This window comes from Mucilaginibacter myungsuensis, from assembly GCF_015222005.1.
Lineage (GTDB): Bacteria > Bacteroidota > Bacteroidia > Sphingobacteriales > Sphingobacteriaceae > Mucilaginibacter > Mucilaginibacter myungsuensis.
The window spans coordinates 57,672-99,390 of sequence record NZ_JADFFL010000013.1 but is presented as its reverse complement, the minus strand read 5'-3'; the positions used below and the strand labels follow the sequence as shown (position 1 = coordinate 99,390).

The window sequence follows — 41,719 nt, the reverse complement described above, 5'->3', positions numbered from 1 at the left end:
AAATTCAGGTGCCTATATCGGCGGTGTCCACCTCTTCCCATTCCGAACAGAGAAGTTAAGCCCGCCAGAGCCGATGGTACTGCAGTAAAATGTGGGAGAGTAGGTCGGTGCCAAACCTTATCGTCTAATAAGACGTTAAACCAAAGCCCCTTTACGTAAGTAGAGGGGCTTTTTTTGTGGAGTAACTTCTTTTCTGAATACCACCGGCAACTCACCTTAACCCGGGGACAGTGGATATATGCCATATCTTAAAGCTCAAGGTCATCGAGTTAAGAGAACCTCAGGGAGGTTAAAGCTTTGTAGAATTTCAAGTACGATCGATGAAAAGCGCCATAGGTGCTGAAGCTAAGTTGTGCACCTACGACGAACGGTTAAGTTTGACTATTTTTCCTACGAAGCTTTTGCACCCTACCGGTGCATAAGCTACATCGAAAATTCCTTAACTTAATGACTTTTTCGTATGGCCTGAAGGTGTGTCTGATCAGTATGGGCTAACGGCGTTATTACAGGGATCTTGTGTGTACAGCCTTTATTTTATCGAGAATTATCGTCATTCACTGCTTTTATGAACTTTTGCATGGACGCCTTTGAGATAGCCCAGTTTGGCGCTTTTATTTTACCCCATGCTGCGGGATTGTCTACTTGGTTAAAATAACTTATTCCAAAAATATGGCGGTTTTCTTTTATAGTTACTGACGCACCTGCTAACCAGGCATCCTGATATGTTTGTGGTCCTTTTACACCAAATTCGGTTATGAACAATGGCTTATCTAAAAAACGCATACGATAGTATTTTCTGTAAAATGCGCTTTTAAAAGATTCCTGTAGATTTGGATCGGTGATATTTTTATCTGGTAGGCCGTAAATAGCAATGCTGATATAATCAACAACATCGTCTCCCGGCCAAAAGTCTACCGAGCCCCGGTCGCCCGCAGGGCCCCAAACTTTTTTTACATTTTTAGGAGTTCCGCCATCGAACAGCATAAAATACCTGAAGGCTTTAATATAGGATACTGGATCCCGACTTTGCCAAGGGTACCGGTGTATGGGTATTTCCATCTCGTGCATCCATCGTAAATAAACCACCCGCTCAGTGGTACCGATTATTCTAAATAGGTTTTTAATAACGTTATTATAACGGCCGTTTAAAATACTTTTAGTGACATCTGTATCTGATATGTTAGAGGTATCTCTCCAAGGCTCAACTGTCAAAATAACATCGTGTCCCCGCTTTGTAATGGCGTCGAATTTTTTTTTGAACAGCCCTTTTTGCAATTCACCTATGTCAGTAAAAATATGTTCCACATTGATTCCGGGTAGATCTGTCAATTTTTCGTCGGGGTCATAAACCCCAATATGAAGTCTGGCCCGAACAGGTTTGATCGCTTCGGTATCGGCATAGAGCTTTGCGCTATATACCATCTCCGAATTGTCGCGCATGTAAGCTGTTTGCTCATTAAGCAAGTTATTGGTTATCAGCTTTTTGTCAAATCTATCAGAAGTAAGGACAAGAATAGGTTTATTTATATATCGCATCCGATGCAATTTGGAACGTAAAAGCGCCTTGATGTCTTTTTGTATCGGATAATTTTTTGCTATAAATTCTGATCTGCTCCCGAGTGTTATAGATACCATGTCTACATATTGGTTTCCTGGCCAATATTCTGTATCGCCGGGATAACCGGTAGGCCCCCATATAACAACTGTTTGTGGTGCGATCTTCTTGATACGTTTCGCTACATGATCAAATGCCCGGCGATACAATTGCGCTGATCGGAACTGCCAAGGGTAATTTTGGACGGGCACCTCCATATCAGGGTTCCAGCGTAGATAAACGCGGTGCTTTGCGAAGGTGATATTGCGGCCAAGATCATCAATATTACGGTCGAATTTGCCTGACAAGGTTGCTTCTAAAACGTTATCCGATGATAGCCCTTTTAGCCAGGTCTCAACTGTCAGTAATACGTCACCCTTATTCATAGCGATCTTTAGTTGGCTATCATTGGACCATAGGGCGGTATTTTTCCAAATAAGGGTGTAATGATCGCAGGTTTTTTTAGCCCAACTAAAATCATCGGTCTTAAAAAAGACCCCCGATACACACTCATCTGTACGTTCATAACAGTCATTGATCAGGTATCGTTTTGCCGCGGCTTTAATGATCCAAAGCGATGAGGTCAGAACGATAAATATCACCCCGGCTACCAGATATTTTCTTTTAACAGATACCATGGTTCATTAGTTGATAAGTGGTGTGTTTAGTGTGGTAAGATCACTGGTGCTATTATTTTTATCGTTAAAGGCAACAAGATAGAGCCTGAAGTATTGATGGTCGCTCGGGATGGTCACTTCTGTTTTTGTGCCCGAACCTATTTTTTTCATGCTCAACGCGTTACCCCACTGGTCGGTACGGACCATATACCAATCAAAAGTTAGCCCTTTTTCTTCGGGTTTGGTAAGGTCCCATTTATTTTGTCTGAAAATTAAAGCCGCATATGTCAGTTTGGATCCTATATCAGTTGTAACGGCGGGTCTTAATATTTTGATGGCAGGCACGTCATGATCTGGTACGTGGCCTTTCCATATCCTGCTTATGGATGCAAAAAAGGGTTTAATGCGGCCCCATTTGTCTTTTAAACCATCAAATGCGACAGTTGATGCCGCTTCCTGGTCTTGCCAATTAGCGTAAAAGATACCGCCTGCAGGATATTGGCCATTTTCGAATACGGTAGGGTATGCGCTGGAAAAAAAATATGGTACATCCAGAACTTTATTAAGTATTTGGACCGATGCACTGTTGGGCAGTATTAAGCCGAAAGCATTTATCGCCGGAATTTGTTGATGAAAAAGGGTTACCGTTGCCGTTAAGCTTGTGCAAGAAAGGGCGTCCACGGTGATCGTCCGCCGGGGGTCGGATGTTTTTATCTTTTGTACCAGTTGCTTTAACCATGCTACATACAACGATCTGGCCTTGACCAGATCGCTTCCACTGTAATATTTATCAAGCAACTGAAAAGGATAATTGCCGATATTCCAGGAGGTGATCTCCTGACTGTCTTTTAGTTTTTCTACGGTTTCTAAAATTGCCGAAGATAGATCTGTCCATTTGTCGCTTTCTGTTAGGAAAGTTTTTGGATCCGGCATCCAAAAACTATAATGCACTTTTATGCTGTTAGTTCGTGCGGCTTCAAGTATCGAATTGTCGTAAACGTTGGGGCCATAAATTTTGATCGTATTTATACCAGCGTTGCGTACTTCATTAATATCTTTTAAAATGATCTTTTTAGTAAGCGGGTAGGTGTTTTTGTACCAAAAACTGCCTTTACTGTATATAACTCCTTTAGTGGAAAGAAACGCGTTAGGGTTAAGTGATCTTATTGCCAAAGAGGCCGCGGGTACAGCCTCATTCAGCTTTGTTTTTACATCTAACGGATATCCATTTGCAAGTTCGTATTGTTTATTATACAAAGGGTAGTCGTAAGCTGTGCCGGTGTTATCCATAGAAAAGTAAATACAAACGCAGATGGTAAGCACAGTTAACATTAAGCTTAACGACCTTACCCCCGAGTAAAGCTTTCTCCGAAATATCCAAAATCGCCCTTTTAACTCTTTTATTAACGCCTGTAAACCATTTAAATAAGTTAGTTTGCGTGCTATTCGCCTTAACTTAAATTGCTCTGCCGCAAGGATCATAAAGGTCATGAACAAACAATTCAACCCCGCCATCCCGGCCATTAAGAAAGTAAAAGGGTTCCGATCGTTGATGAGCCCATACCAAATAGCACTTACAGATAATACTAAAACTATCACATTTGGCAAATTGATCTTAAGATTCTTTTCTTCGCTTAGATCTTTAGGCGTGGGGATGTATGGTACGTTTTTACGGATAAGTGTGTAAATAAAGCCTGTGATGAATACCCACCAGGTGCCGATAAGCAACAGGCCCCCAATGACATGAAAGCCACGTTCTTGCTCATCCATTACCCAACGTTGCACATAATGCCGTACTAATATCACTGAGGTTATAAAAGGTGTACTAATGATCACAAACTGCGAGAAATCCATCTTTAATGGATATACACTCGCCAACAATGAAACTATCGGTATCAGAAAATTGAAAAGGAAAACAAAACCCGACATATAGAAAAGAGGCATAAGCCCGTAATGTAACTTTTGCCTAAGATCGAACTTGTTAAAAAGTTTGATGTATGATGTCAGCATAAGTTCGAACACGCCCCGAGACCATTTTAATTGTTGTTTAAAATATGCACTCATGGTAGCTGGTACCAAGCCGTGTGTAACCACTGCCGGCACGTATACCGAACGCCACCCTTTGGCATGCAGCTGCATTGCGGTATGCATATCTTCTGCCAGGCCGGCCGCATGCCCACCTATAGAATCGAGTGCTGAACGTCTGAATGTGCAATTTGCGCCAATGGCCTGTACGGTACCGTAACTGTTCATACACATCATCATAGGTCCGTAAAATTGGTAAGTTTGCTGCGAAGCGCCTTTGGCCACCCAACCAGTGTTTTGGTTATGATACGCTTGAACGATCTGAACAAAACCAACCCCGAGGTCATCAAAATGACCAACGATCGGGTCTAACATATTGGGCTGTGGTCGATGATCCGGATCTAAGATCACACATAATTCACCCGAAGATGATCGTAGTGCGTTATTGATATTGCCTGCCTTGGCATCGATCTTTACCTGGCGGGTAATATGCACTATACCTAATTTTTCGCACACACCTTTTAAATAAGCGTCATCAGCTTCGTCGCACAAAAATGTTTTATGTGGGTAAGTGATTGCTTGGATAGCTGTTAGGGTATCCACGATCATATCATATGGTTCGCCCGCGCAGAAAGTTGTAAAAATATCTACCGAATAATTTTTTGACGTATTGGGTAGCTCCGGTACCTTGATAGACCAATAATGATACCATTCGAAAATTATTTTAAATAAAGTAAATACGAAGGTGCTTATCAGCAGGAAGTAAAGCGGTTTATAGCCAACTACCGATCTGCGTAATAGGCTGTATAAAAAAAACATCATACACCCTGCGCCTATCAAGATCATTGCTCTGATAATGCGCCGCTGCCATGGCGTAGGTCCTTTGATCAGTTGGCTGGTCATGGATTGTCAACCACATAAAATGGTGTGTTCGCAGTAGCGACATATCCTGTGTTATCGTAAACATAAACGAATAGCCGATACGGTCCTTCATTTACAGGTGCGGAAAATTTTACCGATGTTGACCGATCATTTAACAATGATCCTTTAATTGGTTTTTGAGGTTTTTCATTAAAGATATTGTTAGGTTTATACCAGTCTTCTTTCATCAGCTCCCAATGGTAGCTGTAAAGGGCGGTGTCTTTATCGCTCATTAATATGCGTGCCGACGAAAGTTGCCGGGGCGAAAGTAAGATGTTATCGTTACCGCCCTTACCGTCAAGTAACATGTATTTTATAGCAGGCGGATGTTTTGCAGGTGGCTTGCCGGTCCATATTTGTTGCATGATATCTACAGATGATGTCTTATGTCCATTCCGGTCAAACAGACTGAACCATGTAGGTGTCAACTCTTGTTTCTGCCCCCAATAAAAGATCATCGAGCCTAAAAAGCGCGGGTCAGTTACGGGCATATACTTTCGGTAAGTATCAAGTATCTGTTCGGCTTTTTTTTCGCTGGTATTCTCAACATACGCACCCCACGCGTTTTGCGAATCGCTTACCCAAGGGCCTTCTATTCCCCACTCAGTTATCAAATACGGGCCTGACCAAAACCATTTAATACGCTCAAGATCTGCTTTCAATGTCTTAATGGAGCCAAAAATGTTAAAGGAGATAAAGTCTATATTGGTGCGCGATCTGATGTTAACGATGTTTTTCTGTTGGAACGACATCAGCGTGGTGGTCACCGGATGGCCGGGGTCATTGCGGTGAATGTCATCTACCAATTGGTTAAATGCGTTATAGAATTTATTGAAAGTGGGTTTGTATGGAAATGGTAGCTCGTTACCCAGGCACCAGCATAGCAAAGCCGGATGGTTTTTATAACGATTAACCGTTGCCATTATATGTTTATGCCCTTTGCTAACAAGGTTTTTGTTATTATAAAAAAGATCCATGTTTTGGTTAGACGGCATCGGCAATCCTACTATAACCCCTAACCCATAAACTTGTGCCGAATCTAAAATGTGTTGCAGCTTTGTTGTATCCCATACCCTTATGGTGTTGCCGCCGGCGGCTTTTAACTCTTTAAGGTGGGTAAAGCCCGCCCCTCCTTTAATTATGAAGGGTTTGCCATTACGGTAGAACTGGTACCGTCCACGGTCTGAATTGATATAGACCTTAGCTTGGCCTTTAGGTGAAGGATGTCGGTCTGAACACTTACTGAAAAATAAGAGTAAAAAGAAAGGATAGAATATGACATATAAAAATTTCCTCACAGTGGGTAGAAGAATGAGTGTCCAGGTAGTTTTTCTGACTAAAATTAGCCTTTTATTTGGTATTTCAGCGTAAATATTTAACCAAAAGTTTCAAACTTATGTGTGTTTCAGAAGGGGGTGGCCTCTTTTTTGTGTTTAGCGCGTGTTAATTTGACTGCTTTAACTTAACTTGCTGGGATCACTCAGCTTAATGTCATCATGAAAAGATCTTTTTTTTCCTTAATTTCCATATGTTTTCTTGCTATCGGGTGTAGCGGTACCAGGTCCGTTGTATACGATAATAGTCCTGATAAAGGCTGGAAACAACTCTTCAATGGTAAAGACACTAAGGGTTGGACGGTCAAGATCAATCATCATGAGACGGGCGATAACTTCGGTAATACTTTCCGTGTAGAGGACGGCATCATCAAGATCAGGTACGATCAGTATGGAATGTTCAATGATCAGTTCGGTCATCTGTACTATGATACGCCATATTCGTACTTCCATCTTAAATTTGAGTATCGTTTTGTTGGCGAGTTGCAAAAGGGTGCTCCAGATTATACGCTTCGTAATAGCGGAATAATGTTTCACTCGCAAGATCCAAGGACGATGCTGAAGAATCAGGATTGGCCGATATCTATCGAAATGCAGCTATTAGGAGGCCTTAGCGATGGCAAAAGTCGCTCGACCGGTAACATGTGTTCGCCTGGGACAGATGTAGTTTATAAAGGTCGTGTATCGCCCGATCATTGTATCAATTCAATATCCAAGACTTACGATGGCGATCAGTGGGTTAAAGGCGAGCTGATCGTTCAGGGTAGTAAACTGATCACGCATATCATCAATGGCGATACGGTACTGCAATATTCAAAGCCGACCATCGGTGGTGGTGTGGCAACTGGTTATGACCTCAAATACAAGGTTGACGGTAAGTTATTAAGCGCTGGCTTTATCGCCCTGCAAAGTGAGGGCCAGCCGGTAGATTTTAGAAATATCTACATTAAGCAATTACCCGGAAAAGAATAGGGTAGTTTATATTGCAGGTAAGCAAATTTCGGCCATCATGCAACGGGCACTTCCGCCACCATTAATTTCGATAGTTTGGAGCGACGAGTGGACGATCTTTGCATATCGTTGTAATGTATTGATCTGGTCGTTATTTAGCGATGAGTAGGCTTGCTCAGACATGATCAATACCTTTTTGCCATCCTTATTGGTCAGTTCTAACATGTTCCCGGCAAAGAATCGTAACTGCGCCTGGCTGATCTCTATAACTTCTTTGCCGCTTTGTTGTAGCTTTGTGCTTACTGCTTTGCGTTGCTGCTCATCAGTTATTGTATCCAAGCAGATCACCGCAAAGCTTTCTGCAATGCACATAAGCACATTGGTATGATAGATGCGTGTGCCCTGCTCATCAAAGGAATTAAAGGTTACAGCGGAGTAACCGGAACGTCTGCAAAACTCATCCACTACGATTTGGTCGGTGCGCGGTGAAAGGCAAGCGTAAGCGATCTTGTTTAGCCTGTCAAACACCATACTGCCCGTGCCTTCTAAAAATAGATCCTGATCTTCAAATTTGGTCAGATCTTCGATATTATCTATTTCATAACGATCCGCAAGGATATTAATGACATCTTTCGTGCGGCGTTCGTCGCGACGGTTCGGGGCTTGCATTGGGTAGATAAAAATGCTGCCATCTTCGTGAAAGGATATCCAGTTGTTCGGAAAGATCGAGTCAGGTGTATGCGGACTTGGGGTGTCATCCATCACAATAACGTTGATACCTTCGGCGCGTAGCTTTTCTACAAAGTTATCGAACTCGGCCAAGGCGTTCTGCTGTACATCTGTGGCCGCATCTTTGCGCTGAAAAGCATTGCTCTCGGCGGTCTGCTCATTATACCCGAAATTGACCGGGCGTATCATCAATATGGTAGATGGTTGCATATTATTTATCGATGGTTTCGCGGCATAAAGGCATACTCATACAATGGAACCCGCCGCGCGCTCTTGATAATTCTGCTGAGGGCATCAAGATCAGGGTATCTTTCATCGACTGCGGATCCGTCTCACCTTGTTCTATCTGCAGTAGAAGGTCGGCAACGGATATCGTTTTAAAACCATTCTTTTCAAAAGCGGCCGCTGTCTTGTCATTACGATCATAACCGATCACCACACCCTCTTGTAAGGCTAACAGATTACAAGAGTCCGTCCATTGCTCGCGAGCATCATAAGGGAACTCCTTGTCGCCCGAATAAATGAACCTTGTTGGTTCCTCACTTTTAAATTCATTCCGGCTAATATCATCCAGTAAGGCTTCCAGATTTACAAAACGTTTAGGTTGATAACCTTTGTCAATATTGAACTGTACGATCTCGACCGTCTTACTTGGTTTTTGCTGACTAAAATAGTTACCTGTCGTGGCGGTCTCCGGGTCAAATTGTGGCATCGATAAGCTACCTAATAGCACCCACACGTTCCGTTTAACTTGTGTAAAAATGGTGTCGATATGCATAAAATCCCGCTTGGTAGGGATCTTGATCACCGTAGCTTTTTTGACCAGTTTCTTATCGAATAGGGTACGAATGATCGCATTTGCACCAGCTACCGATGTTCGCTCGCTAACGCCGATCAGCACATGTTCTTCGCTGATCATCATAATGTCGCCACCCTCAAGTGTTGTTCGCTCTTCGTTACCTTCTCCGGGTTTTAAGAAATGCTGTGGGGTATCCGGTATTTCGATGATGTTATTACGATAGGCCTTAAACAACGGATGGTTAAAGAAAACATAACGCATCAGCAAGGTCTCACGTGCACGTGCGGGTTTGGCCGGTTTGCTGATCAGTAAGTGATCTTTTATAGCAATACCCACATCGCGCGAAAAGATAAAGTTAGGGATAGGGGCAAAGATCAGGTCATGGTCATCCATGGAGCCTGATATCAAGATCTTGGCCAGTTCTACCGGCTCTGTATTGATCAGTGTTTCTTGCAAACTGTAAGTGCAGTTCTCCATCGCGCAAACGGATGCTACCAGTTTTTCGCGAATGTTGTTATCCTCCAAAATGTCGGATAACAGTGTTTGCATTTCTATCACTTTGGCAGATGCATGAAAGCCCGCATTATCCGGTTTAAAGAAATTACGTTTATGTTCGGGCGATGATATTTCATCAAGGCGGCCATTAATGCGTTCAGGATCCAGGAAATACATCAACAGTTTCACATACAGGTCGTACTCGTTCTTACGCACGCTATCCAGATGGATGATATCCTCAAAAAGCCAGTCCTGCGCTTTTGACGGCACTACTTTACCAATACCACTATCGGGGCTATGGATAAGTAAACAGCGCAAGCGCCCTATCTCCGAACGTACGTCGATATGGAGGTTATTCCCGGTCAATACCATCTTTTTTTAGTTAAGTTGATGGGTAAAATTAAGAGTTATATCTTAATTGATGATGAGGGAACAGTTAAGAAGATGTTGTGTTTTACAGATGATCAACGTTTGCTGATCGCGGTCAACAATTGCTGACCAACCTTTTCTATAATGCCCACCACTAAGGCGTTACCCATAAAAAAAGCACGCTTTACCGGCGACGCACCGGCTGTATGGTTATCTGGAAACATATTCAATCGCTCCAATTCAACAGGACTAAGTCTACGATGGCGGCCATCTTTGGTAGTCACCACGTGCTTAAAACGGGATGGCGATGCGCCGCCTTCGCCCGTGATGATGGTGCGCGAAGGTTGGTCTAACGGGTCGGGGAATACCATGCCGCCCTCGTTGTATTTATATTCGAAGCCGAGTGTTTTATTAACGCGCATTTCGTTTTTGGCGCCTTTAAGATACAGCCATCGCGATAGCATGGCTTCATCAACGTAAAGGTTGCTGTCTACGTCAGTCTCATCCAACAGAACGTCTTTTAACACGGTACGCATGCCGCTAAAGCTCGACGATAATTTTAAAGTTGTAACCTCGCGATCTATCATGATCCCGGCATTTTCAAATGGACTGGCAGACTTAAATTGGTCATTGGTATCCTCCGAGATATCTGCCAGGTCTCCCTTGATGTGGAAGTTACCCAAATTGATCAGGTCGTCATTGACAGGTAATGCCCTTGCCAACACACCGTCGTATAAAATGATATCATCTTTTCTTGAAGATACAGCGGTTTGATACAATGCTGAGCTTTTATGATAACCCAACAAGAACACCCGGCGACGGCGTTGCGGAAAGCCATAGTCGGCGGCATTGATCACGCGCCATTCTACCGCATAACCCAGGTCGGATAACGAAGCTAAAATGATCGCAAAGTCGCGACCGCGTTGTTTAACGGGAGATTTAAGCAGGCGGTCTACATTCTCTAAGAAGAGATATTTTACAGGCTTGTCAGCGTCGCTTTTTTCTTTCAGGATGCGGTGGATCTCCCACCAAAGTACGCCCTTTTTGCCATTCAATCCACCCGACTTATTCAGCGTACGCGCCACCGAGTAATCTTGGCAAGGGAAACCACCAACCAGCATATCGTGGTCAGGGATCTCGTCGGCTGTTACTTTGGCTATGTCTTTATTTGCATGGCCGATGCTGCCGAAGCGTTGTTCGTAAACGTTTGATGCCGCCTGGGTTTTGGTAGATGGTTCCCATTGGTTGCTCCAAACTACCCGGTAGCCGCTTTTTAGGTCGGTTGTGTAACCGCTGGTAGCCGACTTGCCCTGCCATCCCTCTAATCCCAATCTAAAACCGCCTACACCGGCAAATAATTCAGCAACTTTTATCACTTCGTTTTACGTGGCTTGTTATCAGCCCGGGCTAATTTAGCAAACAGAAACAGTATGATCAAGCGATCGGGCATATTTCTGCTTTGGTATTTGCTAACAAAGCCTTCACGTACTTTCGATGTTGGTTTATAATCGCTTCATTTGCAACACTACACCATCAATATGAATGTCAGGAAAACACATCGGGTATTTTTAATGGCGATTGCACTTTCATTTTTTTTCGGTATGGCCTCCCTTGCTCAAGCACCCGCGTCCCGCTGGATACAACCCAACACTGCCAACGGGTCAAAGATCTGGGGTATCCGGGGCGGGATCGGTTTTAGTATTTGGCCTAACGGCGTAGAGACCGGCGACAAAGACGATGGCGGCCCACGTGGACTGATCAGAGTCGGACGCGAGGTGAATGGTAAGTTTTACCTCATCAATTTTATAGCCATTGAGCCTATTGTTGATGGTCGGATCGAGTTCAGCGAGATATCACCTTCTACCGTTGATGACCGTTGGGGAAAACTTTTTTGGACAAGCGATAGCCAAGCTGCCGACGCTTACAACCCCAATTTAGCAAAAGGCGTGATATCGCACCCTGATCCGGCCAAACCAGAGGTGGAGCAGCTAACGCTTTACCTGTTTATGGAGCAGTTCCTGCATAAGGCTAACCCTTACTTAAAGATCAGCATCCGTAGCGATAGACCCGACGAACTTTGCCTGGAGATATTTAACAAACCCAACAGCGCCAAAATGGATCGTTGTGCGCTGACGGCTACCATGGGCAATTATTCCCGCTTGCGACAGCTGCATTTAAATGATGAGGTTGTCGACTCCCGTAAATTATACAACGATTACAAGGGTATCGACTTTATAGAGAAGCAAAGTTATCCTGCCGATAAGTTTTTAAAAACAGTTGACGGTAGCCTTATCGCTATCGCTACACCAAATGAATCGTCAGCAGAGTTGGCATCATGGCCCAACACTAAAGCTTATGCTGATAGGGCAGGGTGGCGCTACCGTGTGCCCATTAAACTGACCCAATACTGGCGCAAGGATGCTGGTAATTATGATCCGTCTTTGGAGTTACGTGTGAATGGCCGCGCGAAATATTGGGCAGTTGCCAGCCGTGATCCCAATGCATACGTAGATATCCCCGGCGGACCGGCATTTGAAAATTTTGAGTTGCGGGAGAAGTACTCCTCTGGACAGAAATTCTATTTCGGTATTACTACCAAGTCGGCAGAGGAGTTGCTAAAATAACAAAATAACAAAGCCGGACCTCGCGCCCGGCTTTTGTTCTGTTATGTTAAAAATTAATACTTACTTGTTTTGAGTTACCCGCACCCAGTCTACCAGCATTTTGGCTTTGCCGGTCTTGATCAGATCGAGCGTTGTTGTTGGCATGCCGTTGTACGGGCCTTTTACCCCATTCAACTTAATAGGGTAGGCGCCACCTAAGGCGTAGTTAAGGATCATGTATTTCTCGTTGTCAAAAGCCCATTTACCGTAATGTTGGGCCATGGTCTTATTCACGCGGAAGATCAGTTTCCCGTCGTACTTAAAGTTTAGCTCGGTCGGCGTCCAATCCACGGCGTAGGTATGCCATTGGGTCACGTCGTTGTTGGCGGGGAAGTACAGGCGGTCTACAAAAGGTGTTTCTCCGCTGTAGCCGGGGCCATGTACGGCCGCGCTTGCCCAATCCTTTTCGCCAACGTATTCCATAATGTCTATCTCGCCGGTGCCTGGCCATTCGCCTTTGCCCAGCATCCACCAGGCAGGCCACAGGCCGGCGCCTTCGGTCAGCTTAATGCGGGCCTCAAAAGTACCGTAGGTAAAATCGAATTTACCGCGGGTGTTGATCCTGCCCGATATAAAATCAAAGTGCTGACCGTCTTTGGTCACAAATCCTTTGGCGATCTTCGGGGTTAGTCGCAACGCCCCATTGGTCGCTCCGCCGGCTTCGGCGCCGTTAACGATAGCTATCGTGGCCGACGAATCTACATAGGCCTGTAACTCGTTGTTTACATGCATACCGGTCACCTCTACGTTCCATTTTTTGCGGTCGAGGGTTTTGCCGCTGAAGTCTTCAAAAAAGACCACTTTTTTGCCGGGCGCTACTTTAGTCTCGTCCCGATCGAACGAGTAAAGGCCTACGGCGATCGCCGGAACAAGCAAAGTGAGCAGGAAAACGGGTCTGTATTTTCGATGCATCATTGTTGTAAATGTTTAAGGTTTGTTGATACCTGTTCTTGTTCAGATAACCCAATATCATCCATTCGGCAGCATTAAAATTGCCGTTAGCAGAATGGATGATATGGGTATCCGTTGTGTTTTATTGATAATAGCGCACGTAATCAACTTCCATTACACCAGTAGTGAAATTAGGGTCGATAGTACCGCCAAGGGTACCGCCCATTGCCACGTTCAGTATCATAAAAAAGTTGGCATTGAACGGCTTGCCACTATCATTAGCCAGTGTTTGGTAAACTACGCCATCGACGGATATTTTTAGCGATGTAGCATCCCACTCCAACCCATAAGTATGGAAAGCTGTAGTAGACGTACTGACCGTGGTGCTTTTGGTCGGACCGTTACCTGCCGAGAAACCTGGGTAGTGGAACGTGCCCGATACCTTGTTCTTGTCCCAACCGGTCTGCTCCATGATATCTATCTCGCCGCAAGCAGGCCAACCCACATTAGCAAAGTTAGACCCCAACGACCAGATCGCAGGCCACGTACCCGCTTGTGTAGGTAGCTTGGCCCTGATCTCTATCTTGCCATACTTGTAGGTGAACTTACCTGCAGATATCAGCCTTGCCGATGTGTACATCGCCCCGCTAAAGTTCTCCTTTTTAGCGGTGATCTTCAGCGTTCCGTTAGATACAACGGCATTGTCGGTACGGTTGGTGTAGTATTGTACTTCGTTATTACCCCAGCCGCCGGCACCAGTATCGTAACCCCATTTGGTGGCATCAGGCGGACCGTCAACGTTAAATTCGTCGCTCCAGGTGATGGCCGAGGTGACAGCTATGGTCACCGATATCGACTTCGATATCAGCTTTCCCCCCATACTTTTAGCGATCACGTTCACCGAATAGGTACCCGCTTGCGGGTACCTATAAGTGACTATGCCTGATGGAACAGTTTGATACGTTCCGTTACCAAAATCGTACTCAAAAGTGGCGGCATTAGTGGCGCCTGCCGTAAAGGTAACGCTGCCGGTATTGTCGGCAGCGATGTTGGCCGATACGGTAAGATTGGTAGGGGCAATGTCGGTATCGGTGTTGCCACCGCCGCCATCGGCCGTACTTTTTTTGCAGGCGCTAAAAGCCGTTACCAATAAAACTAAAACTGATATGCGTAGATGTTTCATAATTTGAATTATGGTTTTACTTTGAATTTTTGGTACCACGACAAGCCATCGCTGCCAATGTTGCGCAAGTGGATGGTGGTTGCAGTAAGCGACAATATCTCGTAAGTACTACCGCCTGTACCAAACGCAACTAAGCCATTACCCGGAACAGTGAACTGCACACGGGTAGAGTTTGCCGATGTTGATGCCGATGTGGCATCCATAAAGGCCAGCTTACGTGGTGCCGACAGATCTAAGGTATAGCAACCGTCGCCGCCTGTTTTGCCGTAGAACGTTGTAGAACCACCTGTTAAGAACGATGTGCCTTTGTTATCGACTACCAAAGATATCGTACCGTCCGAATTTTTGGTGAAGGTCATCAGGTCATCGTATAAACAAGGGTCGCGCTGGTTCGGGTCAGCAGCGTAGTAAGATGGTGTGAACGCGTCAGCCGGACCAACACCTACATGACCAGGGGCCAGGTTGTCGGTGATCCATACTTTTGATGTACCACCGGTAAGGTTGCTCACAATGGCATCAGGGATGGTGTAAGCCACAAATACGGTAACCGTTTTACTGGTTACCGATGTAACGCCACCGGTACCAATAGCCGTAACTACAATGGTGTAAGTGAACGTGCCCGGGTTGTTGTACTTGTAATTGATCGTACCCGATGGTACGGTCTGCGTGGTGCCGTCGCCGAAATCTATCCGGTAGGTGATCACATTAGTGGCACTGGCAGTAATGGCCACGTTACCCGTGCCCGCGCCATTGGGGTTAGCTGCATTGACCCCGGCCACGGTAGCCGTTAAGCTTAAACCGCCCGGTGTTTTTAACTCGCCAAAGTTGTACTCGGCTTTTTTGCAACTGCTGATGCCCATGCCTGCAAACGCGATCAGTGCCGATATTGCTAATATTCTGAATTTCATTTTTTTGCTGTTTTAGGTTTGCAATTAAAGGGTGATATCATCAAACAACCAGGTGTAATTGGCTGTGCCATCGCCTTTGGTACCGTTGTCGCATATAACTACGATCTTTTGGTAGCTGTTGGTAGTATTGATACCGCTATAATCAAAAGTTAAAGTTTCCCAGGCATTGGCCACGGTAGCGGTTCCTTCTTTTTCAAAGCTGATGCCGCCGTTGGTCATGTTTTCTACTTTCAGCAGGAATTTAGCCCCTACACGTGGCGACCATACTTTTACTTTAAAGATCTTGCTGCCCGAAAAATCTATCGGAGCAGGCAATACGATCACGCCGCCGCCCCAGGTCTGTCCGTTGTTCTTTACCATTTTTGCAACTCTGGTGCTGGTATTGATGCCGTTGACCTGCGGATTGGCCACAATGCTAAGCGCACCGCCATCAAACTCGGCCAGGCTGAATACTAACGCGGTCGACTCAAAATCGAAAGGCAGACCCATCACGGTGTTAAAACCAGCCATTTTCAGGTCATCCCAATAGAATTTTTTACCACTACCGGTCACACCAAAATCAAAGAATACGGAGGCCTTATCATAAGTATAAGCCGCATTATAAGCCGGCGTACCCGATGATGTACTGTTAAAATCGAAGGTCAACGTTTCCCAGCCATTGGCAACGGTAGTCACAGCGTCGGTCTCGATAGAACGGGTGCCGTTGGTATGGTCTTCCAGTTTCAGCTTAACGGTGATCCCGGCCGCCGGAGCGTAAACCCTTAATGTCATTTTAGATGTAGCCGGGGTGATCGGCACTTTAGCTGAGAAACCTAAGCCTGCTGCCGCGCTAAGTGTGGTGCCCGACCATGTTTCGGCACCAGCCGGTTTGGTGGTCTGTTTTACTTTGTTGGCTGCGTTAGCTGGATCTGCAACAGTGACCGTGGCATTGTTACCAAAATCGGTAGTCGCGTAATCTACCGTAGCGTCATCAAAAGTTACCGGTAAGCTGATCTGTTTTAACGACGGGATAAATTTCAGGTCATCGGCATAAAACACTTTACCAGCACCTGCTGTACCAAAATCAAAGAAGACCGAAGCTTTGTCATAATTCCATGCCGGATTGAACGGTGTAGTTCCCGTAGCGTGGTTAGACAGGTCAAAATTCAGAGTCTCCCATGCGTTAGCTACCGTTGTTTTAGCATCGGCCTCAACAGCATGTGTTCCTTCAAGATGGTCTTCAAGTTTCAGTTTGATCGTTAGACCTGCGGCAGGAGAGTAAACCCTGATGCTCATCTTAGTTGCCCCGGTAGCCAGCGGGACCTTGGTAGCGAAGCCTGATGCTGTACCGAAAGTAGTACCAGCCCAGGTTTCTGCACCTTTGGTGATCTTCAATACTTTGTTAGCAGCATTCGTTGGGTCGGCCGCTACAACAGAGGCGTTGCCGCCAAAATCGCTGGTGGTCAGGTCAAAGTTCGGGTCATCGAAGGTAACAGGCAGGTCTATCTGTTTACCTACTTTGATCGACTGCGTGGTCTCGGTAGTAGCTTTACCGCCGCTTAGCGCGATAATGCGGACGTTATACGTGCCGGCACCAGGGTAGTTGTGCGTGATGGTCTGCCCTTCAAGGAAGGTTGCGAAACGCAACGGCGTTACGTTAAGTGAGTCACCAAAGTAAACGCGGAACATGGTCTCGTAAGTTGCTGACGCGCTTACGCTAAGCACAAGTCCGTTAGCACTTACCGTAGTTTTCAAATTCTCCGGCGCGCGGAATGATACCGTAAGCGGCTGGGTAAAGTCGGTGGTCTGGCCTGTCGGGCCTTTGGCGGTGATCTTTACCGTGTAGTTGCCTTCGGCATAGGTGTGCTGCACATTTTTACCTGCGGCAACCGTGGTTGGCTTGGTAGTGCCGTCGCCAAAATAAACATCGTAGTTTATGGCACCCTCACCTGCGGGGGTGATGGTTACCAGACCGGTATTATCCTGCGTAATGTTGAACAGCGTAGATATTTTGGCCGGTGCCGATACATTCTTGGCGAATGATATATCGTCGAACGTCTCTTTTTTACAGCCGGCCATTGCCGCTATCGCCAAAGAGGCTCCCAATAAATATTTTAATGATCTCATGATGTTGTGATCTGTGTTTAATGGTTAATAATTAATAGCCGGGATTTTGGGTCAAACCAGATATCAGTATCTCCTGATCGGGGATAGCAAATACTTCGTTCTTACCAGTTTTAAAGCCGGTCAGTTTGGTAGCCGCTTGGCCGGTGCGTACCAGATCAAAGAAGCGGTCGCCTTCCATAGCCAACTCTAAACGGCGCTCATCCCAAATAGCCTGGCGCAAAGCGGTGCCGGTAGCGGTGATGTTGTGCAAAGCATCGCCAAAAGCACGTGCACGTACCTGGTTAAGGTAGCCTTGTGCTTTGGTATCGTTTGCGGCAGTTGCACGGTTATTGGCTTCGGCAGCCATCAGCAATACATCAGCAAAGCGGATGATGCGCTGGTTGTTGGCATAATTCAACTCCACCTGGCCTGATGTTTCACCTTTGCGTGGCAAATATTTACCGTTGTAGAAGCCGGTGTTTTTGTAAGGCGCTACCTGATAGTTAAGACCAAAAGTTGGGTTAGCCGCAGCGTAAGCGGCCGGGTCGAACAAAGTCACATCCTTGCGCTTGTCGCCTGCGGCATACGCGGCAGCCAGGTTTGCAGATGGCAGGTTAGTGCTCCAGCCTGCTGCATAAGGCATAGCGGCGTTAGCACTGCTGATACCCCTTACACCATTTTGCTGAACGGCATAATTACCCTGACCGCGTGTGGCGCCACCCCAATTGTAGTATGGCGAACCGTTGGTGTATTGTATCTCGAACACCGATTCAGGGCCATTCTCACCTGCAAGCAAGAACATCGAACCATAATCCGCCACAAGCGAGAAGGCTCCTGAAGTGATGATACCTTCTAATACAGGTACGGCAGGGTCAAATTTACCTTGATAGATGTACACCTTAGCCAATAAAGCTTGTGCGGCATATTTGGTGATCTTACCTTTTTGCGCCTGAACGGCCGGTAAGACAGGGATAGCGGCGTTAAGATCGGCCTCTATCTGTTTGTAAACATCGGCCTTTGGCGAACGCTGGATCTTGCCAACATCGGCTAAGCCTAATCTTTTGTCGATGTACAAAGGCACATCGCCAAACATTTTCACCAGTTGAAAATAGTAATAGGCCCGTAAGAAGTAAACCTCGCCATACATGGCATCCTTACCGGCAAAGCTAATGGTCTCGCCTGCACGGTTCTTGTCTTTGTTCTGTGTTAAATAATTGGCACGGGCAACACCCTCGTAGGCACATTGCCAAAGGTCACTCATGGTTGAGTTTACCGGCGTGTTGGTGAATTCATCCACCTGTTGCAACGGTAATACGTCCGAGGCGCTTTCGCCGCCGGCCACAGAGTTATCCGAGGCTATATCGGCCACCACATACTCCTGGTTAAGCCATTGCAGGGGAGAGTATACGCTGACCGCCATGGTACGGTAATCGGTTTCGTTCTTCAGGTAATCCAGGTCGGTTATCTGGTAATCGTTGTGCGGATTGTACTCCACAAATTTTTTGCACGATGTAAGCGCCGCGATCAATGCCACTACGCTCAATGTCTTTATATATATCTTATTCATTTTGTTAGTGTTTGATGTTTACAACCTGATGTCAAGACCTGCGCTGATGAACCTTGGCTGCGGATAGTAACCACGATCTACGCCCGAATCCATGATGCCGCCTGATATCTCAGGGTCGAAACCGCTATACTTTGTAAATACGAAAGCGTTTTTGACCTGGCCGTATAAACGGATGCTCTTAAATACATTTTTGGTCCACGATGCCGGGAAGGTGTAACCTAACTGTACGTTCTTGATCTTTACAAAGCTGGCATCCTCTACATATCTGTCAGACACGCGGATGTTACTGTTAGGGTCAGTGAACGAATAACGAGGCAAAGTTGCATCATTAGTAGTACCCGGACCGGTCCAACGGCCAAGCACACTACGGAATTTGTTATTGAAGTTGGCGTTGCGCTCAAAAGCACGGTAAGCATCATTACCTACAGATGCATAGGTGAACACGTTCAGGTCAAAGTTTTTGTAGTTCAGTGTCAGGTTCCAGCCTAAGGTGAAGTTAGGGAACGGATCACCGATCTGGGTCTGGTCTGCCGCGTCTATCTTACCATCGCCATTTACGTCAACAAAACGGATGTCGCCCGGTTGTGCGCCTGCCTGTGTTGGTGCCGAAGCGATCTCGGCCGGGGTTTGGAATAAGCCCTGTGTTTTGTAACCGTAGAAATAACCCGGTGTGTAACCTTTCTCAAAAACGGTAACTGATTGCGATTGGCCGTTAAAGTAGCCGCCGCCGGTCACCCTTGCGGTGTTGTCGGAGTTGGTTGCTGTTACTACGTTTTTGGCTGCTGTGAACGTGAAGTTGTTGGCCATATTGAACGCGCCTATCTTTTCGCGGTAGCCCAGTGTGATATCAAAACCACTGGTTTTGGTAGATCCGATGTTGGCTGTAGGCGACGGCACGGTGCCGGCTATCAGCGGTAACCTTGACGGGAACAGCAAGCCTCCTACACGTTTTTCAAAATAGTCGGCATTTAAAGTGAACCTGTCATTAAAGAAGTTCATGTCAAAACCAACGTTCATTTGTTTTTGCTCTTCCCAACCTAATAGCGGGTTAGCTAATGATCCTAAGGTAGAACCTGATACAAAAACGTTATTAAAGTTATAGCCATTGCTGTTAGCGGTAGGGCCGTAATCAGGACCACCGGTGGCAATGCGGAAGTATTGCGGCCTTGTTTGATCGTTACCGCTTGTGCCGTAGCTACCGCGGATCTTTAAATACTCTACAAAACCTGGTTTAAAGAATTGTTCGCTGCTTACTACCCAACCTAAAGATCCTGATACGAAATCGGCAAATTTTCTGTCGGTACCAAAATTGCTCGATCCATCTCTACGTGCGGATACCGAAGCCAGGTACCTGCCTTTGTAATCGTAATTGACACGGCCAAAGTAAGATATCCCCTGACTGTAGTAGCGATAGTATGAACCTGTCTGCGCGTTAGTATTAGTTGCCGTGTTAACACCGGTAGCCGCCGAGAAATCGGCAAACTCGTAAGAGTTATAAGGCACATCCTGCCTGCCGGCCGACGAACCGTTGCCACTGCTACGCCTCATAGAAAAACCTAAAACGGTCTCGAAAGTATGATCCTCTTTTATTTTAAAATCGTAGTTGGCGTAGTTTTCCCAAGTGTAGTTGAAATTGCTGTTCTTAGTATGGTTTACGCTGTTGTGTGCGCCTACCACAGCATTACCATCTGCACCCATAGTGTTGTCTACGTTGTTAGGACCGTAGAAAACCAGCGGTGTAAAGCCCTTGCCAACATCGTCATATTTGGTGTAACCAAAGCGGCTGGTAGCTTTAAGACCCTTGATGATCTCGTACTGCATCTCAAATTTACCATACAGCTTATTGCCGTTGTTTGTATTGTAGGTATTGTCCAGGCGGGTAAGCGGGTTAAATACCTCCGACAGGATATTGGTACTGAAACCATATTTACCCGGAGTACCGGCAACGTTGTTCAATACCGCAACGGTCGGGTCAAAGTTTAAGGCGTTACCAAGTACGCTATTAAAAGAGTTCTCTTGCACGCCTTGGCTCATCAGGATCGCGTCGGTCGCGTTCACAATGAATTTCAACTTCGATGTCAGGTCAAAATTTAAGTTGGCCGTGAAGTTACCGCGGTTGAAGTTAGATTTATCTGTACCGCCAACAATACCGCCTTGCCTTACAAAGCCGGCCGATAAAAAGTACTGCATTTTATCGCTGCCGCCTGTTGCGGATAGGTTATGCGTTTGCATGTTAGCATTTTGGAATACCTGATCTTGCCAATTAGTGCCCACACCCAGGGTAGACAGGTTAGGGAAGATCACGTTTCCGCCCGAGGTTACGCTACCTTCGTTAATAATGGCCGCGTATTCGGTAGCGTTCAGTACACCCACTTTGTGGATCACTTGCTGCACGCCAAAATTGCTGTTCCCCGATAATTCAACCTTACCGTTCTTACGGCCCGATTTGGTGGTTACCATGATCACGCCGTTACCACCCGCTATACCGTAAATGGCCGTAGTGGCCGCGTCTTTTAATACGTTGATAGATTCGATATCCTGCGGGTTCAGTGCGTTAAGGTCGTTAATAGACTGGATCGAACCGTCTATCACTACCGCCGGACCACTGCCTGAGTAAGAAGGGATACCACGTACCAATACAGTAGGGGCAGCACCCGGCGATCCGGCCTGGATAACCGTAACACCCGATGCACGGCCTTGCAAGGCTTCCTCGGTACGTACCGGGTTAAGCATTTTAATATCGGCAGATCTTACGGTAGATATCGCGCCCGATACTTTGGTCACTTTTTGCGTGCCGTAGCCCATTACTACAACCTCGTTAAGTTTGCTGGCCGCGCTTTCATCCAGCGCGAAGTTTAAAGTAGCTGTCCCGTCATATGTTTTTTCTAAAGTTTTCATTCCGATGAACGATACTACAATAGTAACGCCCTTTTGCTGTGCCGGCAGCGAATAAACACCGTTGGCATCTGTTAAAGCGCCTGCGCCTGTTCCTTTTACAGAAACCGATGCGCCTGGCAGTGGGTCGCCGTTGTTGCTTTGGGTGACTTTACCTGTAAGCCGGCCATTTTGCGCATAGGCCTGGCTAAAAATGCTGATCAGCAAAGCCATGCCTAAACAAAACTTGAGTTTTAATTGCATAGAAATTGTTTTTTAGGTTATAATTTGGTTCGATGCCGTAATGATGACGGCGGGGCACCGGGTCTGGGTGCTATTGATGTAGTACTACGTTATTATTTAAGGTGGTTGCCGCATGATCATTTCTGGTGATCTGTCGACGAGCCGTGTACCCTTTGGCCCATCCAATAAATGGGGTACGATAAAGCTTAGTGTATCCATACAAGCTAATTGTTTTCGGTAAATAGTGCCGGAGGTGGCGGTTTATAATGATCCAAATGTAGGTGCAAGTACATCAACAAACGAATTTTTTACTACATCACTACTACTACAACCCCTAAAAATCTTTAGATGTGTTTGAATAGCTGTTTATGTTTGATACTTTTAAAAAATGTTGCGACCAACAGCATAAACCTAACATGTTTACACGTATTTTTCTATTTATCGCGATGCTTGGCAGCATGGGTGAAGCACTTGCTCAACACTACATCGGCCAACACGAAACTGTTAACTTTTCTAAGAAACAGTACAACGGCGGCACCCAGAACTGGAAGATCAGGCAGGATGCGCAGGGGCGCGTGTACTTTGCCAATAACGAAGGTGTCTTAGTGTTTGATGGCGCTGCCTGGCAGATCTATCCACTGCCTAACAAGACCATCGTATGGTCGATAGAATTTGGTAAGGATAAAAAGCTTTATGCCGGCGGACAAGATGAAATGGGTTACTTCTGTCCGGATGATAAAGGCTCGCTGAAATTCACCTCATTAAAGAGTTTATTACCGGCATCCGACCAAAAATTTTCGGATCTGTGGGATATCGTCAGCTTGGGCGACGATGTGTTCTTCAGATCCCGTAGTAAGATATTTCGCTATCGCGATAAAAAGATGACGGTATATCCCGCACCATCGGCTTGGTCGTACATGGGTGCTTGCAACGGACAGCTCATAGGTCAAGACGAAAAAAAAGGAGTGCTGACCTTTGTTAATGGCAAATGGCAGGCTTTTATTGACGATGCCAAACTACCCCTCGGATTTTACTTGAGCGGGTTATTGCCCATTGGTAAGGATAGTATTTGGATCAGCACAGTAAAGAACGGGAATTTTATTTATGCGAGCGGTCAATTAACCCCTTGTCCACTGACCGGTATGGGGGTGGACAACAGACAGCATTTCTTAAATCCATTACTCTTGAGCAACGGTAATATCCTCATCAGCACGTACACGGACGGCGTTTACCAGGTGAGTAAAAGCGGACGTGTGATCGAGAATATCTCTAAGAATGAAGGCCTGCAAAACAGCAATATCCGATGCGCTTTTTTAGATACGGATAAGAACATTTGGCTGGGGTTGGATAACGGCATTACGTTGGTTACGTACAACAACGCCATCAAGCACATCAACCCGCCGCTCTTTAAGGATGGTGGGGGCTTTTCGCTTACCAAGTATAACAATAGCCTCTACTTCGCCTTATCCAACGGGATCTACCAATTGCCATTGCAAAATATAAACGACCTGAGTTACAACCCCGATAACTTTAAACAGGTTGCGGAAGGCTTGTCATGGCATTTATCGGTGGTCAATAACAAACTATTAGCCGGGCGCGATGATGGCCTTTACAATGTCATCGATGGGCATTTAGCACCATTGGCAAAGAATACGGGCTTTTGGATATTTGAACCATTGCTCAATACCCCAGGTTCATCACTGATCGCGGCCGGTAACTATGACGGCATAAGATTGTTTGATCAAAACGGCAACGACTTTACGGATAAGGGCAGTATCGGCAAATTCCGCGAGTCATCCCGCTTCCTGGGTATCGATGACAGGAATACGATGTGGGCATCGCACCCGTATAGGGGCATCTATCGCCTAAGCTTGAATAGTAGTGATGCCAAACTTTATACCCAAGCGCAAGGGCTGCCATCAGCTTTGGATAATTTCATCTTTAAGATCCGGAATAGGGTAGTGGCGGCTACTCAAAAGGGTGTTTACGAGTTCAATTACAGTAAAGATAGATTTGAGCCGTCTATCGAGTTCGGCAATCTATTCGGCGATAAAGGTTTGCGTTATTTGAAAGAAGACCCTGACGGCAACATCTGGTTTGTGGAGGGTAAAAGTTTGGGTGTGGTGGACCTGTCCGGTCCCAAACCTAATACGATCTACTTTCCCGAATTGACCGGCAGGGTATTGAGTGGTTTCGAAAATGTATACCCCATTAACGAGCAGAATATCTTTGTGGGTAGCGAGAATGGCTACTATCACATCAATTACGCGCGTTACAAGCAAAATATCCGCCCGATCAATGTCTACATCCGTAAGGTGAAGGCTATCGCTGATAACACCGACAGTCTGTTATTCGGTGGCTATATTAAAGCTTCTGAAGCTAACGCCAAACAAGTGGCAGCCAACAGGCCCAGCCTGAGCTATTTGTGGAATTCGGTGCATTTTGAATACTCGTCCCCGGTTTTTGAGGAGCGGCCTAATGTGACCTATAGTTACTTTTTGGAAGGCTTTGATAAGTCGTGGTCGGAGTGGACGCGCAAGGCCGAGAAGGATTATACCAACCTTGCCGCCGGTACATACACGTTTAAGGTGAAAGCCCGCAATCATCAAAACCACGAATCGGCGGTGTATAGCTATACGTTCAAAATAGATCCGCCTTGGTATCAAACTATCTGGGCTTATTTGGTTTACCTGGTGATCATCGCTTATATGCTTTACTTTTTTTATAAACGTCAGGAGCAGAGACATATCCGTCATCGTGAGCAAGAGTTGCGTTTGCAACAGGAGAAAAACGAAGAGTTACAACGCGAGATAGCCTATCAACATCAACTGGAACTGGAACGGTCTGAAAAAGAACTGGTAAAACTGCGTAACGAGAAACTGGAGAGCGAGATAGAATATCAGAATACCGAACTGGCCAGCAACGCCATGACACTGGTGCAGAAAAAGGAATTTATCCTGAAGGTAAAGGACGAATTGCAAAAGCTACAAAAGGCCGGCAAGGAAGGCATTGATACCACCGAGATCAAAAAGATACTCAGATTGTTATCCGAAGAGAAGAAAGTGAACGAGGAGTGGGAGCAGTTCTCTGTCCACTTCAACAAGGTCCACGCCGATTTCCTGACGGTGATGAAAGATCGTTACCCGAATATCAATCAGCAGGAGTTGAAATTGTGCGCCTATCTGATCATGAACTTATCAAGTAAGGAGATAGCGCAGTTACTGGCCATATCTGTACGAGGGGTCGAGATCAGCCGCTACCGTTTGCGTAAAAAGCTACAGATCCCAACCGAGGTGAACCTGTTCGAGTTCCTGTTCAATATCCAACGCGAGGTAGCTAAATAGTGTCCACTTTATTTTTTTATGAGCATATAACTTCCTGAAAATTCCGTAGGGCTAAAAACATCCAGATCTGTATGATCGGGCGGAGCACCACCGAATGAGACCATCATCGGCACCGGAAAGTCTTCCCCATTAACCTTTTCTGTTGTGGGCCTGCCATTTTCCTTGATGCTGTATTTGAACTTCGTACCGCTGGTGATGCCCGTGCTAAGATACTTTAATGGGATGGCCAACTCGTAGGTGTACTGCAAATGGGAGTCAAACTTCGCTGCTGCTTTAAGGCCATCAGCGTTATAAACCGAAAGCAGCGGTTCGCTCATTGCCTTGATGCCCGATATCTCGATCTCTTTGAACATGGTCTCGACTTTCGCGTTCAGTATTCCTGCTATCGAATCTCGTTTCTGTGCAGTTGTTTTCAAGGTGTCCAGTATGTCGTTATGTAAGCCACCGGAGTTAAAGACAGAAAAACTGCTTTGCACTTTTTGGATCGACGCATCTGGTACCGGAAATCTAAATCTTACATTTGAGCTGTCACCTTTTTTGTTGCCCCCTTTAACTTTTGGCGACTCGATAGTTAGTGTGATCCCGCCATAAAGGATCTTCTTAATGGCAGTTCTGTCCTTAGCATACACTATCAAATAAAGGTTTTCAGCATCGTTGGCCATGGTATAGTGCAGGTAATTTAAACGATTATAGGCTTCGAATTTGTTCCCCCATTCGGCCATGTTGCCATCTATTTTGATATTGGACGGCGCGGGCGCCCCTTGGTTTTGAATATTGGGTTGGCTTTGCGCGCTGCTTGGCGACATGACGCATAAAAGTAATGCCAGTTGAAAAAATATCAATAGGGGCTTTAAAATTGATTTTTTCATGAATATTGGTTTAGAAAGAAGGTTTATATCAAGATCTGCTTGAAGTATAACTGTAAATTTAGTTAATAAATTGAAACTTGTATCACATCCAAATGAATTTTATAAAATTTGACATCCCACCCCAAAAAAATATCTTTGACACATGGCAACAAAAAACATCGCATTAATGGCCGGCGGTTACAGCGGCGAATACCAGGTATCGCTTAACAGCGCTAAAAATATCAAGGCCAGTTTAGATGCAACAAAATATACGGTCTACACCATTTTACTGAATAAGGACGATTGGTTTTACGAGGCCGACGGTCAAAATATCAGCATTAATAAGAATGATTTTTCGCTAACGCTGAACGGCCAGAAGATCAAATTTGATGCAGCTTTCATCACCGTGCATGGCACCCCGGGCGAGGATGGCAAACTGCAAGGCTATTTTGATATGATCGGCATCCCGTACAACACTTGCGATGCTACCACATCGGCCATCACCATGAATAAAGCTTACACCAAGGCCATTATTCATAGCATCCGTAACTTGCATACCGCTAAGTCGATGCAATTATTTGACCGTGACCTGCATGAGGTTGCGGTGATAGCCAACGCTTTAAAATTCCCGTTATTCATTAAGCCTAACAACGGCGGCAGCAGCGTAGGCATGAGCAAGGTGCACAATGTAGCCGCACTGCCCGAAGCTTTAGAGAAAGCATTTAATGAGGATAGCCAGGTATTGGTTGAGGAGTTCATCAAAGGTCGTGAGTTCAGCATTGGCATAGCCCGTTTAGATGGCCATCTGGAGGTGTTACCCGCTACCGAGATCATTACCAGCAAGGAGTTTTTTGACTACGAAGCCAAATACACCGACGGCATCACCAAAGAAGTAACCCCGGCCGACCTGTCGGCCGAGAAGAAAGAGGAGATAGCTCAAATAGTGACCGAAGTTTACCTGCGCTTGAATTGCAAAGGCATGGTCCGCATCGATTTCATCCTACAAGAAAATACTAACGATTTTTACTTCATCGAAGTGAATACCACTCCCGGCCAGTCAGCCGCGAGTTTGATCCCGCAACAAGTTAGAGCAGCAGGTATGGATGTGGGTGAGTTCTATGGGAAGCTGATAGAAGGATGCCTATAGTTTTGTTATCATTAACTCTAAAGAAAGTTTACAAAGGTTAACATAATGAAATTTGAGATTTTTTATAAGTATTTAATAATCAAATACTTATAAAAATTAAATAGGATTCAAAATTGAGCACAAGATCACGGTTGTCATTTCACTTCCCGATAGCTATCGGGGAGTTACTTCGACATTCGTATTGCCTTACTTTCACAATTGGCATTTCCGCACTCCGCATTCCTCAAATAGAATATGTCTCTATCACATCCTCGGGCACTTTAGCGCCTTTGCCGGTGGCCATATCTATCATCACGTAGTCGAAGAAGCCCTCGCAAGATATTTTATTGGTGGTTTTATTGGTGATGGTGAATGCCACTTTGCAACCCATCGCATTGATGGAGTCGATACCTGTCCTTACGGTGAAGTAATCGCCCAATAGTAGGGAACGTTTGTAGTCCACATACGCTTTACGCACTACCCAACCGAAGCCGCGCTTTAAAAAATCTTCCATCGGCATGCCATAGCAACGGTCCATTTGCTCGTAGCGGGCGGCAAGCACATAGTCAAAATACTTGCTGCTATGCACATGCTGGAACATGTCTATATCATCAGGCCTCACACGGAACTCGGTTTCGAAGGTAGCGTACTGCTGGGGGTTATCCATCAGGCAAAGATGGTAATAAACATTTGTTTAGCACAGCCGCCGATAAAAAAGTAAATTGCATTGCCACCAAACTCTAAATTCACTCGTCTTAACCCTGTCATGAAAATATATATTTTAGCATTATCTGTCCTGTTATTCGCGTCGGTAACAAGCTGGGCGCAATCGCCAAAGATCAATATCAACGGCGGTTTCGAGACCATCGACCCTAAAACTAACCTACCCATCGGCTGGCCCAATAAAGGCCCGCTGACCAGCTATAGCTTTAAGCTGGATAGCAATGTGGTGCATAGAGGTAAATATGCTGTGGCCGGTGCATCAATTGTGGATAAGCCGCAATCAGGGGCGTTCAGTCTTTGGATACCGCAAAGTTTTGTAGGTAAAGAAGTTAAGCTGTCTGCCTTTATTAAGACCGAAGATGTGAAAGATAATACCGGATTCTACATCAACACCCCCGGGCGCGGACAGGAAAATGCCGGGTACGCCAACATGGCTAACCAAAAGATAAAAGGTACTACCGATTGGAAGGAATACACCCTGACGCTAAAATACGACGAGACCAAAGCCACCGGACTTGCCGCCGGTCTGTACTTGAGCGGTACAGGCAAAGTATGGATAGATGACGTGCGCCTGTTTGTTGATGGTACGCCTATAGAGCAGGCAACTACCAAAGTGATAGAATTACCTAAGGCTTTAAAGGATACGTCATTCTCAAAAAGTTCGGGTATAGTTCTCGCTTCGGTTAGCGAGCAAGAAGTAAAGAACCTTACTCTGCTCGGGCAGGTGTGGGGATTTCTAAAGTATCACCACACGGCTATCACCAAAGGCGAACATAATATGGATGCCGAGCTGTTCCGCGTGATGCCGGGCGTGATCAAGGCTAAGGATAGTAAAGAAGCCAGTGCCGTGATAGAGCAGTGGGTAGACAAATTTGGTGTGCCCGAAAAGTGTGCCAAATGCAAGCCGTACAAGGGTAGCGATATTACGATCAAACCCGACTATGGAAGGATCTTTGATAATTCGGTGGTTAGCCCGACGTTGATCAGCAAGTTGACCTACATCCTGGATAATCGTAGCCAGGGAGAGAGTCATTACATGTCGATGATACCACAAATCGGCAACCCGGATATTACCAACGAGTTCAATTATTCGTACATGACCTATCCCGATGCGGGTTATCGTTTACTAAGTCTGTTCCGTTACTGGAATATCATCCAATACTTTTTCCCATACCGGGATATCATCGGTAGAGATTGGAACGAGGTATTGCCTGAGTTGATACCGAAATTCGCAGCTGCCCAAAATACTGCCGAATACCATTTGGCTGCGCTCACCATGATCGCCCAGATACACGACACTCACGGTAATCTGTGGAGCACCGCTATGGAGCAGCGCAAAGGGATAAATTCGGTGCCGTTCGGCGCTACGTTCGTGGAGAAAAAACTGGTGGTGACCGCTTATTATAACGACACGCTGGATGTAAAAGAGAAACTGAAGATCGGTGACGTGATCACATCTATCAACGGCGAAAAGGTAGAAGATCTGATCAAAAAATACCAGCCGATCACCGCTGCATCAAACTACGAGACGCAATTGCGTGATATGCCAAGCACTTACCTGTTGCGTACCGATAAGCCGCAATTTGATATAGTGATAGCGCGCGATGGTAAAACCATTCAGCAAAGTATCACTACCATGCCGTCAAATAAAGTAAAGGTGGTATCGCCGTTCAGTCCAGATCCTAAAATGGCGGGATACAAATTGTTGGATGATCAGATCGGCTATGTTTTCCCCGGACGATATTTTAATAAGGACTTGCCGCAGATAAAGGAACTATTCAAGAACACCAAGGGCATTGTGATAGATATGCGTTGCTATCCGTCGGAGTTTATGCCATTCACCTTTGTGCCTTATGTAAAGACAGGCAAGCAAGATGATTTTGTGAGGTTCACTTCGGGACACTTAGAGCAACCCGGACTGTTCACCATGAGCAAGCCGCTTGTAACCAAAGGGAGCAATGAGTATAAAGGCAAAGTAGTTGTGATCGTGAACGAATACAGCCAAAGCCAAGCCGAATACACTACCATGGCCTTCCAAAGTTCGGCCAATGTAAAAGTGATCGGCGGGATGACCGCCGCGGCCGATGGCAACGTGTCGCCCATTCCGCTGCCGGGCGGTTTGCGTACATTTTTCTCGGGCCTTGGTGTTTTCTATCCAAACGGCACACCAACACAGCGCGTGGGCATTAAGTTAGACGAACGGATAGACCCGACGATCGCGTGTATTAAAGCGGGCAAGGACGAATTGTTGGAGCGGGCTAAGGCGATCATTTTGGAGTAGATATTATCCAATATCAAACACTACCTTTAAAACCTAAATACATACTTACAACCTATCATGAAATTTTATGCTCTGGCTTTGTCAGCCCTGTTGCTGACGGCTATCTCTACATCGGTAAACGCACAGGATAATGTAACCAAGGCATTGTTAGATACGGCCTTTGCCAAGGGTTCTACGGTGGCCATTGCAGCCGTTAGCCCGCAGCAAGTAAAGAATTTGGCTTTACTTGGTCAGGTTTGGGGCTTTGTGAAATATCACCACTTGGCGATAGCTAAAGGTAGCTACAATATGGATGCAAAGCTTTTTGAGGTGATGCCGGCCATTATCAATGCAAAGAACGCCAAAGAAACTGCCGCCGCTATCGAAAAATGGGTGGATGGCTTTGGTGTGCCGGAGAAATGTGCCAACTGCAAACCTTATGGCGGTGATAATATCCTTATCAAGCCTAACTACGGGATGATCTTTGATAAGTCGGTAGTTGGCGCGTCGTTGGTTGCTAAACTAAAGCACATACTGGATAACCGTAATCAAGGTCCTAACCATTACATTAAACTGAACGGGAGATGGAATACGCTTAGCATTCAAAATGAATTGCCTTATACTGATATGGCTTACCCAGATGCCGGGTACCGTTTATTGACCGCTTATCGCTTTTGGAACATCATCCAATACTATTATCCTTACCGGGACATCATTGGCCAAGATTGGTCTAAAGTGTTGCCCGAACTGATCATCGACTTTGTAGCTGCCAAAGATGCGTTGGGTTATCAGTTGGCGGCAACCAAAATGGTCGCGTCAGTGAACGATGCGCACGCCGGAGTGGCCAACCCGGAAGTTGATAAGGCTAAAGGCAGTTATCTGCTGCCGATTCAGGGAAGGTTTATAGACGATAAATTTGTGATGACCGGTTATTACAATGATGTGCCTGAGATCAAAGAAAAATTAAAACTGGGCGACGTGATCACCGATATCAATGGAGTTTCAACGGTCGAGCTGGTAAAAAAGCTGTTGCCGCTCACCTCCGGGTCTAACCAAGGGAGCAAACTTCGTAACATGGCTTATTTTGATATTCTGAGGTCTAAGGGAGGGCAGGTCGAATTACGGATATTACGCGACAATAATGTGGCGACTTTTAATTTGATCAGCATGCCTAAAGAGCGCGTTAGATTTGTGCCGGTGATAGATCCGGAGCCAAATGCGTTGGGATACAGGTTGCTTGATAATAGTATCGGATACCTTAACGCGGGCAAGTATAAAAACAAAGACCTGTCGGAGATCCAGAAAATGTTCAATGACACTAAGGGTGTGATCGTAGACCTGCGTTATTACCCATCAGATGCCATGCCGGCAACTATTGCCACTTACTTAAAAACGGGCGACAATATGTATTATGCTAAATACAGTTACGGTAGCATAGCAGAGCCGGGTCTGTTTGTTTCGAGTGAAGCGGTAGGTAGGGCAGCCGAAAATCTTTACAAAGGTAAAGTGGTGGTCATTGTTGACGAGAACACGCAAAGCAGGGGTGAGTTTGCTGCTATGGCTTTTCAAAGCTCTACCAATACTACCACTATTGGCAGCACAACCGCGGGAGCGGATGGCGAGGCTATCAGGTTTGTTTTGCCGGGCGGGTTACTTGCAGCAATGACCGGACTCGGCGTGCTATATCCCGATGGTACACCTACGCAACGTGTCGGTATCAAAATAGATGAAGTAGTTAAACCGACCATCGAGGGCATCAGGGCAGGTAAGGATGAATTGTTAGAACGGGCAAAGGAGATAATTTTGAAATAACTTTAACTACATTTACAAATACCATCTCAATATCCTTATTTCATGAAAAAAGCAGCCGTCATTATTTGTGCCGCTATATTAGCGGTTTCTTGTAAACAAAATACCGAAAGACAGATGTATAAATGGCCCGATGCCAAGGCTCCCGTAGCCGAAATTAAGCCGCACACCCGCGCCATTCATGGCGATACTGTGATCGATAATTACTATTGGATGATCGACTACTTCGCCAAAGGTCCGGATAGTACCAAAGTGGTAGACTACCTAAAGGCTGAGAATGCCTACACCGACACCATGATGAGCGGTACCAAAAAGTTCCGGGAGAATCTGTTTACCGAGATGAAGGCGCGTATCAAGGAGAAGGATGAATCGGTACCTGTGTTTAAGAACGGATACTTCTATTACACCCGCACCGAGGATGGTAAAGAATACTATAAATATTGCCGCAAAAAAGGTAGTCTTGACGCTCCGGAAGAGATACTGCTGGACGTGGATAAAGAAGCCGAAGGCCATGCTTACTATTCAGCAAGCGGTTTCAGTATAAGTCCGGATAATAAGTTGTTGGCTTTTGGGGTAGATAAGGTATCCCGCCGTCAGTACACCATCTACGTGAAGAATTTGGAGACCGGCGAAATTCTTAAAGACGCTATCGCCAATACCGAAGGGCAAGCCGTTTGGGCAAATGATAACCAAACGCTCTTCTACACGTCAAAAAATCCGGTGACCTTGCTGTCCGAAAAGATCAAGCGTCATAAGCTGGGTTCTACTGCAGCCGACGCGGTGGTTTATGAGGAAAAGGATAAGTCTAACTATATCGGGTTGGATAGGGCTAAGTCGGGTAAGTTCATCTTTATTTATTCGAGCGCGACCATGTCATCTGAGATAAGTTTTGTTGATGCAAATACGCCGGATGCTCCGTTCAAGGTATTTGCACCGAGGATGAAAGATGTATTATATGAGGTTGCCGCTATTGATGATAAATTTCTGATCCGTACCAACCAGAACGCCAAGAACTTTAAATTGGTGGAATGTCCGCTGGATAAGACCGGCGCTGAAAACTGGAAAGATGTGATCCCGCATCGCGCCGATGTACTATTAGAAGGAGTGGAGGAATTTAAAGACCACATTGTAGTGGTCGAGCGTAAAAACGGGCTGAAGCAATTCCGTATCCGCGATAATTCCGATAAAGAGCATTACTTAGAGTTTGAAGAAGCTGCTTACAACGCGGGCATAGGCGCAAACCCCGAATATGTTAGCAAGACCTTGCGTTATAACTATACCTCGCTCACCACGCCGTCAACCGTGTATGATTACAATGTAGACACGCATGAGAAGAAACAAATGAAGCAGCAAGAGGTATTGGGCGGCTACGATCCTAAACAATACACCACCGAACGCTTGTACGCTACCGCTACCGACGGTATCAAAGTGCCGATATCGCTGGTTTACAAGAATGGTTTCGAGAAGAACGGTAAAGCACCGTTGTTGCTTTATGCCTATGGATCTTATGGTTCAAGTATGGATGCCGGTTTTAGCAGTTCGCGTTTAAGTTTGCTTGATCGTGGTTTTGTCTTCGCCATTGCGCATATCCGCGGCGGACAGGAGATGGGCCGCCAATGGTACGAAGATGGTAAGCTGATGAAAAAGAAGAATACTTTCACCGACTTCATCGACTGTGGTAAATACCTGATCGATCAACAATACACCACTAAACAACATTTGTACGCCCAAGGTGGCAGCGCGGGTGGCCTACTAATGGGTGCGGTGGCTAACATGGCACCAGACCAATGGCATGGTGTTATTGCGCAGGTACCATTCGTTGACGTTGTGAACACCATGCTTGATGAAAGCATCCCATTAACCACTAACGAATTTGACGAGTGGGGTAACCCAAAGAACGCCGATGCTTATGCATACATGAAAAGCTACTCGCCTTACGAGAACGTGGAGAAGAAAGCTTACCCCAATATGTTGGTGACCACCGGCCTGCACGATAGCCAGGTGCAATACTTTGAGCCTGCCAAATGGGTAGCCAAACTCCGTACTATGAAAACCGATAAGAACGTACTTATGCTGCACACCAATATGGAATTTGGCCACGGTGGCGCGTCGGGCAGATTCGATTATTTAAAGGATGTGGCGTTGGAGTATGGGTTTTTGTTCGCGCTGGAGGGGATCTCTAAGTAAAAAGTAAAAAGTAAAAAGTAAAAAGTAAAAAGTAAAAATTTGTCATTGCGAGGAGCGAAGGGCAGGGCTTGTGCGACAGGGCGACGTGGCAATCTCAGAGGCAGGTCCTCGTGGTAGGTCCGCATGGCATGTCCTCGTTGCATGTCCTCTAAGATTGCCGCACTACGCTCGCAATGACAAGGGTTTTTCATAGCACAGACCGCTTAACCTAAACCCGATCGGCGGGAAAGCTTTTGCAGAAGCGCTGGGCGTGGTGGGAGAGGGCAAAACTTGGACAGAGAGCGGGGCTACCGGGGGCGATGAAATACTGAACGCTCATTTTCAAAATGAACTTTACGTGATTCTATCAAGGAATGCCAAATTTAAAAAAGGCCTAAAAGGATAACCATTCCAAAAATTTGGAATTGTTATGATCAACAGGAAATTGTTCTTTGAGCATTGCCTGCTAACCGACCGGTTGCAGTGCATGGAGAGGTTAGTTAACCTGCTAACAGATCGGACAGGATCTTGGCGATGTTTTTGGCGTCATCCACACCACGATGGTGGGTACCTTCTAACGGTAATTTTAGCATGCGCAACGCGCCCGCCATGCCAATGGCTTTTTGTAAGCCATACACTTCAGAAAAAAGTACTTTAACATTTATGTGATGGTTGGACATGGGGTATCGTACGCCAAATTTTTGACATTGTTCCTTTAGCATGGATCGGTCGTAAACACCGTAGCTGGCCCAGGTAAGCTGCTTTGAGCCATACTCTTTTTCAAGGATACCGCAAGCCTCGGCTAAGGAGATGCCGTGTTCATCAACCATTTGCGGCGTGATGGAGGTAAGTTTGGTGCAGAACGGGCTGATCTTGGACTTGACGGGTTTGACCAAGATGCCATCGCTGGCGGTAATCTTGCCGGTTACGGTGTTCAGTTTACAGATGCCGATCTCTATGATCTCACTGTGTTGTTTTTGATGTTCGCCATCATTCTCCCAGCACGTGGCTTCCAGGTCGATAATAATGACTTCGTTGGTAGTTTCCATAATTGTATATCATTTATTTGTTTTAAAAGCGCCGGTTTATTCCGGTGCTCAACTATAATATACAAAAAATAATGGGAATTTAAAACACATTGCAACGGTGTAAGCATTACGCACTAATCACTAATCACTAATCACTAATCACTAATCACTAATCACTAATCACTAATCACTAATCACTAATCACTAATCACTAACCTCCCTTGTATATTCCAAACACTATCGTTACCTTTGCGCCACAATTAACAAAAGTTATACGCTTTAATACTATTCAAGTAATGTATCTAAGTACCGAGTACAAGAAGGAGATCTTCGCAAAACACGGCGGCAGCGAAACCAACACTGGTTCAACCGAAGCACAAGTTGCTTTATTTACTGCCCGCATCGCACACTTAACTGGCCACTTAAAGAAAAACAAGAAAGATTTTTCTACCCAGTTATCACTGCAAAAATTAGTAGGTAAACGCCGCGGTTTGTTGGCTTACCTATACAAAAAAGACATTGAGAGGTATCGTGCTATCATCAAAGCTTTATCGCTGAGGGATATCATCAAATAAGCTTATCGAGTTTTTACAAAAAAAGCCGTTCGTTCATCGAATGGCTTTTTTACTTTGTCCGCTACAATTTTTCAAAATAAAAACCGCTGCACCCCTAAAGACGAAAGGTGTGGCATAACGCAAAAACAATGAGTTTAAATGTAATTAAAAAGGTTATCGACCTTGGCGATGGACGCACCATCGAGATCGAGACTGGTAAGCTGGCCAAACAAGCGCACGGTTCGGTAGTAGTTAAAATGGGTGACACCATGCTATTAGCTACTGTTGTATCATCGTTCGAGGCTAAAGAAGGCGTTGATTTCCTTCCGCTTTCTGTTGACTACCAGGAGAAATACGCTGCAACAGGCCGTATCCCGGGTGGTTTCTTACGTCGCGAGGCCCGTTTGTCAGACTATGAGGTTTTGATCTCTCGTTTGGTAGACCGTGCTTTGCGCCCATTATTCCCTGAAGATTATCATGCTGATACCCAAGTGATGATCTCACTTATCTCAGCTGACAAAGATATTATGCCTGACGCGCTTGCGGGTTTGGCAGCATCAGCAGCATTGTCTGTTTCTGATATCCCTTTCAACGGTCCTATTTCTGAAGTACGTGTAGCTAAGATCGATGGCCAATTGGTGATCAATCCTAAAATGAGCGATCTTTCTCGTGCTACTTTAGAGTTTATCGTTGCCGGTTCTGAATTTGACATCAACATGGTTGAAGGTCAGTGCGACGAGATCCAGGAAGCTGAAATGGTTGAGGCGATCAAATTTGCGCACACAGCTATCAAGCATCATTGCTTGATCCAACGTGAGTTGACCATTGAGACCGGTAAGACCGAAAAACGTGTTTACAGCCACGAGCACAGCAACGAGGACTTGAAAAAAGCCATCTACGCTGCTACTTACGATCAGGTTTATGCTATCGCTTCTTCTGCTTCGGGCAAAGACGAGCGCGGTGCTAAATTTAAAGAAGTACGTGATACCTATATCAAAACCTTAGGCGAGATAGATGATATCACCAAGTCCTTAGCTAAAAAATACTACCATGATGTAGAGTACGACGCTATCCGTAACCTGGTATTAGACGAAGGTAAACGTTTAGATGGACGTAAAACTACAGAGATACGCCCTATCTGGAGCGAAGTAGGTTACTTACCTGCTGCTCACGGTTCTGCCGTATTTACCCGTGGCGAGACCCAGGCTTTGACCACCGTTACCTTAGGCGCTAAGGACGATGAGCAAATGATCGATGGTGCGTTCATCAACGGTTATCAAAAATTCTTATTACACTACAACTTCCCTGGTTTCTCAACCGGTGAGGTTCGTCCTAACAGAGGTGCGGGCCGTCGCGAGATCGGTCACGGTAACCTGGCTATGCGTTCGTTAAAGCAAGTATTGCCTGCTGACGATGAGAACCCATACACTATCCGTATCGTTTCTGATATCCTGGAGTCTAACGGCTCATCATCAATGGCTACCGTTTGCGCGGGTACATTAGCTTTGATGGATGCCGGTATCAAGATCAAAGAACCTGTATCAGGTATCGCCATGGGCTTGATCACTAACGAAATGGGTACCAAATACGCTATCCTTTCTGACATCCTTGGTGACGAGGATCACTTAGGTGATATGGACTTTAAAGTAACAGGTACTAAAAATGGTATCGTTGCTTGCCAAATGGACCTTAAGATCAATGGTCTTTCTTATGATGTTTTGGCTAAAGCCTTAGATCAAGCTAAAGAAGGTCGTTTACATATCTTGGGCGAGATGGCTAAAACCATCGAAGCCCCACGTGAAGATTACAAACCACATGCTCCGCGTATCGTTACCATCCGTATCGATAAAGAGTATATCGGTGCCGTAATTGGTCCCGGTGGTAAGATCATACAGGAAATGCAACGCGAGACCGGTGCTACCATCTCTATCGAGGAAGTTGGCAACCAGGGTGTTGTTCAAATCTTTGCTGATGACAAAGCCGCTATCGACGCTGCTGTAGGCCGTATCAAAGCTATCGCGATGAAACCTGAGGTTGGCGAAACTTACGAAGGTAAAGTTCGTTCGATCATGCCTTTCGGCGCGTTCATCGAGATCATGCCGGGTAAAGACGGTCTGTTGCACATCTCTGAGATAGATCACAAACGTATCGAGACCATGGACGGCGTGTTCGAAATTGGCGAGATCGTTAAAGTGAAATTGTTAGAGATCGACAAACAAGGTAAATTCAAACTTTCTCGCAAGGTACTATTGCCTCGCCCTGAGAAAAAAGACTAATAAAGGTTAAAGGCGAGAGGTAAAAGGTGAAAGGTTTTATAACCTTTTGCCTTTGTCCTTTTACCTTCCACCTCAAAGCAAGCCCCTGCAAAAGGGGCTTTTTTAGTTTTTTATAAAAAATGTCAAAAAATTAAAACAAAATCACTTTTTTTATATTCCCTTAATTAGACAATAGGACCAGATACTGAATATTTGTTAATTAAGCGCGCGCTCTACCTTCTATGACGTCTCATACTACCGATGATCCTTTAGACTTTCTCAACCACCAGGTTACGGGAATGTATGTGTCGTCGCAAACGGACCTGATACAGGCGCTGCTGTACGAGATCATCCGCGTGAAGGAATTAATAAAATACTACGAAGATATTCCCAACGGTGCCGGAGCCCTCGGCGCATCCATCCTGACGGAACTGGTTACCGAAGCTTATAATTCCCTTGTGAATTACGATACCGAGCTGATCCGTAAGTATTACGATCTGCTGCAAAATTGTGATTGATGCCCCCTAACCCCCTGAAGGGGGAATGGATCTCGATCACAGTATATCAAATCAGATGTCGAGATGAACCGGAAATAAACTTTCTTCTCTGGCATTGGAAGCCACCGGGAACTACTGGCCTTGCCACGCACAAATCTTTCGTAGGCGAGTTACATAGCCGGGAGTTTTCTTTTTGGTTCTTTTTCTTTTGCGGAAAACGGCGTTGCCCTCTTGAGTGCCTTTAAAAAACAATTAACACGCGAAAAAAGAAAAAGAACATCCACTGACAATAATATAGCAAACCGCTATCCTAATGAAATGCCGACTTTGATAATAGCGCAAACAAACTAACCGGCTATTCTTTTATATTTGCCAGACATCATCAAAAGAAACTATGAGCCATAAAGTAGCCCCATCCGTATTATCTGCCGATTTTGCCAACCTGCAACGCGACGTTGAGATGATCAACAACAGCGCGGCCGACTGGTTCCATGTAGACATTATGGACGGTCATTTTGTGCCTAATATATCTTTTGGTTTCCCGGTGGTAAAGGCCATCAAAAAGTGGGCTACAAAGCCGCTGGATGTGCACTTGATGATCACCGATCCGGACCGTTATCTAAAAGACTTTAAAGATGCCGGTGCAGACCATATTACTGTACATTTGGAGGCTTGTGTGCATCTGCACCGCACTATTCAGGCTATTAAAGCTTTGGGATGCTTAGCGGGCGTAGCGATCAATCCGCATACCCCTGTTGCTTTGTTAGCAGATATCGTTGCCGATATCGACCTGGTGATCATCATGTCGGTAAATCCCGGCTTTGGTGGTCAGGCGTTCATTGAACATACTTATAAGAAAGTGGCGGAGCTGAAGGCTTTAGCTGATGAATACAACCCTGATATGATCATTGAGATCGACGGTGGTGTAACACTTGATAACGCTGCCAAACTGGTAGCCGCAGGAGCAACGTCCCTGATCGCAGGTAATTTTGTGTTTAATGCGGAAGATCAGGTAGGGACTATAGCCGCTTTAAAGAAGGTAACAGGTTAACGGCCAAAGGTCAAAGGAGAGTATCGGTTACAAAAAATCTTTCGCCTTTTACCTTTCTTCTTTAACCTACTCATCACCATTTCTTAAATATCACGAATACCGCCAACACGATCAGTCCAAAACCTACCAAATGATTCCACCCGAATTTTTCGGTCTTAAAAAAGATAATACTGAAGATCATAAAGATGGTTAGCGTAATGGCTTCCTGAATGGTCTTTAATTGTACCAAAGTGAACGGTCCGCCGTCGCCTTTAAAGCCAGCTTTGTTGGCCGGTACTTGAAAAACGTATTCAAAGAAAGCTAATCCCCAGCTGATCATGATGATCGATATCAGCCCAAGGTTTTTGCCCCATTCGTAATCCTTAAATTTGAGATGCCCGTACCAGGCAAAGGTCATAAAGGTGTTGGATATAATGAGGAAGATTATGGTCTTTAGTCCGCGCATGGGGTGTTGAAATTATTGTAGTCTTTTCTTAGCTAATTCTTTATTGTACCTCTCGAATAAGACCGGCTTGGGGTCGGTGTACAGGTAGATCTGCGTACCCTTTTCGCGAGCAAGGGAATCGGTTACTTCGCCCATTTTTTGCATTGAGCCAAAAGCTTTTTCCAATTCGTCGCCTTCTTCGTCTACATAGATGAAATACTTAAACTTTAAGGTATCCGGAGCCCATAGCGTAAAGCTGCTGTTTAAGCTGATGACCTGCGGCAGCTTGTACTTGTCTTTAAACTGATGCAGCGCTCCAGCTTCGCCATAGTTTCCGGCGAATAGGATAGTCTCCTTTTGCTGTTCAGGAGTTAGGCTATGATATGCCTGCGCCGCTTTCTGCGCCATTTCTTCCCAGCCGAACATATCTGCATAATCCTGCGTTAGTGGATGTTTCTTCTGGTCCTCCCATGTTACCGCAAAATCGAAGAAACCTAATCTATCTACCGATCTGAACCATCCCAAAGTTGGGCCGATGGGGAACACCGGTAAAAGTAGAGGCAGGAATATTAGGTTAGGCATGATCAGTAATGTCGCTATAGATGTACGAACAAACGGCCTTGCTGTACGCAGCAACTGCTCAAGCGCGAAACCACCCGCTGCAAACAACATTGGATAAGCGCCAAAAAGGTAATATGCTTTACCGTGCATCACCACCAAAAAAGCAAATACAAATATATAGGCGAAAGCAAGGAATTGATAGTTACGCAAGCGGAAGGAGAATATCAGATAAACAAAGCCCGTCAGCCAAATAAACAAGCCCATACCGTTTACTAAAAGTTGTTGCTTGTAAAAATCGGTTGGGTCGACATAGTCCAACTGTTGTTCTTTCAATTCGCGCATATGCGTAAGTACCGGGAAATGATGAATTACCTGCCAGATCACATTCGGTAGAAAGATAACTATAGCTATTCCAACAGCGATTAGTATATGCTTGTTAAATAGTAATTTACGCTGCTTGCTGATCAGTAACCCTGCTAACAGCGAGAAGGCGAAGAAAGCCATACTATACTTGGTCAGCATACCTAATCCTACGGCAATGCTCAGCCAATAAAGGTATTTAGGCTGTTTACTATTCACATATTTAACCAGTAACCAAACAGATATTACCCACCAAAACTGATCGAACACGACAGGCTGAAAAAGATATTGGCTGGCCATAAACGCAGGCGCGAATATCATGGATAGGCAAGCGATCGATATGGCGAATTTCCGTCCGCCAAATTCAACCACCATTTTGCCGGTCAACCAAATGATCAGTGCGCCAAATAGTGTGGAGAATACCCTCGCTGCAAATACAGACGTCCCGAACAATGTTTTTGTAAG

General features: G+C 45.5%; 28 protein-coding genes and 1 rRNA gene (1 of these 29 running past the window's edge). 12 read left to right on the top strand and 17 right to left on the bottom strand.

Annotated features, from left to right (window positions below):
* Nucleotides 1-4 precede the first annotated feature (4 nt).
* Nucleotides 5-116: ribosomal RNA gene (gene rrf, locus IRJ16_RS22180) — 5S ribosomal RNA — on the top strand.
* 418 nt (nt 117-534) lie between these two features.
* Here rrf and IRJ16_RS22175 read toward each other — a convergent pair.
* The 3 genes from IRJ16_RS22175 to IRJ16_RS22165 all read right to left on the bottom strand — a co-directional run bounded on the left by IRJ16_RS22175 (nt 535) and on the right by IRJ16_RS22165 (nt 6,455).
* Nucleotides 535-1,980 (bottom strand): glycoside hydrolase family 26 protein, encoded by a 1,446-nt coding sequence (locus tag IRJ16_RS22175; protein WP_194114070.1) that lies wholly within the window; start codon nt 1,978-1,980, stop codon nt 535-537.
* Nucleotides 1,981-2,238: 258 nt separating this feature from the next.
* Complete coding sequence (locus IRJ16_RS22170; RefSeq protein ID WP_194114069.1) at nt 2,239-5,139, bottom strand: glycosyltransferase family 2 protein; 2,901 nt, start codon at nt 5,137-5,139, stop codon at nt 2,239-2,241.
* Nucleotides 5,136-6,455 (bottom strand): glycoside hydrolase family 2 TIM barrel-domain containing protein, encoded by a 1,320-nt coding sequence (locus IRJ16_RS22165; protein ID WP_290246555.1) that lies wholly within the window; start codon nt 6,453-6,455, stop codon nt 5,136-5,138. The genes IRJ16_RS22170 and IRJ16_RS22165 overlap by 4 nt, the downstream gene beginning before the upstream one ends.
* A 198-nt stretch (nt 6,456-6,653) precedes the next feature.
* Between IRJ16_RS22165 and IRJ16_RS22160 the strand changes: the two genes are divergently transcribed.
* Nucleotides 6,654-7,463, top strand: coding sequence for a 3-keto-disaccharide hydrolase (locus IRJ16_RS22160; protein WP_194114068.1), 810 nt, complete (start codon nt 6,654-6,656; stop codon nt 7,461-7,463).
* Between the two features lie 6 nt (nt 7,464-7,469).
* On the opposite strand, the gene ctlX is transcribed toward IRJ16_RS22160, so the two are convergent.
* The 3 genes from ctlX to dcm all read right to left on the bottom strand — a co-directional run bounded on the left by ctlX (nt 7,470) and on the right by dcm (nt 11,210).
* A complete protein-coding gene (gene ctlX / locus IRJ16_RS22155) occupies nt 7,470-8,381 on the bottom strand; it encodes a citrulline utilization hydrolase CtlX (protein WP_194114067.1) in 912 nt (303 codons plus the stop codon).
* A gap of 1 nt (nt 8,382) precedes the next feature.
* Nucleotides 8,383-9,837, bottom strand: a complete 1,455-nt coding sequence (locus tag IRJ16_RS22150; RefSeq protein WP_194114066.1) for an arginine deiminase family protein — start codon at nt 9,835-9,837, stop codon at nt 8,383-8,385.
* 92 nt (nt 9,838-9,929) lie between these two features.
* Nucleotides 9,930-11,210, bottom strand: a complete 1,281-nt coding sequence (gene dcm, locus IRJ16_RS22145; protein ID WP_194114065.1) for a DNA (cytosine-5-)-methyltransferase — start codon at nt 11,208-11,210, stop codon at nt 9,930-9,932.
* Between the two features lie 225 nt (nt 11,211-11,435).
* On the opposite strand from dcm, the gene IRJ16_RS22140 reads away from it, so the two are divergent.
* Complete coding sequence (locus IRJ16_RS22140) at nt 11,436-12,458, top strand: hypothetical protein (protein ID WP_194114064.1); 1,023 nt, start codon at nt 11,436-11,438, stop codon at nt 12,456-12,458.
* 60 nt (nt 12,459-12,518) lie between these two features.
* On the opposite strand, the gene IRJ16_RS22135 is transcribed toward IRJ16_RS22140, so the two are convergent.
* The 6 genes from IRJ16_RS22135 to IRJ16_RS22110 all read right to left on the bottom strand — a co-directional run bounded on the left by IRJ16_RS22135 (nt 12,519) and on the right by IRJ16_RS22110 (nt 22,269).
* A complete protein-coding gene (locus tag IRJ16_RS22135) occupies nt 12,519-13,412 on the bottom strand; it encodes a glycoside hydrolase family 16 protein (protein ID WP_228080414.1) in 894 nt (297 codons plus the stop codon).
* Between the two features lie 118 nt (nt 13,413-13,530).
* Nucleotides 13,531-14,571, bottom strand: a complete 1,041-nt coding sequence (locus tag IRJ16_RS22130; protein ID WP_194114063.1) for a family 16 glycosylhydrolase — start codon at nt 14,569-14,571, stop codon at nt 13,531-13,533.
* An 8-nt stretch (nt 14,572-14,579) separates the two neighbouring features.
* Nucleotides 14,580-15,479 (bottom strand): PKD domain-containing protein, encoded by a 900-nt coding sequence (locus IRJ16_RS22125; protein ID WP_194114062.1) that lies wholly within the window; start codon nt 15,477-15,479, stop codon nt 14,580-14,582.
* Nucleotides 15,480-15,503: 24 nt separating this feature from the next.
* Complete coding sequence (locus tag IRJ16_RS22120; RefSeq protein ID WP_194114061.1) at nt 15,504-17,585, bottom strand: PKD domain-containing protein; 2,082 nt, start codon at nt 17,583-17,585, stop codon at nt 15,504-15,506.
* A gap of 31 nt (nt 17,586-17,616) precedes the next feature.
* A complete protein-coding gene (locus IRJ16_RS22115) occupies nt 17,617-19,131 on the bottom strand; it encodes a RagB/SusD family nutrient uptake outer membrane protein (RefSeq protein ID WP_194114060.1) in 1,515 nt (504 codons plus the stop codon).
* Nucleotides 19,132-19,149: 18 nt separating this feature from the next.
* A complete protein-coding gene (locus tag IRJ16_RS22110) occupies nt 19,150-22,269 on the bottom strand; it encodes a SusC/RagA family TonB-linked outer membrane protein (RefSeq protein WP_194114059.1) in 3,120 nt (1,039 codons plus the stop codon).
* Between the two features lie 395 nt (nt 22,270-22,664).
* On the opposite strand from IRJ16_RS22110, the gene IRJ16_RS22105 reads away from it, so the two are divergent.
* On the top strand, nt 22,665-25,592 hold the full coding sequence (locus IRJ16_RS22105) for a ligand-binding sensor domain-containing protein (protein WP_194114058.1): 2,928 nt from the start codon (nt 22,665-22,667) through the stop codon (nt 25,590-25,592).
* A gap of 8 nt (nt 25,593-25,600) precedes the next feature.
* Here IRJ16_RS22105 and IRJ16_RS22100 read toward each other — a convergent pair whose 3' ends face one another.
* Complete coding sequence (locus IRJ16_RS22100; protein ID WP_194114056.1) at nt 25,601-26,461, bottom strand: hypothetical protein; 861 nt, start codon at nt 26,459-26,461, stop codon at nt 25,601-25,603.
* 142 nt (nt 26,462-26,603) lie between these two features.
* On the opposite strand from IRJ16_RS22100, the gene IRJ16_RS22095 reads away from it, so the two are divergent.
* A complete protein-coding gene (locus tag IRJ16_RS22095) occupies nt 26,604-27,587 on the top strand; it encodes a D-alanine--D-alanine ligase (protein WP_194114054.1) in 984 nt (327 codons plus the stop codon).
* Between the two features lie 223 nt (nt 27,588-27,810).
* On the opposite strand, the gene IRJ16_RS22090 is transcribed toward IRJ16_RS22095, so the two are convergent.
* On the bottom strand, nt 27,811-28,233 hold the full coding sequence (locus tag IRJ16_RS22090; protein ID WP_194114052.1) for an acyl-CoA thioesterase: 423 nt from the start codon (nt 28,231-28,233) through the stop codon (nt 27,811-27,813).
* A gap of 99 nt (nt 28,234-28,332) precedes the next feature.
* On the opposite strand from IRJ16_RS22090, the gene IRJ16_RS22085 reads away from it, so the two are divergent.
* From IRJ16_RS22085 to IRJ16_RS22075, 3 genes are read left to right on the top strand one after another with little or no spacing between them, the layout of a single operon-like run.
* Complete coding sequence (locus IRJ16_RS22085; RefSeq protein ID WP_194114050.1) at nt 28,333-30,570, top strand: S41 family peptidase; 2,238 nt, start codon at nt 28,333-28,335, stop codon at nt 30,568-30,570.
* Between the two features lie 57 nt (nt 30,571-30,627).
* Nucleotides 30,628-32,361, top strand: coding sequence for a S41 family peptidase (locus IRJ16_RS22080; RefSeq protein WP_194114048.1), 1,734 nt, complete (start codon nt 30,628-30,630; stop codon nt 32,359-32,361).
* Nucleotides 32,362-32,403: 42 nt separating this feature from the next.
* The gene (locus tag IRJ16_RS22075; protein ID WP_194114046.1) at nt 32,404-34,545 is read left to right on the top strand and encodes a S9 family peptidase; all 2,142 of its coding nucleotides are present in this window, start codon (nt 32,404-32,406) and stop codon (nt 34,543-34,545) included.
* A 479-nt stretch (nt 34,546-35,024) separates the two neighbouring features.
* Here IRJ16_RS22075 and IRJ16_RS22070 read toward each other — a convergent pair whose 3' ends face one another.
* Nucleotides 35,025-35,573, bottom strand: coding sequence for a 3'-5' exonuclease (locus IRJ16_RS22070; RefSeq protein WP_194114044.1), 549 nt, complete (start codon nt 35,571-35,573; stop codon nt 35,025-35,027).
* 275 nt (nt 35,574-35,848) lie between these two features.
* Here IRJ16_RS22070 and rpsO point away from each other — a divergent pair, with 275 nt between their 5' ends.
* From rpsO to rpe, 4 genes are all read left to right on the top strand, one after another.
* Nucleotides 35,849-36,127, top strand: coding sequence for a 30S ribosomal protein S15 (gene rpsO / locus IRJ16_RS22065; protein WP_194114042.1), 279 nt, complete (start codon nt 35,849-35,851; stop codon nt 36,125-36,127).
* Nucleotides 36,128-36,255: 128 nt separating this feature from the next.
* A complete protein-coding gene (gene pnp / locus IRJ16_RS22060; RefSeq protein ID WP_194114032.1) occupies nt 36,256-38,382 on the top strand; it encodes a polyribonucleotide nucleotidyltransferase in 2,127 nt (708 codons plus the stop codon).
* A gap of 221 nt (nt 38,383-38,603) precedes the next feature.
* Nucleotides 38,604-38,879, top strand: a complete 276-nt coding sequence (locus IRJ16_RS22055) for a hypothetical protein (protein ID WP_194114030.1) — start codon at nt 38,604-38,606, stop codon at nt 38,877-38,879.
* A 373-nt stretch (nt 38,880-39,252) separates the two neighbouring features.
* Nucleotides 39,253-39,909: a ribulose-phosphate 3-epimerase gene (gene rpe / locus IRJ16_RS22050; protein WP_194114028.1), complete on the top strand. Its 657-nt coding sequence runs from the start codon at nt 39,253-39,255 to the stop codon at nt 39,907-39,909.
* A gap of 73 nt (nt 39,910-39,982) precedes the next feature.
* On the opposite strand, the gene IRJ16_RS22045 is transcribed toward rpe, so the two are convergent.
* Entirely contained in the window at nt 39,983-40,354 is a 372-nt protein-coding gene (locus tag IRJ16_RS22045; protein ID WP_194114026.1) for a DMT family protein, read from the bottom strand.
* Between the two features lie 12 nt (nt 40,355-40,366).
* Nucleotides 40,367-41,719, bottom strand: partial view of an ArnT family glycosyltransferase gene (locus IRJ16_RS22040; RefSeq protein WP_194114025.1) — the 3' portion only. It continues 126 nt past the right edge of the window; 1,353 of the gene's 1,479 nt are visible here — the last part of the coding sequence; its start codon lies off the right edge, out of view — the gene reads right to left on this strand; its stop codon occupies nt 40,367-40,369.

What these genes read in the sequence shown, in the direction of transcription:
- IRJ16_RS22175 (WP_194114070.1), bottom strand. Translation starts at nt 1,980, where the DNA reads ATGAATAAGGGTGACGTATTACTGACAGTTGAGACCTGGCTAAAAGGG.
- IRJ16_RS22170 (WP_194114069.1), bottom strand. Translation starts at nt 5,139, where the DNA reads ATGACCAGCCAACTGATCAAAGGACCTACGCCATGGCAGCGGCGCATT.
- IRJ16_RS22160 (WP_194114068.1), top strand. Translation starts at nt 6,654, where the DNA reads ATGAAAAGATCTTTTTTTTCCTTAATTTCCATATGTTTTCTTGCTATC.
- ctlX (WP_194114067.1), bottom strand. Translation starts at nt 8,381, where the DNA reads ATGCAACCATCTACCATATTGATGATACGCCCGGTCAATTTCGGGTAT.
- IRJ16_RS22150 (WP_194114066.1), bottom strand. Translation starts at nt 9,837, where the DNA reads ATGGTATTGACCGGGAATAACCTCCATATCGACGTACGTTCGGAGATA.
- IRJ16_RS22140 (WP_194114064.1), top strand. Translation starts at nt 11,436, where the DNA reads ATGGCCTCCCTTGCTCAAGCACCCGCGTCCCGCTGGATACAACCCAAC.
- IRJ16_RS22135 (WP_228080414.1), bottom strand. Translation starts at nt 13,412, where the DNA reads ATGATGCATCGAAAATACAGACCCGTTTTCCTGCTCACTTTGCTTGTT.
- IRJ16_RS22130 (WP_194114063.1), bottom strand. Translation starts at nt 14,571, where the DNA reads ATGAAACATCTACGCATATCAGTTTTAGTTTTATTGGTAACGGCTTTT.
- IRJ16_RS22125 (WP_194114062.1), bottom strand. Translation starts at nt 15,479, where the DNA reads ATGAAATTCAGAATATTAGCAATATCGGCACTGATCGCGTTTGCAGGC.
- IRJ16_RS22120 (WP_194114061.1), bottom strand. Translation starts at nt 17,585, where the DNA reads ATGAGATCATTAAAATATTTATTGGGAGCCTCTTTGGCGATAGCGGCA.
- IRJ16_RS22115 (WP_194114060.1), bottom strand. Translation starts at nt 19,131, where the DNA reads ATGAATAAGATATATATAAAGACATTGAGCGTAGTGGCATTGATCGCG.
- IRJ16_RS22110 (WP_194114059.1), bottom strand. Translation starts at nt 22,269, where the DNA reads ATGCAATTAAAACTCAAGTTTTGTTTAGGCATGGCTTTGCTGATCAGC.
- IRJ16_RS22105 (WP_194114058.1), top strand. Translation starts at nt 22,665, where the DNA reads ATGTTTACACGTATTTTTCTATTTATCGCGATGCTTGGCAGCATGGGT.
- IRJ16_RS22100 (WP_194114056.1), bottom strand. Translation starts at nt 26,461, where the DNA reads ATGAAAAAATCAATTTTAAAGCCCCTATTGATATTTTTTCAACTGGCA.
- IRJ16_RS22095 (WP_194114054.1), top strand. Translation starts at nt 26,604, where the DNA reads ATGGCAACAAAAAACATCGCATTAATGGCCGGCGGTTACAGCGGCGAA.
- IRJ16_RS22090 (WP_194114052.1), bottom strand. Translation starts at nt 28,233, where the DNA reads ATGGATAACCCCCAGCAGTACGCTACCTTCGAAACCGAGTTCCGTGTG.
- IRJ16_RS22085 (WP_194114050.1), top strand. Translation starts at nt 28,333, where the DNA reads ATGAAAATATATATTTTAGCATTATCTGTCCTGTTATTCGCGTCGGTA.
- IRJ16_RS22080 (WP_194114048.1), top strand. Translation starts at nt 30,628, where the DNA reads ATGAAATTTTATGCTCTGGCTTTGTCAGCCCTGTTGCTGACGGCTATC.
- IRJ16_RS22075 (WP_194114046.1), top strand. Translation starts at nt 32,404, where the DNA reads ATGAAAAAAGCAGCCGTCATTATTTGTGCCGCTATATTAGCGGTTTCT.
- IRJ16_RS22070 (WP_194114044.1), bottom strand. Translation starts at nt 35,573, where the DNA reads ATGGAAACTACCAACGAAGTCATTATTATCGACCTGGAAGCCACGTGC.
- rpsO (WP_194114042.1), top strand. Translation starts at nt 35,849, where the DNA reads ATGTATCTAAGTACCGAGTACAAGAAGGAGATCTTCGCAAAACACGGC.
- pnp (WP_194114032.1), top strand. Translation starts at nt 36,256, where the DNA reads ATGAGTTTAAATGTAATTAAAAAGGTTATCGACCTTGGCGATGGACGC.
- IRJ16_RS22055 (WP_194114030.1), top strand. Translation starts at nt 38,604, where the DNA reads ATGACGTCTCATACTACCGATGATCCTTTAGACTTTCTCAACCACCAG.
- rpe (WP_194114028.1), top strand. Translation starts at nt 39,253, where the DNA reads ATGAGCCATAAAGTAGCCCCATCCGTATTATCTGCCGATTTTGCCAAC.
- IRJ16_RS22045 (WP_194114026.1), bottom strand. Translation starts at nt 40,354, where the DNA reads ATGCGCGGACTAAAGACCATAATCTTCCTCATTATATCCAACACCTTT.